Here is a 56684-nt window from a genome sequence, read left to right as displayed (position 1 = left end):
GCTCCGCACGGAATCCAAACCGGGTATGCGCTCCTGTACGGCGATGCCAAAGGCGTTGTCCACGTCTCCGCTGACCCAAGCCACGCGAAACGTCGAGGAGTCAGGGTTAACCGCGTAGGCCTGGGCTCCAACGTGCAGCCGGGCACAGGCTACCTCGACCCGGAACCCGTCGCCACCACCGTCGAAGGTCAACCTACCTCTCGGGGTAGGCGCACGCGGAATCTGCACCTCAAGGCCCCAACGGGCCGATACCCTGCCCACCGGCGGCTGCACATGCAGAGTAAGGGCAAGGGGCAACTGAGGTGTAGCTGGCTCTGGCCGCGCCTGCACGGCCGGCTCCGCCCCTGGCCCCTGCCATCCCTCGGACGCATGATAAAGGTAGCACTCCGGCCGCGCGGCACCCGAGACGTGGGCAAAGTACGCATCGCGGTAGGTGCCTTGCCGGGGGCTAACCCGCGCATCGCACACAGGACAGGAGTAGCGGCGGTACCGCTGCGCCAGTGGGGCCTCTACCTGCTGTCCGCTCGCAACGTCGATGGCGAAATACATCCCCTCAGCCCGTGCGACTGGCGGGTTGCGCAGACTGTTCCTTCAACTCGGCAAGGCTACCGGCAATGGTGCCGTTCACCAACAGCGGCACGCGGTCTTTGCGCCAATTGCGATAAGCCGGCTCGCGGATGCCGCGCGGGGCCATCCAGCGGCTTACGGCCAGCGCCGATACGTCGGCGACGCTCAAAAGGTTGCTGTAGTCAGGATCGGCCCCGCTTCCGCCGAGGATGTCGACCGCGTTAGCTGCCAGGCTGCACAGGAACACTTGCCGCTGAATGCCGTGTTTTAGCAATGAGTCTTTGAAGCCCAGCCGCGTCAGCGCCGCCTTGATGGTGCGCAGCCGCCAGTTCGGTCCCTTGCCATACTCATGGTGGTCGGCATAGTCGTGGCTGAGCTCCCGGAGATAGGCCCGAAGTTTCTCGAACAGGGCGTCTGTAATATGGAAGTGCCCCCATCCGATGGTATAGCCCACCGGCTGGAAGTACCGCGTGCCGCCAAGGGCCAATCGATTATAGACCGACGAACGGCCCATCGATGAGCTGGTTGTGACCATCAGCAGGCTGGCGTGCTTGGCGGCTCCCGAAATGATGCCGATGGACTCACCGTAGGTGTCCTTGAAGTCCCGCACTACTTCCTGGGTTCGCACCAGTGCAGCCACAGCCTTGCCGCCGAGCAGGAACGAGTACGGCGGCACCGCACCCAGCACATAAGCGTCCAGCAGGTGCACCAGCCGCAGCGAACGGTCAGCCGAGTTCCAGCCGACCAACTTGTCGCGTACCGACAGATTGAAAACAGGGTCGCCCAAAGCGACAATCCCCGCCAGTCGGTCGTGACCCTCGTCCCACACCAGGTAGCGCAGGCGGCGGCCAAACCCTGCCGATACAGGTACGGACCAGGTTAGCGTGGCCAGTCGGAATAGGTCGGCATCCTTGGTATCGCTGCGCACTCGCCGAAGCGCCAACCTGACGTTGGCAGGTTCAATCTCGTCGCCGTCCGCAAAATGCGGCAGGAGTTCCTCTGCACATCGGGCAAGGAAGACTGTGTTCGCCTCGAGTTTGTCCCTGCGTTGCTCGCCATGGAGCTGACGCACCGCCTGCTTGTCTTGCCCTGGCGGCAACAGCAAGCCGTTCTTACCCTTTTTGAACCCAAGGCGCTTGAGATGCTGGCGGACCGCGCGTTTCAGTTGCACTTCCGGCGTCGGAAACTTAACTAGTATGCCCCTGCCCATCGGCGCTTTTCCCCCAATCCCTCTGGTTTTTCCAGATTATTGTTTGCATTCTTACAATCAATCAACAGTCAAAGCGTAACGGATGCCTAGAAGGTAAACCACAACTTGGTACGCAAAAAGCTGAGATTCGCCAGCTCTGTCGATCCTTCTATCCTAATGGCCCACGACAATAGCCCGGATTCTTCGAGGACGGTCCTGCCCCCTTGATGCTGAGGACGTGTTGGGCGGCGGTGATGGACGAACCAGCCGCATTGGCGTGGAAATGCTACCCGCTATACCTCACCGCCACTCGTGGCGTCGGGGAGACTGCTTCAGTGCTAAAGTCCCTTCACAATATCGGACATTTCGAATGGACGGTGACGTCTGCTTTTCGGAACCTGCATAGCAGTCCGCAATGACCGATTTGGCGCGAAGGAGCCATTCGCAACCGGCGTACACATGCCAGTGCTGGAAGCGCATGAAACATTTCAGGAAAAGGCCCATTCCTCGTCGGCCGGCGTGACTAACCCCTGCCGCAGCCGTCTATGAAGTTCAAGCCACGACGGGTCCGTCACGAAGCCTTTCATGCTTCCACATGACTTGGCGAAGGAAATGTCGCCCAAACGGTCGATAAGATCACTCATCGCGCCGTTCCTGCCATTTAGGAATAGCTCGAGCGGATCATCATCACACTCAATTACCCGATGTCCCCACGCACCCGGTACGTCGTCGGTTGCGAGAGTCTGCCGAAGATCTTCATCCAAGCCTGCGGCCTCGAGCGCCCGGGAGACGACATAGCGCATCAGGGGGTAGTAGATCGGCTGATAGCTGCCTCCAAGCGCGCGCACGCCTGGCAGGATCGACAACACCAGAAACATCAGCAGGAGATTCGGGATAAGGCTGCGGTTTGCCAGCCGCTCGAGGATGTCGGGGGCTGTGAAGCACGCCACCTTCATACCGGTCGCAGGATCGATGAGTTCTCCGGCGATCAGACGCAGCGGAAGGCGTTTGCCATTTTCATAGAGCCAGAAGAAATCAGTCCCGCGCGCGAGCCAGCCACTCCAGGGGCCGTACGCGAGCCCGTCGAGGCCGGCAAGAATGTTGGAGGCGAACCTCGGGTCGTCCAGCAGTCTCATGCGTAGCCAGGAATTTTCGTCCGACAGATGGTCGGCCACCAGGTCGGCGATATCCTCGTCATCGATCTGCAGGAAGGCAAAGTGGTCTCCGAACATTTTTGGCCAAAGGATGAGATTGGCTGCCTTGATGGCATGCGCCGGCCGGTCGAATTGCGTTTTCGGCAGAAGGCTACGAAGCAGCGTGAGCGCGTCTCCCCCAGTGTTTGGCTCCGTAGGCAACAACTCGAACCTATAGGGTCCTGGCCCGGCTAGCAGGCTGTATCCGATCATCCGGCTTCGGCTCAGGCCGAAGACGTTGACCGGCTTCCCGTCAACGGTGAGCCAGCCTGGTCCCTTGCGTGGCTTTTCGACGAGATTCACAGTCGAAACGGCGTAGGAAACGTAGGTCGAACAGCCATGCGCCGAGAGACCAAGGAGGCTGAAGATATGCGTGTAATAGGCTTCCGGCTCCATGAGGAGAAACAAATGAGGGCCTGTCTGCAACACGCGGCGCCTTTCGAAATCCCTGCAGATTTCCGAGGCGGTATCGGCAGACAACCCGTTTCGTGTCGCTGCCTTCCTGATGATGTCGAGTAGTTTGGTGAAGGCGCGAAAGCGGATTTCTGGCACGGACCTGGTAGCTGGCGCCTCGAACAGGCGAAACGCATAATCGCGGATCGGCCAGGAATGGTATGGGCTCATCCAGGGGTAGAGTGCCGTCAGCGACCCCAGGACTGCCTGTTTCGCATCTACGCCTGCTGTTAGCTCTTCCACCTCACGATTCACCTTTTTCTTGTGTCTGAATTACACCGACGCTCAAACACGAAACACTGATGAGGAGCACCACTCCGAAGCCGAAGAAAATCGTCGAAGGAAATGCTCGATCTCCTACAGCGGCGGCAACGCCGAAGACGATTAATCCGAGCGCCACGGCCACACTGTGCATAAGGCCTTTTGCCCGGCCCAACAGATAATCCGACACACGCGACTGCAATGTGACTTCAACGCTGACGCGTCCAAGATTGTATAGAAATCCGAGCGCTGCAAAAAGGATTGCTGTCCAGGGCGTGCGCAGAGATGTCAGCGCCATGAGGACCAGCGCCGATAAGCCCAAAAGCATGAGATGCCGCGCGTGGCTACTCATCGCTCTTTCAATCCGGAATAGAGAGACCGCGCCGATCAGTGAGCCCGCCGACCATGCAGCCTCGAGGTAGCCGAAATCCACGGCAGTACCCTTCTGCTCCTGGAAGACGAAGCTCGATCCCATGACGCTGACAAGCACCGCGCTTGTGTAGAGAAGCGCGTAGACGGCAACGAGACGACACAGGCTCAGATCGATTTGGGCAGCCGAGATTTTGGCGATGCGGACATCACGCGAAACCGGTTCCAGCCGCATCATGGTCAGGCAGCCCGCTGAAAACAGGAAGAAGGCAGCAAGAACGGTGAATGGCAGGGCTGGGGAGCGCTCATGCAGCAAAGGCCCTGCAAGCAGAGCTGCGCCGAGGTTGCCGAACTGCATGACGAAGAAGACGGCGGAATTCGTGGCTACAAGATCGCGGCCGTAAGCTATCACGGGGATCATTGATTGAGAGCTCGTAAGCGCGACACGGTCGCAAAACGAAAAGATGGCCGCTGACAGGCAGATGATCAGAAACACGTCCATGTAGAGGAGCGCGCAAGCGGTAGCCAGCATAACGAGGAAGCGGCTGAGGTCTGCCGCAACGTTCAAGCATCGCCTGTCAAATCGATCCGCCGCCACGCCGGCCAAAGGGCTCGCGATGAATTCGACAAAACTTGCGATCGCAAGGAACGTCGCCACGCCGGCGGTTCCGTACCCTCGCTCGACGAGAATCCAGGCGGATGCGATGTAGTAGCCGTTTCGGGCAACAGCCGCCGATAGCGTGCTGGCAAGGAATCCGAGGCAGGGTTTGGCCCGGTTGGGCCGTCCTTTGCCATGATGAATTCGAACCAGGGTTGACATGAGCGGCGTATCCGGCTGATCGCCGATGGATACCTTCTTCCGCCAAGCCTGCTTTACTGTGATGTTGGTGTTTTCCGATACTTGCTGAGAACCGACAACCGGCGACCTAGAGCCTGCACTTACGACGAAATTCCGTGGGACCCGCGCCGAAAGCCCGCTTAAAGGCGGTCGTGAAATGGCTCGAGCTGCCGAAACCACATTCCATCGCGATTTCCGTCGCCGACAGATTGGTCGATCGCAGCATGTCCGCGGACTGCTCCAACCGTCGCTTCGCAATGAATGCGTGCGGCGTCATGCCTGTCGACTGCTTGAAGGCCCTCCAGAAATGGAATCGGCTAACCCCAATTTCTTTTGCCAGATCGGCGAGCGTAGGTCTGCCGTCCGACAACGCCTCGATCATTCCCACCGAGCGCTTGAGATCGAACGACGACAAACCGCCTTTTGCCGGGTCCTGATGGAAGCCGTTCAACCTGAACATTTGCCCGAGCAATTGCGTGGCCTGGCATTCCACCATCGTTGCGCTAATGGGGTCAGGCTGCTTGAGCTCTAAGGCAATTCTCTGCAACGCCAACTCTACAGTGCCGTCCCGAAATCCGATCGAAGGCGGCAGCACCGCCGGGCGATGGCGAGCCATTCCCGCAAACACATCGTCGGCGAACCCTTTTTCAATCGAGACCAGGAGGTAGGAAGCGGTCGCGTCTCCCTCGTCCCACCCATTCCAATCACTGCCGGCCGGCATGAAGATGATCGAACCGGCCCGGCGCGGCAAAAAGGCAATCCGGCGCCCATCCACAATGTCTTCTCCGCGGGACGCCGTGCCCTTCAGGTTCATCAAGAACACATGGTTTGGCTGGAGGAGTCTTGTCTCCTGGCGCTCAAGCCCGGTTCTTTTGACTACGTCCGCCCGCACGCTCCCCCAACTCTCATACTTGTGCGCAAGGGACTGGTGCCGTGAACGGCGATTCTCGGTCGGGTCGAGGGCAAGAGTATTCACGTATCGACAGCCTCCTTACTGGCGAATGGCCAGTCGTCGCATGATGTGGCGAACCATGGGTTGCTGAACAACACGCAAATAACTCTGGATTGGTAGAAGATGTGACTTTAGCGAAAAAATGGCAAACGAGTGAAAGCCGCCTGTATCCGGCAGGCCTACCAGTTGCCCCAGCCAATACTTGAGCCCGGCGAAATATCAGACCCCACTTATTTTAGTGGAATTTCCCCCATCGACGTATCGGCATCTCACCAATGGAACGGTGCTGGAGGCATACTGCGATGCGTGGACTCGACGACTTTCTGGCTGAGTGCGACCATGGCCCACGGATCAACGGACTAGCTGGCTTTTTCGCCGCGACCGCCGCTGGCAAGAGCGGGATGCCAATCCGCAAGCCCGTCGCGGACGCCCGCCTTCTGCCGAGCGATGAACTGCTGCGCGGCCTGGTTGCCCTGCACGCGGCCCGCCAAGGTTTTTTTGACCAGCACTATCACGGCAGCATTCCTTACAGATTGGAAGAGGAGTGCCGGATGGCCTACGCAGTGCTGAAATACGCACGGCAGCGTGGCGCTCCGCTTGCGCTATACAGCCTTGGAACAGCGGAAGGCACGATGGCAAGAACTTTGTCGGAACTGTCCGATGGACAGGTACGCTCACTGTCGTGCAGCCCGAACGCGGAGAATTACAAATGCTTCATGGCCTATGGCGAGCCGCCGCACGCCGACTTCTTCATCGGCCCCTTCCACAAATTGACCAAGGACGTCCTGGGCTCGGATCCGCGACTGGCAAATTTCGCTCCCGGGTTCGATATTATTCTCGAAGATACGACCTTCCAGATGTACTCGCCCAACAGAGCAAGCCAGATCGAGTTCGTGACCCAGCACCTCAAGCAGGACGGTATCTTCGTCTTCGTCGAGAAGTTCCGGCAACCGAGGAGCCGGACTACAGACGTCGCGAATACCAGAAGGATTTTGGCTTCAAGGCGCGCTATTTTCCCCCAGACGAAATCGAGAAAAAGCAGACCCTCGTTCTGGACACGATGTTCGGCAATGAGGTGACTTTGGCGGAGATGGCTCACGCAATACGCGCGCATTTCAGCTACTGCGCCCTGACGTGGAACAGCGGAAACTTCTGTAGCCTCGCGGCGAGCAATAGCGAGGAAAACCTGAACCGGTACCTTTCCCAGATGGCAACTCCGGCCATTCCGCTCGAGTACGTCTACGAAACCAGCTTGTATCCAACCCTGCCGCCTAGCGTCGCCGCCGCGCAGGAATAGGCCCTGAGCCTTGAGACAGGTCAACAACACGTTGCGCCGTTTGGACCATGTCTTCGCAGCTGTCGACCATGGTAGCCTCAGGCAGGCCGCAAGAGTTCTCAGAGTGAGGGAATCCTGTGTCAGCCGCAACATCGTTGCTCTCGAACAATTGCTGGACGTGCAGTTGTTTGATCGTGACGTCCATGGTGTTCGGCTGACCGAAGCAGGCCGGGCCTGGACTGACCTCGTCCGGGCTCATTATGAAGGCTTGCACGATGCCCTGGCCGGAGGTGGTCGCGTCGACCATGATGCCAAAACAGTCAAGGTAGGGTTGTGCGGCCAGATGGGTCGGGCGTTCGTGGCGCGGCTTGTCGATCGATTTCGCAGCTTACATCCGGACGTGAGCGTCGCCATCGAGGACGTTCCCCATGAACAGTGTCTGGCGGCAATACGTCGCCGGCGCCTTGACATCGTCTTCACGCACGGGCTCGAGAATGGCGCCTTGTGCCGCAGCGAGCTATTTGGGCACGAGCGCTTGTTCGTTCTCTTGCCGGGTGACCATCCGCTCGCTGAAAGGCCGGCAATCAGATGGAGGGATCTTGCAGATACTTGTCTGCTGGTTTCGGTCGGATCGCCGCAGGATCCTGTTTTGCTGGAAAAGATTGCCGCAGATGGTGGCCCCGCTATTCAAACATGTCGCGCGAGCGAAGCGACGGTCATCCTCAAGGTGCAACTCGGTCAAGGCGTTACCCTGGCGGGCGAAGGTTTTGCCAGGACCGTCGCCATCGACGCTACAATGTGGAAACCCATCGACGGTGAGAACAGCATCAGTTCGATCAAGGCGGTGTGGCTGGAATCGAACCCAAAGCGTGCGCTTCTGCGGCTGGTTGGGACCGCAAGAAACCTTGTGGCCGCAACGCGACCCGGGCATTCCCCCGTCAAGCGCGAAAATTGAAATCACTCCATGAACGGGGGGCGACTGACCCGGTTCGACTTAAGTCGTCCGGCCTTCAACCACCCTCCGAGCGCTTTGCCCTGGCGAAGCCTCGATCCGTCGCAATGAACCGCTCCAACATTGCAACGATGAGGCGCGGCGGATCGGCTTGCCGTTGCCCCGCTTCGCGACCGAGGATCTCGGCATAGGCGGTCAGATCGCGGTGCAGTGCCGCTGGGAGTTCCACCATGACCTTGACGGGTTTGTCGTCGGCAATTGGCCCCAGTTTCAGCTTGGCCATTTCAGCCTCCATAAGGTTCAAGCACGAGATCGCGCGTGACGATGACGCGCACCGGGTATCCCGGTCGGATGGTGAGTGTCGGCGCTATGTTGAGCTGCCGCTGGACGATCTGCTGGCCGGTCTGGCTGATGCTGTCCGAGGCGCCCTCGCGAAGAGCGCGCATGATGTCGCTCTCCTGGCCCGATGAGCCGGCTTGCGCCCCGATGCTCAGAACCGCGGAAAGTGCTGCAGCCTTGAAGAGCTCGCCCCAATGATAGTCGACGCCGTCCTCGAGGCCAGCATAGCCCTCGGCGTCCGCGCCAGGCTCACGTTCCAGAACGATGGAGCGGCCGTTAGGAAAAATCAGCCTGGTCCAGACCAGCAACACGCGACGCTGGCCGAAGCCGACACCATTGTCATACTGGCCGATGAGGCGCGTCCCCTGCGGAATGAGAAGGATGTGGCCGGTGGGGCTGTCATAGACATTCTCTGTCACCTGCGCGGTAATCTGACCCGGCAGGTCGGAGCGAATGCCCGTGATGAGGGCGGCTGCAATGACGGCGCCCGCCTGCAGGACGTTTTTCGACGCCGGCGCCGCTACGCGATCAGGCGAGACGGTGCGCTTGTCCGGCGGCTGATCGAGGAACGCGCGCTGCTGGTCCTGCGCCGACGGCGTCGCAGGCTGCGGCGCAAGGCCAAGGCTGGAAAGGTCGGGCTGTGGCGGGGTGCTTGTTGTAGACTGAACGGCCGTCGCCTCACCCGCAGGCCGCGTTTGCGTGGACGCGAACAGACGCGCGGTCCTCGCCGCTTCCAGTTCCTGCTCCCGGCGCTGCTCCTCCGGGTCCGGTCCAACGGGTCCGGTCGCTGGCGCTGGGCCGCCATTCCGCGCGTTGAGGATCGGGCGGCCGAGATCGCCAGGAAGCGGTGGGCCAAGCTTTGGGACGCCCGCATAGTCCTTTGGCAGGCCGGCAAGCCCATCGGGCGTCGAACGATTGTCGGTTGAATAGAGCTCCTGACCCTGGCCTTGCTGACGGTTCTGCAGCGCATAAATCAGCGCGCCGCCGACAGTCAGGCTTGTGGCGAGGCCCAGTGCGGCCAGCGCCCTGCGGGACAAACGTGTTACGCGCGGCGGCTCGGCGCGCAGTCGCATGGCCGCAGCCGGCTCGCCTGTCAACGGACGGGCGTGATCTTCGGCTGGCCACACCCTTTCTGCGTCATCTATTGGCCCCCGGCCTTCTTCCTTCCCGGGATCCATTTTGTCGCTCATGATGACGACCCTCCCCTGTCTGTTCGGAGGTACGTCGCTGGCGGGGTCTCACTAGGGCCACGCATCCAGGAAAATCGAGTGCTCCTTACCCCATCGGTGCGGGAGATGCGGATACGCTGCTGGTTCTTGCCGGCGCCGAAGCGCAACTCGGCGGCGGCAAACAGCCGGTCGACGATCATGTAGTTGCCGCGCACGCGATAGTTGACCAGCTCGGACGTGTCGCCTTCTGGCCCAACCACGAAGAGTGGCGGCATCTCGCCCTGGCCGATGCCCCGCGGGAACTCGATGAACACCTGCTTGCCATCGTCGAAGGCGCGCAGCGGCCGCCACGGTGCGCGATCGCCAGTCACCTCGTAACGGAAATTGACGCGAGAAAGATCGATGCCCGTCGAGACCGGCTGCGCAGCTTCAGCCTGTTGGTTCTGGCGGCGCAAGGCGATGAGCTGGTCCTGCGGGTATTGCCAGGAAACCGATGCCATATAGGTCGACGGTGTTGACCGCAGTTCCATGTGATAGGTGCGCCGATCGGTATTGATGACGAGATTGGTGAGAAGGTCGGCGCGCGTCGGCTTGACGAGGATATGGACTTGCTTGGCCCCGCCCGTACCGCTCTCGGTATCGCCGATGATCCAGCGCACGGTGTCACCGGCGGCGACGGGACCGGAGCCGACGAGCTGCTCGCCGGGCTGGAGCGCGATGTCGGTGATCTGCCCCGGCGAGGCATAGACCTGATAGAGCGCGCCATCGACAAACGGATAGACCTGCATCGAGTTGATGAAGCCGTTGCGGACAGGCTGGACGCGCGCTGCTGCGTTGGCCAGGTTCACGCGCGCGGTCGGATCGGTCGGTTCCGGCTCGGGCTTTGTGTCCTTGCCGACCGGCTTCAACTGGCCTGGAAGCGGCAGCGGCTTGGACAGCTCCACCACCTTGACGGGCGGGGGCGGATCGACGGCCTGCACGGCCGGGATCGGATCGTCATAGGAAATCTCCGGCGGTTTCTGCCTGGTGGCACAGCCCGCAAGCGCCGATGTCAAAAGCAGAAGTGCTGGAAAGGCTGTCTTACGGATCGCCGGCATTGCGTAAATGACGAAAGCCGGACACCGCCGGGGGGCGGTATTGCAGGATGCGGGCGTCATTGTCCAAGCTCCTTCGACCAATTGATGGCGTTGATGTAAATGCCGAGCGGGTTCTTCCTCAGCGCGTCGGCGTCGCGCGGGGGCTGCACGACAATGGTGAGAATGGCGGACCAGCGCTCGGTTGAAGCGAGGGAACCGTCCTGATAGCGGCGTTCGACCCAGGCGATTCGGAAGCTCACCGGCGATGCGCGGATGACCGACGACACGTCGACGGCGACCTGCTGCTTGCCGACCTTGGTGAACGGGTCATTGGCGCGCGCATAGTCGTTGAGAGCCAGCGCCCCGCCCTGCGTCGTGAAGTCGTAGGCGCGCAGCCAGTTCTGCCGCACGATGACCGGATCGGCGGGAATCGACCTCACCTGTTCGATGAAGTGCGCCAGGTAGAAGGCGATCTGCGGATCGTTCGGCTGATAGTCGCCGATCGCGGGTCCCACAGCCTGCGCCTGGCCGAGACGATCGACCTGCACCACCCAGGGCACGATCGAACCATTGGCGGACTGCCAGATGAGTGCTGTGGAGACCCCCGCGGCGAGCGCCAGGGAACCGAAGGCCATGGCGCGCCAATTGCGCGCCTGCACGCGAGCCGAACCGATGCGCTCGTCCCAGACCTGGGCAGCGCGTTGGTAGGGCGTCTCTGGTTGTGGGGATTTGCCGTAGTGCGTGGACGGTCGTTTGAACATGCTCAGTCTCTTTCAGAGAGGTTGATTGAGGAGCCGCCGCCATGGCTGTCGCCACTGCGAACGGCGTGGGCGGCGGCCTGGACGCCATGGGTCATCTGTTGCGAGCGCTTCATGCGCTTCGCCCAGGCGGGCTGACTTTCGGTGGCGGAGGACGGGACGGGCGCGGAGCCGGCTTCGCCAGCGTTCGCGCCGATCGTGCCGGCGGTGGAGGATCCGCCCGTCGTCTCGAAGGCAGCGCGAGCGCCGGACTGGTAGCTCTGCCTCATGCTGGCTGCCGCATGGTTGGCGGTGCGCTTCAGCGGTGAGATGGCACCCTGGGCACCGGCGCTGATGACACCACCAAGCCCGGATGCGACGCCGGGAAAGCCTGACTGTCCGGCGGCGCCAAGGCCGTAGGCTGTGGATGCCCTGCCCGCGGTTGCGGCGCCACCACGAGCTGCTGCTGCAGCACCGCCGCTGACAGCGGCGCCGCCGGAAGCGACTGCGCCGGCGGCCGCCGCACCCACTGCTGCCATGCCGCCAGCGGCGAGCCCGGTGCCGACCGCCGCGCCCGCGCCGAGCTGCGGGCCGCCGGAGACGAGACCGTTGGCAATGCCCGGCCCAAAGATCCCAAGGCCGAGCAGCGACAGCGCGGCCAGCACGATCGCCATGGCGTCGTCGATCGACGGCGTGTTGCCGCTGAAGCCTGCGGTGAACTCGGAGAAGAGTGTCGAGCCGATGCCGATGATGACCGCGAGCACGAGCACCTTGATGCCGGACGAGATGACGTTGCCGAGGACGCGCTCGGCCATGAAGGCCGATTTGCCGAACAGACCGAAGGGTATCAGCACGAAACCGGCGAGCGTCGTCAGCTTGAACTCGATCAGGGTGACGAAAAGCTGGATTGCCAGGATGAAGAAGGCCAGCAGCACCAGGGCCCAGGCAAAAAACATGCAGGCGATCTGGATGAAGTTCTCGAAGAAGGACCAATAGCCCATCAGGTTCGAGATCGAGTCCAGCAACGGCCGGCCGGCATCGAGCCCGGTCTGCGCCACCTTGCCCGGGCTCATGAGATCGTTGACGGTAAACCCCGTTCCCGAGGCCTTCAGGCCAAGCCCGGCGAAGCTTTCGAAGACGATGCGAGCGAGATTGTTCCAGTTGGAGATGAGATAGGCGAAGACGCCGACGAACAGCGTCTTCTTGACGAGGCGCGCCATGATGTCGTCGTCCGCCCCCCAGGACCAGAAGAGCGCCGCCAGCGTCACGTCTATGACGATCAGGGTCGTGGCGATGAAGCCGACTTCGCCGCCGAGCAAGCCGAAGCCGCTGTCGATGTAACGCGTGAAGACTTCGAGGAAATGGTCGATGACGCCCATGCCGCCCATGTCAGCGCGCCTCCGGCCGGGGTGGCTCAACCTGCATCTCAGGAGCGGTCACATCCGTCCGCTCCCCTTCTTTCCGGTTGGCTGGCGCCGCTACATTCGGAAAAAGCGTTGTCGGCGCTACCGGAGCAGGCGCGGTTGCCGAGTCACGTTGACCGAGAAACCGGCGCCGGCTGGCTGCCCATGCTTTCAGACAGCCGGGATCGCGAGGTCCGGCCTCGCCGATCCCGGAACAGCGGCGCAATTCGGCCGCGAGTGGGTCTTGTGGCGCGATGGAACGGTCCCGCGTCGCAACGGCGTCAGGCTCATCGTCCTTGCTGCTCATCTCGATTGCGGTCACTGTTAAAGCGACCGCGATCAAGACGACCGCGCCGAGGCGAGCGAGGATCTTCCCGTCCATCGCGCGGACCTTAGTTCTTGCCATGGAACATCTGCGCACTGCCGGGCTGGTAGCCCGAGCCCTGCGTCAGGAAACGGCGGCGCTGCTCCCTGCCCTGCTCGGCGGCGGTGGCCTGTTCGGCCGATTGCAACGCCTGCGCCCGACCGTTCGCGGCGACGACAGCGGTGAGATCGGCGAGTTGCTGCGCCTGAAGTGCGAGGAGCTGGTTGCCGGCCTGCGTTGCCTGGAGCGCGCCGGTCGCACCTTGGCTCTGGCCGACCAGCTCCGACATCTCACTGCGATTGGTGTCGATGTTGCCGACGACGCCCGCCTGCACACGCATGGCGTCCTGAAAGCCACCAACCGTGTTGCCCCAGCGCGAGCGCGCGTCGGCGATGAGTTGCTGATCCGAGGCCGACAGCGAGACGTTGCCGTATTTCTGCTGGAAGGCCTGATCGATCTGCTGGACGTCATAGGCAACGTTCTGCGCTTGACCGAGCAATTGCTGCGTACGCTGCACGGACTGATGGAGCTGTTGCAGCGAGGAGAATGGCAGGCTTGCGAGATTGCGCGCCTGGTTGATGAGCATCTGTGCTTGGTTCTGAAGCGAGGTGATCTGGTTGGTGATCTGCTCGAGTGAGCGCGCTGCCGTCAGGACGTTCTGCGAATAGTTCGAGGGATCGAAAACGATCAAGGCCTGTGCCGGTGTCGTCAGGAAGGGCGAGAATGCGGCGGGCGCGACAAGCAGTGCGGCGGCGAACCGCATGCCAAGGGAACGGCGCTGTTTCATGGGGACTTCTCCTTGTTGGTGAGGGCGGGGCTGGTTAGGGCGGGAACGAGTTCAGCGGCCCAGCCGACGCCACGGTGGCTAAGCCAGGCAGCGAGGAAACCGTCGCGGCCATGCTCGGCGACGATGCTGGAGATCGCGGTCTGGTCCGTCTTTGCGGATACAGCGCAAAGCGCGAGTGCCACATCCGACAGACCGAGCTCGAACAGCCGGTTGCCGCGACGGGACTGGCAGTAATAATCGCGCTTCGGCATCGCCCGCGCGATAATCTCGATCTGCCGATCGTTGAGGCCGAAGCGGCGATAGATCGCCGTGATCTGCGGCTCGATGGCGCGCTCGTTCGGCAGCAGAAGCCGGGTCTGGCAGCTCTCGATGATCGCTGGCGCGATTGCCGAACCATCGATGTCGCTGAGCGACTGCGTGGCGAAGATGACGCTGGCGTTCTTCTTGCGCAGCGTCTTCAGCCATTCGCGGAGCTGTCCGGCAAAGCCCTCATCGTCCAGCGCAAGCCAGCCTTCGTCGATGATGAGGAGGGTTGGCGAGCCATCGAGCCGGTCCTCGATGCGATGGAAGAGATAGGACAGGACCGCGGGCGCAGCACCCGTTCCGATCAGCCCTTCGGTTTCGAATGCCTGGACCGACGCCGATCCGAGATGTTCGCGCTCGGCATCGAGTAACCGGCCGTAGGGACCCCCGACGCAATAGGGGCGCAATGCCTGCTTGAGATCATTTGATTGCAGCAGCACGACCAGACCGGTGATGGTGCGCTCCTCGACAGGCGCGGACGCCAGTGAGGTCAACGCCGTCCAGATATGCTCCTTGATCTCAGGCGTGATCGTCAAACCCTCGCGCCTCAGGATCGCCACGATCCAGTCGGCAGCCCAGGCGCGCTCGGGGACATTGTGTATGCGGGCGAACGGCTGAAGGCTGACGCTGTCGATCGCCCCATCGCTGAGATCGCCGCCGAGATCATGCCAGTCGCCGCCCATGGCGAGTGCGGCCGCGCGGATCGAACCGCCGAAATCGAAGGCGAAAACCTGCGATCCTGGATAGCGGCGGAACTGCAGCGCCATCAGCGCCAAGAGCACGGACTTGCCCGCGCCGGTCGGGCCGACGATCAGCGTATGGCCGACGTCACCGACGTGAAGCGAAAGCCGGAACGGGGTCGAGCCTTCGGTCTTGCCGAAGAGCAGAGGGGGCGCTGCAAAATGCTCGTCCCGTTCCGGCCCCGCCCACACCGCGGAAAGCGGAATGATGTGGGCGAGATTAAGCGTGGAGATGGGAGGTTGACGGACGTTGGCGTAGACATGACCCGGCAGGCTGCCGAGCCACGCGTCGACGGCGTTGATGGTTTCGATGATCGCCGTGAAATCGCGGCCCTGAATGACCTTTTCGACCCGGCGCAGTTTTTCGTCGGCGATGCCGGGATCATCGTCCCACACCGTCACCGTCGCGGTGACATAGGCCATGCCGGCGTAGTCGGCGCCGAGTTCCTGCAGCGCCATGTCGGCATCGGCGGCCTTGTTTGCGGCGTCGGTGTCGACGAGGACGGACGCCTCGTTGGTCATCACCTCCTTGAGGATCGCCGCGACCGATTTGCGCTTGGCGAACCATTGACGCCGGATCCTTGTCAGCAGCCTGGTCGCATCGGTCTTGTCCAGCAGGATGGCGCGGGTCGACCAGCGATACGGGAAGGCCAGCCGGTTCAGTTCGTCCAGCAGACCCGGCGTGGTCGCAGTCGGGAACCCCGTGACCGTGAGAATGCGCAGATGCGACGCGCCAAGCCGCGGCTCTAGCCCGCCGGTCAGCGGCTGATCGGCCAACATGGCATCGAGATACATCGGCGTTTCGGGAACGCGGACACGGTGGCGATTGGTCGAGACGCAACTATGCAGATAGGTCAGCGTCTCGGCGTCATCGAGCCAGCGGCACTCCGGCATGAAGGCTTCGACAAGGCGCAGGACGCGGTCGCTGCGATCGGCGAACCCGGTCAGTACCTCATTGGGGTCCAGCCCCTTCTTCTCGCGCCCTTCGTAGAGCCAGCTTTCCGCGCGCGCAGTGTCTTCGGCGGGCGCAAGATAGGTGAGCGTCAGGAAGTAGCTGGACTCGAAATGCGCGCCGGCCTCCTCGAAGCCCGCCTTTCGCTCGGCATCGACCAGCGTGGAGGCTGCATCCGGAAAGCGGCTGTCGGGATAGCGGGTCGAGGCATGGCGCTGCGCTTCGACGAAGATCGCCCAACCGGAGCCGAGACGGCGGAAGGCATTGTTGAGCCGGCCGGCGACGGCGACCAGTTCGGCCGGAACGGCGCTGTCGAGATCAGGACCGCGAAAGCGCGCGGTGCGCTGGAAGCTGCCGTCCTTGTTGAGGACGACGCCGGCGCCGACCAATGCCACCCAAGGCAGGAAGTCGGCGAGCCGGCTGCTACGGTTGCGATATTCGGCAAGGTTCATCATCGGTGCGACCTCGCTCAAACAGTGAGATGCGCTGGGATGCGCAAATGCCGGCGAACGACGTCGACGAAAAGCGGATCGCGCTTGGCGGCCCAGACGGCGGCGACATGGCCGATCGCCCAGATGGCGATGCCGACGAGCCACAGACGCAGCCCCAGCCCCACGGCGCCCGCGAGCGTCCCGTTCATGATGGCGATGGCGCGCGGGGCGCCACCGAGCAGGATCGGCTCAGTCAGCGCCCGGTGCACGAGGACCGCATAACCCGGCACTGCGTAGTCCGGCATTGACCCGCTCTGTTCGACCGAGCCCGCCATCAGATCAGCGCTCCGCCGCCGAACGAGAAGAACGACAGGAAGAAGCTCGACGCAGCGAAAGCGATGGACAGGCCGAACACGATCTGGATGAGTCGGCGGAATCCGCCCGACGTGTCGCCGAAGGCGAGCGTCAGACCGGTGACGATGATGATGATCACCGCCATGATCTTGGCGACCGGGCCTTCGATCGACTGGAGGATCTGTTGCAGTGGCTGTTCCCACGGCATCGACGAACCGGAGGCATGAGCGGGCGCGGCCATCACCAGCGAAATCGTGGCAACGGAAACGGTCATGGCGAGACGATGGCGCGCGAGGCGCAGGCGTTGGATCATGGACTTTCTCCTTCAGGGCTTTGGAAAAGCAAGGTCGGGCTGTCGCCGCTCGCGAGGACGGCCGGCGCGACCCGGTAATCACCGTCCGGGCGCAGGCCATCGACACGGGCGAGTTCAGACAGCCGGCGCGCGGAGCCGCGGCCGGAAAGGACGGCAACCAGGTCGATTGTCTCGGCGATCAGCGCGCGTGGAACCGTGACGACGGCTTCCTGGATGAGCTGCTCCATCCGCCGGAGCGCGCCAATGGCGCTGCCGGCGTGGATCGTGCCGAGGCCGCCGGGGTGGCCGGTGCCCCAGGCCTTGAGCAACTCGAGCGCCTCGGTTCCGCGCACTTCGCCGACTGGAATGCGGTCGGGGCGCAGGCGCAGCGATGAACGAACGAGATCCGAGAGCGACGCGACGCCATCTTTGGTGCGCATCGCCACGAGATTGGGTGCGGCGCATTGCAGTTCGCGCGTATCCTCGATGATGACGATGCGATCAGCGGTCTTGGCCACTTCAGCGAGCAGCGCGTTGATCAGCGTGGTCTTGCCCGTGGATGTGCCGCCTGCAACGAGAATGTTCGCGCGGTTGGCAACGCCCTGGCGCAGCGTGTCCGCTTGGCACACCGACATAATCCCGGCCGCGACATAGTCCTCAAGGGTGAAGATGGCGACGGCGGGCTTACGGATCGCGAAGGCGGGCGCTGCGACAACAGGAGGAAGGAGCCCCTCGAAGCGCTCCCCCGTCTCGGGCAGCTCGGCCGAGACGCGTGGGGCGCCGGCATGGACTTCGGCGCCGACATGATGAGCGACGAGGCGGACGATGCGTTCGCCGTCCGCCGCCGACAAACGCTCTCCTGTGTCGGACAATCCCTCGGACAGGCGATCGATCCACAAACGCCCATCGGGATTGAGCATCACCTCGACGATGCCGGCGTCGTCGAGATAGCGCGCGATCGCGGGTCCGAGCGCTGTGCGCAACATGCGTGCGCCGCGAGCCAGACCTTCTGAATTGTGAGGCGAAGCTGCCATCCTGTCCCCGTTTCGATCCGGGGGAACATCGGCGGCCCCTGGACGGGGATGATTAAGAGAGCCGTATCTCGAGTGGTTTCAACACCTATGTCGAGGCGTAGTGGCGTAGCGTGCAAATACAGGAGATTGGCGGTGCCGACGTAAACGGCGCAAGGCGGCGATTATTAGTTCTGCTTTAGGTACGGCGATTATCTCTATGGTCCTCGACAGGCCGGGACCCGTAATCCACGTATTAGACTGCGCATATCACGCCGTACAAACGCGAATCCGCTGCGACAGCTAGGAGGGTTGCCCAGCGTCTCTTGATTTTGTACCGAACCCAAGATCGAAAACATGGAGCCTCATTATGGACGACTACCACAACGAAAAAGGCGCAAAGCCTGAAGACGTGCGCGCCTCGTTGAAGGGATGGGCTTGGTTTATTGCTCTGACGCTCGGGATCTTTGGCGCCACCTACGCTTGGATTGAGATCTAAACGCGCGCCTTGGGTCCGGGGCTTAGAGAGCCGACGGTGGCGCGCTGCAACACCGTCGATAGCTTCGAGTCGCTGCGAAGCCCAACTGCGAAATTGTCGCCGTAAGTCTGACGAAGGGTGTCCACCTTCGTGTTCCCGTGCTTTTCGCTAATCCTACCGTCCTGGTTGCGGTGGCGCCTTCCGCTCGCCGGCAAAGCCGTCTGATCAAGCGGCTTCAGCACGAGTTGACCGTCGAGTCTTGTGGCGAACCACCACGTCGACCTTGTAGTCGAGCCGGTCCAGACAGCGAACCAGCCTGTCTATTGAAAACTTACCCGTTCGCCCTGTGGCGATCGCGGAGACGTCGGGCTGCTTCATTCCGAGCAGTTCAGCCGACTTCGCCTGGGTCAGGCGCCGGCGCTTGATAATGGCGCGGATCTCGCGGGCCAGCTTGGCCTTGAGCAATTCCTCTTCGGGATTGTCGAAGCCGAGGTCCGCAAACACATTGCCGCTGCTCACTTCGGCGGTGATGTCTTCTGTCATGACTTTGTTCCTTTCCCATGGTTTTCGCGGTAGTGCGCCTCGGCCGCCTTCAATCGCACTGTCACGAGATCGATTTCGTGCTTGGGCGTCTCCCTGCCCTTCTTCGACTTCTTCTGGAAGCAATGAAGCACGTAGATCACACCAGCGAAACGGACGGTGTAGACGGCGCGGTAGGTATCTCCGTCGAAGTCGTCGACCACCTCAAGGATGCTGCGGCCCCCAAACCCTTTCAGGGCTTTGACAGCCGGGTGCTCCTCACCATTCTGGGCGTCGTTGATTGCGACACCCATCAACCGGCGAACATCGACCGGAAACTCGCGCAAGTCGTCCTTCGACGACCCCATCCATACCGTGGGCTTTTGGTTTCTCATTCGCCCTTTGCCTTATAGCATACAGACTATAATTTTCAACGAAAAATCCTGACACCGCCTAGCCACTGAAAATAACTGGTTCGGCTCAGACGGCTGTTTTTTCCAGGTGATCATAGAAGCTCATGAAGGGTGGTCCCTCATGTAATCACGGATCTTCAATTTTCGGATTTCGCGCCCAACATGGCTCCCGTATAAGCGACCCCACCCTGCGGCTGTCTGGTTCTCATCTGCCAAACTCGACGGGTTGGCAACGCGCGTTCTATGACAACATATCGTTCCAACGCTTTGATATATTTGATATATCGATGCTTGCAAAATTTCGGTCCGCCAGTCCATTTAGCGCGCGGGCGTGCCGGGCTGGTGTGTGTCCAGGCCGCCATCGATGTCCTCGGAGATTTCCTGTCGGAGCTTTGGACCTTTCGCCAGGCGCCGGCCGAGTGCGGTGACGAAGGCATCATAGCGCTCGCCAGCCTTGGCGTGGGCCGCCTGCGCCGCGGGCTCGGGCAAAGCCGGTGTTGTCGCCAGCCAGAAGCGGACGAAAACAGCGAGCGTCTCCACAGCAATCGCGACATCGCGCTCCTGGCGTGTCATACGGCGATCGAACTGGTCAAGCCGCTTGGTGATCGCCGCCTCCTGTCGCTCGGCGGCATCGGGTGAGAGGAACGAGTCGATGGCCGCCTCGGCAACGAGTGATCGTGAAAAATCTCTTCGCGCCGCGTGTTCGGCCAGCCTGCTCATGACCTTCGGATCGAGATAGACGGACAGGCGTTGTTTGCGGGGTGGCTTTACCATGGCAGCCTCACATATCCACGCCGTCGCCGGGGTCGAGCGACACCTGTCGCGCAATGCCCTGCATCAGGCGTGTCAATCGACGGTTGCGGGCAACATTGTCTTCGTCGGCTTCGTCGAGGTGATCGATCTCGAACTCGTTCTCGGTCGAAGACTTCACGACCTGCTCAACGCGACTGAGCTCGGGTTGCCGACGACGCTCGGAATCAGTTGTGTCGTCATCTGTGGCCGACGGCGCCGACGTTGCTTCAGCAATCTGCGGACGGGAAGGCAAAGGCAGTTTCGTCCAGTCGTCGGGCCTCCCCTCTTCCGCCGCCGTCAGCACCGGGGGCGGCAGGATACGCTCCCGGAAGCGAGCATCCTCATGATAGCGCGCCTTTTTGGCGCGGATCGGCGGCGCCCCCGAAACCATGACGATCTCGTCGGTGGACGGCAGTTGCATCACTTCACCAGGCGTGAGCAGCGGGCGAGCCGTCTCGGAGCGGGAGACCATGAGATGACCGAGCCAGGGCGACAGCCGGTGGCCAGCATAGTTCCTCATGGCCCTCATCTCGGTCGCTGTTCCCAGCGCGTCGGACACGCGCTTGGCGGTGCGCTCATCATTGGTGGCGAAGCTTACCCGGACGTGGCAGTTGTCGAGGATCGAGTTGTTGGCGCCGTACGCCCTCTCGATCTGATTGAGGGATTGAGCAATCAGGAAGCTTTTCAGGCCGTAGCCGGCCATGAAGGCGAGCGCCGACTCGAAGAAGTCGAGACGGCCAAGCGCCGGGAACTCGTCGAGCATCAGGAGCAGCCGGTGCCCTTGCGCCCTCACCTGCAGATCTTCAGTAAGGCGGCGACCGATCTGATTGAGGATCAGGCGAATAAGCGGCTTGGTCCGGTTGATGTCGGACGGCGGCACGACGAGGTAGAGTGTCGTTGGATGCTTGTCGTCGACAAGATCGGTGATGCGCCAGTCGCAGCGGCGGGTGACCTCGGCCACGACGGGATCGCGATAGAGGCCAAGGAAAGACATAGCGGTGGACAAAACCCCGGACCGCTCGTTGTCGGATTTGTTCAAGAGCTCCCGCGCGGCGCTGGCGATGACCGGATGCGGACCGGCTTCATCCAGATGCGCCGTTTTCATCATCGCGGACAGCGTCGATTCGATCGGACGCTTCGGATCGGAAAGAAAGCCGGCGACGCCGGCAAGCGTCTTGTCCTGCTCGGCGTAAAGGACATGCAAGATCGCGCCGACCAGCAGAGCATGGCTGGTTTTCTCCCAATGGTTTCGCCTCTCGAGCGAGCCTTCGGGATCGACCAGGATGTCGGCGATGTTTTGAACGTCACGGACTTCCCATTCGCCGCGGCGCACCTCGAGCAGCGGGTTGTAGGATGAGGATTTCGGATTGGTGGGATCGAACAACAGGACACGGCCATGCCTGGCGCGGAAGCCCGCGGTGAGCTGCCAGTTCTCGCCTTTGATGTCATGGACGACTGCGGAGTTTGGCCAGGTCAGCAGTGACGGGACGACAAGGCCGACGCCCTTGCCCGAACGTGTGGGCGCGAAGCACAGCACGTGCTCTGGTCCGTCGTGGCGCAGATAGGCGCCGTCATATCGCCCAAGCACCACTCCATCTGACCCAAGAAGCCCAGTTGCCTTGATTTCCTGCTTGTTGGCCCAGCGGGCCGAACCGTAGGTCTCGACCTTCTTGGCCTCGCGTGCCCGCCATACCGACATGCCTATGGCGACGGCGACGCAGGCGAAACCGCCGGAAGCCGCGATAAAGGCTCCCTCCACGAAGATCGACGGCGCGTAGGCATCGAAGCCATACCACCACCAGAAGAAGGACGGCGGAAGGTAAAAGGGAAAACCCAGGACATGGAACCATGGCCTGCCGAGCTCGGGCTGGAACGCCAGGCGCCAGGCCACCCATTGCGTCGCGCTCCAGGTGGTGATCAGCACAATCATCAAGACCGCGAGGATCTGGCCCCAGAGTATCTTGGTGGCGGACATAGAAGCGGTCCTTTCTTCAACATGAGGTTAGAGGCCGAGGCCTCGCTTGCGGCCAAAATTCCAGTCGATGCCGTCGTCGTTGCGAGCGACGCCAGAGACGTGGCGGCCAAGATGTTTTTCGAGAGACGGCGTCCAGGGCACCAGTTGGAAACCGAGGCCGTCATCGATCATGGCGAAGCGGCCCGACGCGAGCGTGAAGCGCTGCCGGTAGGAACCGGCGACGTATTCGCCGCCGCGGGCGCGGTTGAAAGGCTGGCCGGTTTCGGCCGAGAGCTTTTCGCCGAGCGCCTCCAGTTCGCGGCGACGCAGCGTGTCGATCAGGCTGCGGGTGAAGGTTGTGCGTTGGCCATGCCGCTCGCCGAGGCCCTGTTGGACGAGGTGGTCGGTACGGCGCTCCATTGCCTGCCGTACCTCGGCGCCGAAACCGGATTCCGACAGCGCAATCGGTTCGCGGGCAATATTCTGACGGTCAAGCCAGGTCGCGCCGGCGGCGGTAACCTGCTGCTCAATATCGAGATCGGAACGGACAGCGAGTGCTGCGCGCCCATGTCCCTGCGCGTCATGGAACTTGCGCAGCTCAACCATCGAACCCGGGGCGCTGTCGCCGGCTGCGTCGAGATCGGACAGCTTGATGTGATGGGTGCGACCGTCGGTGCCATCGACCACGGCGTAGGCGCTGCCCTTCAGCTCATCATCGAGGCCGCGGTCGACCAGCCGACCGACGATCGGCGTGTCGAGGAGCTCCGCCGCCAGCACATAATTCGCCGATCCGCGCTCGATGCCCTGTTCTGTCAAGGCGCGGTGCATCCGCTTGATGATGTCGCCGCGTTCGCCAAGCTCGCGCAGCGTCGCCTCGGCCTTTTCGTCGATCATCCATTGGCCTGGGCCGACCTGTTCGGCAAGGCCAAGGGTTTCGAGCTTGCGCACCCGCCCGACCTTCAGCACGTGATACTCGTCGGGCTGAGCGTTCGCCAGGGACGCAAGATCGACAACGCCGGTGTCGCGGCCATCGCGAACAAGTTGCCGGTCAAGCTGGGTCCAGCGTTCGGCTTCGACCTGGCGCTGCAGATTGCGATAGATGTCGAGATCGGCGCGCGGGCCGAGCTCCTGGGTAACGAGATCGGCGGCACGGGCGCGCATCCCTTCCTTGATGTAATCGCGGGAGATCACAAGATCCTGCCCGTCATAAGTGTGGCCGCGCAGGATGATATGAAGGTGAGGGTTGTCGGTGTTCCAGTGATCGATGCCCGCCCAATCGAGCTTCGTGCCGAGGTCCTTTTCCATCTGCCCCATCAGATCGCGGGCGAAGGATTTGAGATCCGCCATGTCGACGGCATCTTCGGGCGAGACGATGAAGCGGAAGTGGTGCCGATCATCGCCGCACCGCGCGGCGAAAGCACCGCCATCCACCTCCCCGCCTTCCGGCCCGAACAGCCTTGCCTTCTCCCCGTCACGGGTGACGCCCTCGCGGCGAAGATAGGTGAGATGGGCGGCAAGCGGCGCTGCGCGCGCGTAATGACGCACCAGCCGCGTCTTGATGATGACGGCTCGCGAGCGGCCGGTGAGGAGACGATTGGCGCGCACGCTCGCCGTGCGGCCACGCCCGAAGGTCGAGCGATTGCCCGGACTGATCAGGCCGGTGCGAGAGATGCGGGCGCCGGCCTTCTGGGCGGCGGCAAGTGCCTGCGCGATGAAAGGCCTGGCGCGCTGTGCGCTGGGCGAGCGGATGCGGCCGGGCCGGATTCGGAAACCATCCTCACCGTTCATGGCGAAGATCCGCACATCGTGTCAAGACACGGAAATCACAGCGAAAACAGGGTTCTGGCGCGGTGCGCCAGATGTTCGTACCTCGCGGAAATGCTGCATAACCTCTTGAAACAAAACAACCGACCGACGCCGCACCTCGCGGCCTTTTATCTCGCCATCTTCCGGTTGTTCTGCCCACCTTGCGCCTCCATTCACGCCACGGTGCGTTGGAGCTTGCGGTTGCGCGAAAACGCCCATGCGCGCTCATGGCTGGATCCTTTCGCCGGCTCGCGCCACGAAGAGGCCTTCGGACAGCGGCACGATGGCGGAGACATCGCGCACAGTGGGTGCAGAGTTCGCGTCAGTTGGTGGTCGCTCGGCCGGCACGAGAGCGACAGCCTGTATGCGATCCGGCTGACCGACGAAGAGCGAGCCGCGCTTCCAGGGAATGGCCTCGACAGACGTAACGGCGAAAGGGCGCATACCCTCGCTTTCACCGATCAGGGGGGCGAGTGCTGCGACATAGGCGCGGGTCTCGGCCGGTAACGGACGCCCAGTGAGGTAGGCTTGGTAGCGTGCAGGTCCTGCGTTGTAGGCGGCCAGAAACCCCGGTGAGCCGAAGCGATCATGCAGTGCGCGCAGGTACGCCGTTCCTGCCAGGATATTGTCCCGGGCATCGAACGGATCGTGGCCGAGCGACCAGCGGGCACGCAGATCATCCCATGTGCCGGGCATGATTTGCATCAAGCCGCGGGCGCCTGCGCTGGACACGGCGCGCACATCACCCGCACTCTCCTTGCGCATGATGGCGCGTATCAACGCGGTCGGAACGCCGAAGCGGTGCGAGGCTTCGCTGATGTGCGTGCCGAAAGGGTCGCGCTGCGACGATCGTGTGAGAGGTGTTTCCTGCGCCAAGGTCGCCGCCGGCATGACGGTCGCAACGGACAGGCCGCAAAGGAGGAGCAGAGCCATGCGCCGGGCAGCGCGAAGCTGCCCGGGCGCACCGCGATGGCTCGTCGACGGACGGCGAGCGCGCATCGTTCAATCCTTCTCGCTGCGGTCGCGCGGTCGCGCCCAGTGCAGCGACCAGGACGTCTTGTCGTCGCCATTGCGAAAGAGGTTCGCGCGTATAGGCTGCGCGAAGGTCGGGTCGTCGAGCTGGATCGAGACATAGTCTCCGGCCTTTTCGCTGGAGCGTTTCCAGCCGGCGCCGATCTCGGGGCCGTCCTCGCTTCCGGCGTGAACGCGGTAGTCAGGCGCATTCTCCGTTTCGCTCGCCTCTGCCGCCACAATGGCGATATCCAGGTTGAGGCTGAGCGTGTGGATGCGCCCGCTATAGCCAGTCTTCTGGCGCGTGAATTCCCCTATCTGTTGCATGTCTGGCTCCTGTTTTCGGTGGTGCGGTGATGATGCCTGGCGGCCCGACGCGCGCCGCCGGTCGCGCGCTCACCGCGTTGACGCGCGCCATTCGAAGCGGCCGTTTTTCCCCTCGTCGGTCCACAACGGGACCGCGCGACCGATGATCTGGGCTGTGGAGATGAGGCCGAAGTAACGTCCGTCGAGGCTGTCGGGGACCTGCCGGTTCATCAGGAAGACTTCGCCGCTCGCGATGCGGCGGCAACCTTGCCAAACCGGCAGATCACGGCCGGCCCGATCACGCTTCAACGCCATGCCCGCCTCGATAGCATCGACAGTGATGGTGAGGTTCGAGCGACAGACACGCTGCCCGGAAACGCCAAGGATGCGCTTCAAGATTGGCACGCCCCTCGGCAGATAGCCGCGGTCAGCGAGGAACGCCGCGAGCGGCGCGGGGGCGTCCACGGCCACAAGATCGGTGACCCCGAACGGTCCGTGGAAGTCGATCGTGTAGAAGCCGATCGGTGCGCTAGCTGACGCATTCCAGATGAGCTTCGTGGGCATCGAAGTGAGGCCGGGATAGCCGATGCCCATGGTTGCGAAAACGCTAGCGAGGATGATCCCGGCGCGCGTCACGGCTCGGTCCTCTTGCGCAGCAGGAAGGCACGATGTTGGTCGAGCGTGTAGCTGCGCGGCGCGTGGCCGGCGGTTATCCGGTTGTGGATGTGCCGCCAATGATCGGGCGACACCAACTCAGGCTCGATGTCGAGGCGCTGGATGGCGTCGATCGCCTGCAGCACGCGTTCGACCTTGGGCCAACTCTCGACCTTCAGAAGGATGTCGCCGCCGGGGCGCACGAAGGGCAGTGTCTGATAGGCTTCGCCACGTGCGACCGCACGCACGATGTCGATGCGTGAGATGATCGTTCCGAAGTCGTTCGCGGCCCAGCGAACGAACGCGAAGACCGTACCGGGGCGATAAGACAGGATGCGTCGGCGACGATCAACGATCTGTTCGTGGGCGTGGGTGCCGAACCGTATCCAGTTCTCTTGTCTCTTCTCGACCCAGGTCAGTTCGACATGGACGAGATTGTCGGAGGGGTGGTGCGTGGCCGGGAACGCGCCGCGCATGCGGGGAGCCGCGATGCCAGTCATTTCGGTTCTCCTGATGTGGTGGGAAATTCGCGCGCGAGGCTCGCGCGCAGCATGTCGGCGACGGTGACGTTGTGCTGGAAAGCGGCGATGCGGTCGCGCACCTGCGGCGTCATATCGGTGGTCGGGCGCACGACGAACGTCGCGAACTGATTTCCCTTGCAGATCAATTCACCGGCGAGAAGCAGGGTCAAAGTTGCCTTGCCGACACGGCTCTTTTGATTGCGGAGTGCGACGATCATCGGGTGCTTCCCGAGCGCGGATCAAGAGGCGGAGTCGGAGCTTCGGAAGCGTTGGTTGCCGTGTTGCGACCGCCAGAAACCGTTGACATGTTCGGGGTCTTGTTGGTGGTTACGCTGAGTGCGTCGCTGGCTCGCCGTACGAGCCTCTGAACACCACGCACGCGCGCTTCAAGGTTAGAATCTGGGTTAGATTCTAAGTTAGGGGCGCGATTTCGGCTTTGCGTTCTGGAGGTTAGAGCCTGTTTCGGTTCCCGATAGCACGAGCCTGCGGTTCCCGATGGCACGATAGGTCCGGTTCCTGATAGCACGACGCCGTCCACAGGCCTTCCAAAGGAGCCGATCCGCTCGAAGGCCAGCAGTACCCGGCCGCCAATCTCCACTTCTAGCGCAAGCTTGTAGCCGGGCAGCGGCTGGCGGCGGATGATGTCGCGCAACTCGAAGGCAAAGCGCTTGTAGGGCGACAGGCTGCCGGATTTCTGGTGAAGGTGGCGGAAGTCGAAGCGCCAGCCATCGCGCTGGCGTCCGCCATGCTTGCGTACAAGCCGATAGAGCCAGCGATCCAGCCCGCCAGTGAGGTCGAAATAGGCGCGATCAATCGTCAGCACGAGCGCATCATCGAGGACCGCCTGGTAGAACCAGTCGGGGACGATCAACTCGATCCCCGCGGGTTTGCCATGGCGGTCGATGCGCTCCTGCCACTCATTGATCCATGAGAAGCGGTGACGCCGGCCCTCGGCGGGCTGACGAATTGTCGTCGAGACGGTGGTCGACTGCAGCCGATCAAGCGCCGCCTTCAGGCGCTGATAGTCGCGCAGGCTCTTGCCTCGGCCGACGAAGGTGAGAATCTCATAGGGCGTGGCGGCCATCAGCCGCGAGGTGCGAAGCCCGGTGTCACGCGCCTCGACGATCTGGCTGGCGGCCCAGATCAGGATGTCGGCGTCCCAGATGGTCGCCATGCCGTGATCGGGTACGGCCTCGACCCGGATCGTGACGTTGCCGGCCGCAAAATCGATCGGGGCGATGCGATGCGTCTTGGAAAGGGAGAAGAACGGATAGGCCATGAGATCCTGCGCGTCTCGTGGGGCGAAGTCGCCAGGCAGCGCTCGGAACAGGTTGAGCTGCCCGCGCTCCGAAAGGGATTGGTTTCGCGCCACCATTGGAAATCCGCGCGCGGTCAGCGTGCGTATCGTCCGCCATGCGCCGGCGGCGTCGGTGTGTGACGCTTGGCGGGCAGGACCAACCCACGCGGATCGGATGTAGAGGTGACAGCGCCGCGTTCGGCCCAAGCCTGAAGATCGTCGACGGCATAGACGACACGGCCGCCGAGCTTGCGGTAGGAAGGACCAGTGCCATAGGTCCGGTGCTTTTCGAGCGTACGGGCGGACAGGCTGAGGAAATCCGCGGCTTCCTTGGTGCGCAGGAAGCGCGGCGGCAAAACGGCGATATCGGGTCGCATGGGTCGGACCTCCGTGGGGTTTTGGGCAGCCGCTGGCGTTCAGCGGTGGACGGCGACCACGGTGGCGGAGAATGGGTTTCGCAAGGGATGGGGAAGTTGAGGGGGGCTGAAATCCCACCCCCTCTCCCGTGTCGCAACCGCTACGATCGGCGGCGATGACGCAGGATCTGCAAATAGCCGCCGCCAATCATGGCGGTGGCGCCTTCGACGAGGCCGATCACCGCGTCGCGCAGCGCGGAGGTTTTCCAAGGATCGGCAGCGACGCGCTTAGACCCGTAAAGCGCGACGGCAATGTCGCGGTAGCTCGCGCCATTCGAGTGGCCGTCAGCGGCTTGTATCATCAGTCGAAAGCGGCGGCGCTGCTGCGGGGTCATCCGCGTGTCCGAAGGTGTGGGGCGCCCCTGCAAGGAACGCCAGAAGCGGGTGAGTGCTTCGATCCGTCCCAACGTCTCTGCATCCAATGGGATCAGCGCCGCCAGGTGGCCGTGCGGGTCACTGCCGGGCAGAAGGAGAAGTTGGGTCGCGACACCTGCACTGTGGACAATGTGACGTCCTTCGGGGCTGTCGTGGACCACGCCCAGGCCGGTCAAAGGCGCCGATCGCAAGGAAGACAAGAATTCCGGCGCCGGCACGAGAGAAACCACAGCTGGATCGACGTCAGGCGACCAGAAAACGTCTTGCGCCAAGGCGGACAAATCCGGCCTGGCCGGGAAATCGTAACCCCCACAGCCGCTGTGTCTCAGGGTGGAAGGGTGCTTTTTCGGCTCTTGTGGTCAGGAGCGCTTGGTAGTGCCGTTGATAGGGTTCGTGACGCCGCAGACATTCCCAGGCGAGCCCTTCGACGGGTAATGTATCGAAATAATCATAGCTGGCATTGTCTCGCCAGTGCGACGTATCCGGCCTCATCCAAGAGCTCCTCGCAAACAACGCGTAGACCCCGCCTCCAAACGATTCCGGGTTGTAGCGATTGGCGGAAGACCCTTGCCGGGCATCGGGTGATGCCACTTCGGCATCACCCGCGAACCACAGGCGCTGTGGTGCTAGTTGCCGGGTCGACGCAAGAGATGACGGTAGCCTGCACGCGCCATCCAGCGCGCTCGCGCCAGATGGCTGTCGTGGATGCGCCGGGCGCGTTGTGGCTCCTTCGTCAGATCAATGCCGAAGAGGATTTCGACCACCTCGCGCCAGTCCGCGCCGTCGTCGGCGGCGTCAAGCAGGCGCATATAGAGCTTGACGTGTTCCCGATCGTATTCGGTGAGTTCGTCACTGGTCGGCGCGGTTTCGTCAAACGGCTCGATCATCGCTTGCCTCGTCTTCACAGAGTGAGCCTGCATTTTATAGAAGCAATTTTGCCAGCGGAGGATGGTTGATCAGCATCGGGCGATGCGGTTTCGGCATCGCTCTCGGCTTGGGAGAACCGAACCGGACGGCCGCGGAAGAAGGCCCCGGCCTTCCGGCCGGGGCCTGCGCGGGTCCTCAGTCACCCCGCCGCGCGTTCGGGCGGGACCAGATGAGCGAGAAACCCTCACCTTCCTCGTCGTCGAAGAGGTTGGCGTAGATCGGGGCGTTGAAGCTCGGATCGTCGAGCTTGAGGCCCAGGTAGTCGCGGCCCTCGTTGGAGGTCTTCGACCATGCGGCGCCGATCTCGGCGCGGCCGACCAGCACCCGGTGGCTGGGAGCGTTCTCGCCAGTGGCGCGTGTGTCTGGGACGATGCGCACGTTCTTGGCCTGGACGCTGAGGGTGACGATTTCGCCGGTGAACTCGTTCGAGGCGGTCTTCTTGAAGGTGCCGATGGTAGCCATTGTAAGTCTCCGTTTTCTGTTCCCGAGCCCGCACCATGCGGCCTCGATGGCGATCGGTTGGCCGGATGGCGACCGACGACGCATCGCCTGCGACCGGAGCAACGCGGAGGACGGCGCAAGAACGACTTTCTTGTCTCGCGAGGAATGGCGGCGCTCGGGGTCCCCATGCGCTTGCCGCATGGGGTGGGAGCCGGCAGGGGAAGAAAGTCGAGATGCGTCGTTGCGGCTCAGGCGGTCGAGGCTTCAGCCGTCCTTCGGGCAGATCAGCCCATTGAAGAGGCCGTTTGGAGCGCTCTTGGGACGGATTGGCAACAGAGACGTTGGCGTCCAACGCGCCGCCAGCGGATCGCTACGAGCTTCATTGGCATCGCCCACGCATTCCAGGCACCAGATCCGGTGCACCTGCAACGCAGCCGCCACCGGCCGCGCTGCCGTCCTGCCACCGACTGGTCGGACCTGCCTTGCAGCATCGACCGAAGAGAGTCCAAGGCCACAAACGAGGCCGCACCGGGATTGCCCAATCCTTCGATCCTTGGCACGTAGCCCGATTGCTCCAACCACCGACAATAAGGAGGCTAGGCCTTCGTCGGTCTGGTCCATCCGCCGCGCCCGCGCGGGTCTAGGCTCGAACCACGTCCCTGCCGGATTGGTCGGCGGCTGTCATGCCCACGACCCGCAGATATGCCGTGACGCCGACGGCGGTCGCGCCAATGACGGAAAAGACGATCTGCCAGGTTTCCGAAGGCATCATGTGCTTCGCGATGCCATGGGTGGCATGGTAGCCGGCAACGATCGCGGGAGCGACGAAGACCAGCGCGATCGCCAGCTTCGCCCACATGACGCTGATAACGCCGAGGAGAATTTGGCCGACGCCGAGCGTCAGCCCGGCTGCGAGGATGCCGACAAGGATCGCGCCAAGCCAGCCGGCGCCGGTATTGAATGCCCAAGTGCTTGCGCTAACGCCGACGAACAACGGGAGGGCGACGATAGCAAGCGTTAAGAGCAACCAGCACATGATACCGATGGCCGCGATGCAAAGGAGAATGCCGAGGATGATCATGGGGATGTCTCCGAGAGAATAGCTCTGGCGATTGCGCCTTCCACCACCACCTGGCGCAGTGCACAGCGTAGCAAAGGAAAAGCGCGGGCGAAACCCGCCGGTGTTCTTGCATCGCCAGGCGCGATGTCCGCCCCATCATGGGGCGAACGGGTCGATTTCGCTGATGATGGCGGTTTCATCGCCGTCATACTCACTCGCCGGGACGACCGAGAGAGTGCCATCGCCGGCACGAAAGATGACGATGGCGACCATGAGGGTGGCGGCGAGGCTGAAGGCGAAGGCATGCGCGTCGGCGAAGGACATCGACCCGGCTCCTGTTTGAAGCGGAGGACCATCCCCCGCTGACAGGCGCCCGATGCGTCCGGCTGATGGCCGCAATCACCGCGAAGGCGAAGCCGGAGCGGCGGCACGCTTCGCGTAGTCCGACCCCTTGCGGGTTGATGGCTTCAGGCCGTCGGTCGGACCAAGGATCAGCGCAATGGATCGCGGGGTGTGGTCATCTTCAAGTCAGGAGCGGGCGGGAGTCGTTGGCGCGACGCTGATGTTCCATGAGAGTGTGAGCGAGTTGCCGCGCGATGTGGCGGGCGTCGAGCGAGAACCCGGACGGCCATGATCGCGATGGGTCCCGTTGGAAGCCGCCACGCTGAAAATGAGGATGGAGCTGGGCGATGACGCTGTGCAGTCGCGGTGGCAGGCCCAATCCAGTTCTCTCGGCGTAAAGAGCCGCCTTGCCGAGATCGTGCCCGATATGGCGGCGGTTCCAGGGATCGTCGGTCACGACTCTGAGAAGATGCGACTTCAGGAGCAATTCAATGGCGATGGCGATGGCGTGAAGGGCCGCATTGTGCCTGCCTAGATCCGCCGCCCGGTCGGCGCCATCGAGGTGGGCGGCGGCATTGCGCAAGAAGGTGTCGGCGAGCGCGATGTCCGGCGTGAAGCTTTCGGGAAAGGATTCGAACGACACGGCTTGAAGAATGCCGTGCCTCCCCTGCTATTTATAGGGGGTAGGTTCCGACGGCGCTTACGCGCCGCCGTTTCCGAGCCGATAGACCGGGATGCCGACCTTGCGAGCCTTGTCCGCGAGGTTCTCCTGAATGCCGGTGCCCGGAAAGATGATGACGCCGATCGGCATGACCGCCAACATCTGGTCGTTGCGCTTGAAGGGAGCGGCCTTGGCATGTTTGCTCCAGTCGGGCTTGAAGGCGACCTGCGGAACCTTGCGATGGTCGGCCCAGCGGGCGGCGATCTTTTCGGCGCCTTTCGGTGATCCGCCGTGCATCAGCACCATGTCGGGGTGCTTGGCGCGGATTTGGTCGAGCTTTGCCCAGATCAGCTCGTGATCGGCGGTATCGCCGCCGGAGAAGGCGATCTTGGGGCCAGCCGGCAACATGACTTCGGTTTCCGCGCGCCGCCGGGCCGCGAGGAAGTCGCGGCTATCGATCATTGCGGCGGTGAGATGGTGGTGGTTGACCATCGACCCCGTGCGCGGTCGCCAGGCCGAGCCGGTGTACTGATCGTAGTGGTCGGCAGCCTGGTCACGCATGAGTTCGAAGGCGTCGCGCCGTTCGATCATGGTCTGGCCCAGGGCGGTGAGTGTCTCGAGTTCGACCGCCTTGATCTCGCTGCCGTCCTGTTCGCGCTGCAGGCGGCGCTGGGCCTGCTCGTTGTCGTCCAGTTGCCACTCGATTCGCAGCACGGCGCGGTGGAAGACATTGGTGACGGACCAGAGGAGGTCATCGAGGTCGGGTTCGAGGCGCGTGTCGGCCAGGGTGGCGATGAGGGCATCAAAGATGTCGACCACGGCTCCGGCCACCTGGTCGCCACCGGGGAGCGGTCTCGGATCGGGCTCGTCCGCATAGGGGCGCCAACCGTAAAGCTGGAGTTCGGTGAGGATGTGATCGGTCGGAGAAGCGGCGTGGTGCGGTTCGGTGTCGTCGTGCTCGCTCATGGGGATGCTGCCGTCGGTTTGACCGCGACCCTCGCGGCCTTCATGGCGACGAGAGTCCACGGGCGGGACGGTCCGACACCCGCAGCGAAGCGGAGGGCCGGAGCGCAGCGGAGGATGGCGGCAGCCGACTATTTTGCCTCGCGATGGAAAGGCGTCGCGCCCAATCGCTGCCATTCCCGAGCAGTCGCGCGCCGCCGGAAAATAGTCGGCGGCCGCCATTGCCTGGCCGGCCAGTTTGTGGGCCCGATCGCCCTCTTGAAGGCCGGGTCGCGGTTCTCTGCCGGCGGGCGCCCAGCCATGCGATGCGGCTACACCGTGCGCCACACGCTCTCCCTCCCGGCTCATGCTGCCCGTGTCAGATAGCGCAGGCGATCCCGGCGCATGAGCTGGTCCGCAATCGAGGCGCGGAAGGCGGCCAGTCCGAAATGGCGGAGATCTTCGTTGAAGTCCTCCATCGCCGGCGACAGCACGATTGCCTCGATTCCGGCGTCGGTCGCGCGCTCCATCAGGCTGTCGCGTGCACCGTCACCGGCCGGGTCGTTGTCGCGGATGACATAGAGCCGCTGCAGGTTCGGCGGGAACAGGATGGCGGCGAGATGGGCTGCCGAGAGTGCTGCCGCCATCGCCATGTCGGGCAAGGCGCATCGGAGCGAGAGCGTCGTCTCGATGCCTTCGCCTGCCGCCATAACGCTGCCGGGCATGCCGAAGCGGACGGCATGACCGAGGAGGTCACCCATTGCCCTACGCGGTGTGTCGACGGGTGCCTTGCCGGCGCCGTCCGGTGCGAGCCAGGTGCGGTGCGCGCCGGTCAGATGCCCATCCAGATCGGTAACGGTGGCAATCATCGCCGGCCAGGTCTCGGTCGGTCCATGATCGTCGGGCCGGTAGTAGCAGCGCGGATGGAACTGCAAGGCTGCGGTTCCGTGCAAAGTCGTAATGGCACGTCCACGCAAATACGTTTCCACGAGGGTGCCGATAATGGGCTTCGACATGGCGACCAGTCGGCGAGCCGCTTCCGGAGATCCAATGGGGACCTGCGTGATCGGCGCGGCCGGCCGGGGTGGCATTGCATCTGGCATAGCGAGAAACACGCGCGCCTCGTCGGCGACGTCCCGAAAATTGATCAGTCCGAGGGATTCGCGGATGACATCGAGCAGGTCGCCATGCTCACCGGTAGCGGCGTCGGTCCATTTGCCTGGCGGTCCCTTCGCGGATGGCCGCAGACGCACGAACATCGACCGGCCCGGCGCATTGCGGACGTCGCCGACGGTCCAATAGTTGCCTTGGCGACGGCCATTGGAGAGGTAGTGGCGGCACACCGCCTCGGCATGTTCGCCGAGGCGATGTGCGAGGTCGGATGCAGCGTGACGCGGAATCATGCAGCCTCCCGCTCACTGACCCGCTCGATTGGGAAGCGGTCGAGCACGCGCTCCAGCACGGCGAGCCCGTTGGCGTCGATCGGCACGAACATCCTGAGCTTCCACGAAATGATCTCGTGGAACAGACCGTAGGCGGTGAGGCGCTCGCGCATCGTGTCGGTGAAGCCGGACAATTCGATGCGCCATGCGCCCATGACGCGGCTGCGGCGAAGCTGGAGATCCTCGGCGAGATCGAGGATCGTCCGCCCGTCCATCAGAGCCGCAAACGCCTGTTCCGGCGACAGCGCAACCACGTTCGTCGCAGAGGCGTTGGCGGCCCATGCCGGCGAGACGCGGCGGCCGATGAGGCACTCGCCCTCGTCGGTCTGAAGTCGATAAACGCGGGTCGACTCGTTGGGCAGGCGCTTCCAGATTGGGAGCAGCAGGCCGGTGACCATGTGCAAGACCGAGTCCGAAAACTCCGGCACCCCGGCGATTTCGGCGGTCCAGGCAGTTGTGAACGCCTCGCGGTGGGCCTCGACCCAGCGTGTTTCGCCCATAGCCTTGAGCGGCATGTTCTGGCTTTCCATCGGCCGGATCAGGCGGACACGGCGCTCGACCTCGCCATCGTCGAGCATGACGCTGGGGGTCGGGATCTGTACCGCGGCGCGGCCCGATTGCTTGTTGATGAGCAGTAAGGCACGCGGATCGCGGAGATGATCGAGCGCCGCATTGAGCGTGACGGGCCGATTGCGCTTGCGTTCGGTGATCGTGAGCAGGCGGCTTTCGGCGCCTGTGCGCGGATGGGTGTAGATCACCTGCCGATCGGTGATGACGAAGTTTTCGGCCTGCAGCGTCTCCAGCCCGGCGTCGTAGTTGCCGGAGGTGATGGCACCCTCGATCCGAGCGGCCAGAAGCTGCTCGAACGCGCCGAACAGCACGCCCTGCAGCTCGATGGTCAGCGCCAGCAGTCTGTTCAGGAAGGTGGTGATCGGCGGCAACTCGTCCTTGATGCCATTGGCATCCATCAGGTTGAGACCCGTCGCCGCCTCGAAACGCTCGAGCGAGCAGCCCTCGACCTTGCCGCGAACGATCAGCAGATAGAGTTGCCGTAGCGCATCGCGGGCATAGTGGCTTTCCAGATTGTCCTCTGGCCGGAACAGGCCCTGGCCACCGGTCTGGCGCTGGCCGCGCGTGATCGCGCCCAACGTGTCGAGACGGCGGGCGATCGTCGAGAGGAAGCGCTTTTCCGCCTTCACATTGGTCGAGATCGGCCGGAAGAGCGGCGGCTGCGCCTGATTGGTGCGATGCGTGCGGCCGAGGCCCTGGATTGCGGTATCCGCCTTCCAGCCGGCCTCGAGCAGGTAGTGGACGCGCAGCCGCGTGTTCCGGGCCGACAGTTCGGCGTGGTAGCTCCTCCCCGTTCCGCCCGCGTCCGAAAAAACCAGAACGCGCTTCTGGTCATCCATGAAGGCCTGCGTCTCGGCGAGGTTTGCCGACCCGGCACGGTTTTCAACGACAAGGCGCTCGCCCTTGCGGACAATGCGGCGCGAGCGACCGGTGACCTCGGCCACGATGTCCACCCCGAAATGCTGGACGATCTGGTCGAGCGCGCCGGGGACAGGCGTCAAGCTGGCGAGTTTGGCGATCATCTCGTCGCGCCGGGCGACCGCCTCGCGGCTCTCGACGGGCTGGCCATCGCGGTAGACCGGGCGCGACGACAGATTGCGCTCGCTGTCGGTGAACGGCTCGTAGAGCTGCACCGGGAAGGAATGGGCCAGGTAGTCAAGGACATATTCGCGGGGCGTGATGTCGACGCGAAGGTCGTTCCATTCCTCGGTCGGCAGTTCGGCCAGCCGCCGTTCCATGAGCGCCTCGCCCGTCGAGACGATCTGGACAACGGCCGCATGGCCCTCCTCCAGATCGCGGGTGATGGAGCGGATCAGGGTCGGTGTCTTCATGCTGGTCAACAAATGGCCGAAGAAGCGTTGCTTGGCGCTTTCAAAGGCGCTGCGCGCAGCCGACTTGGCCTGGGCATTGAGCGTGCCGGTGCTGCCGGTGATGTTGGCCGCCTGCATCGCCGCCTCGAGATTGTTATGGATAACGCCGAAGGCCCCAGCGTACGCGTCATAGATGCAGACCTGTTCGGGCGTCATCTCATGCTCGAGCAGTTCGTATTCGACGCCGGAGAATGACAAAGACCGCGCCGTATAGAGACCGAGCGCCCTGAGGTCGCGCGCCAGCACTTCCATCGCCGCGACGCCACCGGCCTCGATCGCCTCGACGAATTCGGCCCGCGTCGAGAACGGAAAAAGCTCGCCGCCCCAGAGGCCTAGCCGCTGGGCATAGGCGAGATTGTGGACGGTGGTGGCGCCGGTGGCCGAGGCATAAACGATGCGGGCATTCGGCAGCGCGTGCTGCAGCCGCAGGCCGGCACGGCCCTGCTGGGAGGGAGCGGCATCGCCCCGTTCGCTCTTGCCGCCGGCGGCATTCTGCATGGCGTGGGCTTCGTCGAAGATGATCGCTCCATCGAAATCCGGACCCAACCATTCGACGATTTGTTTGACCCGCGAAACCTTCTCGCCGCGATCGTCGGAGCGCAGCGTGGCATAGGTGGTGAATAGGATGCCTTCCGCCAGCGTGACCGGCCTGCCCTGCGGGAAGCGGGAGAGCGGGGTGACCAGCAAGCGCTCCATGCCGAGCGCGGACCAGTCGCGCCGCGCATCCTCGATGAGCTTGTCGGACTTGGAGATCCAGACGGCCTTACGACGGCCCTGCATCCAATTGTCTAGGATTACGGCGGCGGATTCCCGGCCTTTGCCCACCCCAGTGCCGTCGCCGATCATGAAGCCTTGCCGGAAGCGCACGGCGCCTTTGGCGTCCTCGCGAGCGGCGCTCACGACATCGAACGTGTCGTCGAGCGTCCAGGCGCCGGCGAGATACTCGGCATGAGCCTCGCCCGCATAGATGACGGTCTCGAGCTGCGCGTCCGAGAGCAGGTCAACGACGTTCTTCGGTAGGCGCGGCCGGTAGCCCGGCTTGGGTGGCGCTACCGAGGCCATGGCCGCCGATTGAACGAGCTTGGTGGGGTGAGCCCGCGAGCCGGGAATGCGGATCGCCTGAAGCCCGTAGGCCTCATAGATGGCGTCGCTGATCTGGCCGTTCTCGGCCGCCTGCCAGTCGACAGCCTCATAGGCGAGGTCGATGGCTTCCGGTTCGGCGATCGACATGCGTGGCGTGGTACTCGCCGAGCGTGTGAGATAGCCGTGCACTTTGCGGGCCGCGGCGACCGCCGATGTCGCGCTGGGAAGGGCGGCCATCACGACCGGCGGCCGCGCGGGAAGGCGCTCCTCAATCCACGCGAGGAGCGTTGCCGCATCCGGAGCGATGCCGGGAGCATCCGGGAAGAGCGAGGGATCGTCCGCCGGCACCCTGTCGATGACGGTGAGGCGCGTCGGGAAGGTCGTGCCGTGCTTGGCATAGACCGAGCCATCGATGGCGGCGGAGAAGACCACGCGACCACGCTCCTGCAGGCGAGTGAAGGCGGCGGTCCAGGTCGGATCGTCGGGCGCGAAGTTCGCACCGGTGATCGTCACCAGCCGCCCGCCGGGCGCAAGGCGCGACAGCGCCGAGGCGATGTGCCGCCATGCCGCGTCGGCCATGCGGCCCTCGACATTGGCCATGACCGAAAAGGGCGGGTTCATCAGCACCACGCTCGGCACGGCGCCGGGATCGAGATGGTCGTCGATTTGGGCGGCGTCGAAGCGGCTGGCGGAGACGCCCGGAAAGAGACACGAGAGAAGTGCCGCGCGCGTCTCGGCAAGCTCGTTGAGGATGAGCGAGGCGCCGGCTATCTCGGCCAGGATGGCGAGCAGCCCGGTGCCGGCGGAAGGCTCCAGCACACGGTCGCCGGGCGTGATGGCGGCGGCCGTTGCGGCGACCAGGCCGAGCGGAATCGGCGTCGAGAACTGCTGGAAGGTCTGTGCTTCTTCGGACCGGCGCGTATGCGTCGGCATCAGCACTGCGATCTTCGACAAAGCGGACAGCCGTGCAGCCGGAGATTCGGCTTTGCGGAACAGCGCCTTTCCGTATTTGCGGAGGAAGAGGACCGTCGCGACCTCGCAGGCATCGTAGGCCGTCTTCCAGTCCCACGCGCCGGCGGCGTCGGAGACACCGAATGCGGCTTCCATCGCTGCCCGCAGCTTTGACCCGTCGATGCGTTCACCGTTCTCGATATGGGGAAGCAGGAGGCCGGCGGCAGCGAAGATAGCGGCGGCACCATCGGTTTCGGCGAGCGGCAACGATACGACGCCGGGAGCCGCTGCGGCGGGCGAGATCATGTACATGGTGTGAACCTCCGGAGAGCGGGGACAGGATCGAGCCGGGCGGCGCTCTCTCTAGACCGCGCGGATTCAAACCCATCCCGGCTCGCCTCTCCCTCTCAGGTCCTCGCCGAAGCCAAAGTGAAACAAGCGCCCCGCCGTGAGGTGGAGCGCTTGCCGGTATCAACCGATCTCGACCATATTCCGCCGTCAGGCTCCGACTTCTGTAGGAAATCTTTGGCGTCGTCGGGATCGGGCGGCAGGTAGGCATCATAGGGATTGCCGTCGGCAAGATGGCCGAACGGCGTGAACACGTAGTCCGCGCCGTCCCGCCCGATCGCGCAGATTATATAACGCCGCTGCCCGGTCGCTGCATCGGCGCTTCCATGAGCGCGAGGTTGCCGTCGCCGGCACAAAGCAGCGTCTGGAAGTTGCTGCGCGAAAATGGCCCGGCGATACACCGGGCGGTGAGGTGAAGGAGAAAAGGCCGGGCGACCCGGGCCGCCCCGCCAACGGTGCTATTCGGCGGCTACCACGTGCGCCGCAGTCTCATCGGCGGCCGAACCGTCCTCGTCGTCACCGGCGAGGAATTCGGGAAGGTCGGCTTCCTCGCCCTCATCCGGCTGCGCGGCCGGCGCGTCATCGCCGCTTAGGCGGAGCGGTTCGGGCAGCCAGCCACTATCGGCCAGGAGGCGCTCGGCCTCCTTGGCCATGTCGACCTTCTTGAGATGGTCGATAAGCTGGGCGGGCTGGTCGCCGGCGCCTTCGCGCACGGCTTCGAGAATGCGGGACTTGGTGACGCGGCCGAGATAGTTATCCACGGTCGGCCGCCAGCCGGCATCTACCATGTCAAGCCCGGTCGCACGGGACAACCGATCGGCTTCACGCAGGCGCTGATCGAGCCCATGCTGGGAAACGCCGCTGCCGTAGGGATTGGGCCGTTCGAACAGGGCGTTGATCCCATAGCTGACGCAATGCGCCAGCAGCTTCTGCCGGCTGGCTTCATCGAGCCCGTCGAGCCAAGCCCATAGGGTGTCGTCGTCATCCAGTGGAATGACGCTCTTCCAGGCCTCATGGCGCTCATCGACAGCCTTGGCCGCAGGGCTGTCCTTGAGACCGACGTCCTGCCACGGCAGGTGGACGTGCCGGACGAAGGCCTCGACGCAGCCGATGGCGGAACGCTGACCGAAGGTGTCGAGGACAAGCCGATGCAATAGCGCCGTGATGGCCACATGCTGGTTCTCGGCCACGGCATTGCGCAGCGCCAACGTGCGATGGGCGGTGAGTTCGATGATCAGGCGCTCGGGCAGCGGCTTGATGGTGTCGCCGTCATCCTCCTCTGGCTCGGATGCCTGCGCGCCGATGGTGATAATGGCGCGGCTGACCGAAGGATCGTGTCTGCTATCCACGTTCTCGGTTGCGCAGCCTGGCTCGGCGGAGTCGCCGTCGGCCGCATGCATCGCTTCGTCCTCGGGGCGTACATGGCCCCGATCGACGATGAGATCGCCATCACGATCGATGCTGATGAACACACCGGCGCGGGCGATCTCGGCCCGATCGTAGTTCATCGGCCGGCTCTCGAAGGCCTCGAGCGCGGTCTCGATCTGACCGAGGCGCTGATCGACATCGTCGGGGAGTTCGTCGGATTCGCCATACTCGGCTTCCAGCCGATTGTACTCCGCCTGCAGGGCTTCGCGTTCCGCCCGCTCCGCGTCGGTCAGATCGACGGGGGTGCCGGCCAGTGCCCGCAGACCGTGATTGTGGCCGTAGGGCAGATCGGCATCGACCACGATCCACTTCCAGCCCTCTGCCGCGATCTCATCGGCGATCGACTTCATCCTGTCGCGGACCAAGCGGTCGAGCAGAGCGGGGTCTTGCAGCCAGCCGCCATTGTCGGCCTCGAACAGGTCGCGCAGCACCACGCCGCCGGCAGCGACATACGCGTCGACACCGACGAACAGCGCCCGGCGATCGCTTGCCCGCACAGTGGTCTCCGTCAGGAGGCGCCGGATCTGCTGCGGCTCCTTCGACCAGGAGTTTTCAAGCGCCTCCCAGACCTGCTCCTGACGGGCGTGATCGTCGGTCACGGTAAAGGCCATGAGATGCTCGAGTTGCATACCCTCCTGCTCGTAGACCTCGTGCAGCTTGGGCGAAACTTTTGCGAGCCGCAGGCGCTGCTGGACAAAGGTAGCGGACACGAAGAAGCGTGCCGCAATCTCCCCATGGCTGGCGCCCTGATCTTGCAGGGTCTGGAAGGCCCGGAACATATCCAGGGGATGCAAATCTTCGCGCTGAAAATTCTCGGCTAGCGAGTCCTCCTCGATCGGGACCGCGCTGTGGGCGTCGCTGACGACGCAGGGAACTGGCTCGGTCTTTTTCATTCGCTTCTGCTTGACCAGCAGTTCCAGCGCGCGATAGCGGCGCCCGCCAGCCGGCACCTCAAACATGCCGGTCTCGTTACCCTCGCCATCCAATACTGGCCGGGCGTTGAGGCTCTGGAGCAGGCCGCGCCGTGCGATCGACGCGGCGAGGTCCTCTATCGTTTCCCCACGCTTGATGCGCCGGACATTGGACTGGCTCAGCATCAGCTTGTTGAAGGGGATGTCACGTGAAGCGTTGAGGGTGATCTTCTGCTTGGGCGTAGCCATGGGATTATCTCCGCGACAGGGCGACCGAGACTCTCTCGACCTCCAAACCCGTCAAAAAAGACGGCGCAGCCCTCTCACTCTGAGGACTGCGCCGCACACCGAAGATCTAGCTAGAGGGGGACTGGGCCGCAGACACGACTTTGCCCTCGTGAGGAGGGTCATGCGGCCCTCTTGTCGATCTCGGGCTGGCCGGCCTCAACCATGGCGCCGGTTTCCGGAAGGAGGTTGAGCAGCCAGTCGGCGGCCTTGCTCGCCTGGCTGGCGGCCCGCACGATGGCGCGGTTGTCGTCGCGGAGCACCTCGAGCCAGGAGCCGAGATAGTCGGCATGGCGCACCGTCGGCACGATGCCGAGCGAGGCGCAGCAGAAGGCCGCGTTCATCTCTGCGACCAGTTCCTCGAACGCATATTTCTTGGTGCCGAACGAACCGCCGAGATCCCGGCCGACCCGCGAGGCATGGCCCGTGGCGTGCCCCATCTCGTGCAGCGCCGTGCGGTGCCAGTCGATGGTCTCGAAATAGGCCTGCGGGGGCGGCACCCGCACGTAGTCCTGCGCTGGCACATAATAGGCACTGCTGCCACCGATGCGGAAATCGATACCTGTCGCCTTGATCAGTGCGTCGACGGCCGGCTCGATCAGCCCGGGTTGCGGTGCAGGCGGAGCCGCGGCCAGATCGTCGGGCAGATTTTCGCATTGCGCCACGTTGAACACGATGAAGCGCTTCAGGAACGGTATGGCATGTGCCGCCTCGCCCGTTTCCCGCGCGCGATTCTTCTCGTCGTCAGGGATGAAGCGGTCGGCATAGACGACGGTGGTCCCGTGTTCGCCCTTGCGGACATGACCGCCCAGCGATAGCGCCTGGCGGAAAGTCAGCCAGCCCTGGACGGGAAAGCCATGCTCGACGACCGCACCCCACAAGATCAGCACGTTGATCCCCGAATAGGCGCGGCCTGTCGCGGCATTGGCCGGCATGGCTAGGGGCGCTTGCGCCGCCGTGCCCCAGGGCTGGACCCAGGGAAAGCGCCCAGCTTCCAGCTCGGCGATGATCTTATTGGTGATATCGTCATAGAGGCTTGCCCGGTCGGCGCCGGCGCGAGCGTAATATCTGGACATCGCGGTTCTCCGCGACGGGCGCCGGAGGCCTCTCCTCCAGCCCTCAACCCGTCACGGCAAACCGGTCCGTACTCTCACTCTAGACGGCGGAGCCTCCCGCACAAGGGGAGACGCCCTCGAATTTGTGGCAAAGGCGGTCCGTCGCCAAATCGGCAAATGTCGCTGACCATCTAGCATGGTTATCGCTACCGGACTGCGTGGCGGATGCGGTCGGTAAGCGTTTGTTCGACGTCGAAATAGCCCTCCCAGGAGTCGGGCAGCTGAGCCCGCGCGGCGGCGGCGAAAACGTCGAGACCGTTGGCGCTTTCGCAGGTGGGCAACTCCTCCCAGCTGACGGGCACCGCGCACGACGCCCCCGCGCGTGCCCGAGTCGACCAGGGACAGATTGCAGTGGAGCCCTGGCCGTTGCGCAGGTAATCGAGAAACATTCGGCCCTTGCGCTTCGCCTTGCTCATGTTGGCGACGAAGCGCGACGGATCTGTACGGGCCAGTAGTTCGGCGAAGTCTTGGCAGAAGCTCTTGACCTCGTCCCAGTCTGCCTCCGGGACGAGCGGCACGACCACATGAACGCCCTTGCCGCCGGACAACAACGGCCACGACTGCAGTCCAAGCGCTTCCAGAATGCCCCGAATGTCGGAGGCTGCCTGCTTGACGGCAGTGAAGCCCAGGCCCTCGTCGGGGTCGATGTCGAAGATCATGCGGTGCGGCAGGTTCGGCTGCTGGCGAAGGCTTCCCCAGATGTGGAATTCGAGCACGTTCATCTGGACGCCAGCGATCAGCCCAGCCAGGTCATCGACCCACAAGATGCGGCTTTCCTTACCGGACATCTTCTCCAACTGGCCGTCATGGATGGCCTTGGGCATGCCTGGCAGTCTGTGCTTCTGAAAAAAGGTCTGTTGCAGGTCACCGTCGGTATCGCGCACCAGCGACAGCGGCCGATCCTGGATGTGCCGCAGCATCTTCTCGGCGACCACGGCGTAGTAGGCGGCGAGCGTGGCCTTGGTCACCTTGGTTCCCGGATACATGACCTTATCTGGATGCGTCAGCTTGACGCCGACAGCAGCGGCGATCTCCTTGCCGATTCCCGGATCGAGATTGGCGGAGCCAAGAGTTGCCGGCGTCTTCGGCATTTCCATCACCACCTGGTCGGCCCGCTTGTCTTCGCGCATGCCCTTAAAGCTTGGATGCCGCAAGCTGCCGTCCGGTGTCACTTCGGAATAAGTGACTTCGGCGACAAGCACGGGCTTCACCCACCGCGCACGGCGGGCAATGTCTCTCGGAACGGAGGCGAAAGCCGCTTTCTCAACACGGCGTTTCTCGAGCTTCGCAAGGATCTCCTTGCGCATCGCCTCGGTGAACCCCGTGCCGACACGGCCGCGATAAATGAGCTGGCCATTGTCGTAAGTGCCGAGGATCAACGATGCCATGCCACGTCCTGCGTCACTTGGGCGGTAGCCGCCGACGACGAACTCCTGTCGCTTCGTGCACTTGATCTTGAGCCAACTCGAGGTGCGGTCGCCGACGTAGGAGCTGTCGGCGCGCTTGGCAATGACGCCTTCGTGGCCGCCCTCGCACATGGCGTCGAACACCCTTTTGCCATGGTCGACGATGTGGCTGGAGAATTGCAGGCTGTCGTCGGGGCGACGAGCGCCCAGCAGGGACTCAAGTCGCGCCTTGCGCTTGAGGAGCGGCTGGTCCGACAGATCTTCGCCATCGAATTCAAGCAGATCGAAGGCGTAGAACTTGAGGGGCATCCCCGCGGCAATGCCGGTTTTCAGCACGGAGAAGTTCGTGCGGCCCTGGCTGTCGATGGCGACGATCTCACCATCGATCAGCACCGCGCCTTTGGTCAGTCTCTGAAGCGGCGGCAGGATGACCTTGAACTGTCGGGTCCAGTCGTGGCCATTGCGGGTATAGACGACGACGTTCGAGCCGGAGATGGCGACTTGGGCACGATAGCCGTCGAACTTCATCTCGAAGAGCCAATCCTCACCCACCGGTATGTCGTCTGTTAGTGTGCAGAGCTGGAAGGACCGAAACCCCGGCAGCGGATAGGTAGGGATAGATTCTGAGTCTCTGCGCCGTGTGCGCCTTTTCCTAGGGGTGCCATCTACAGCCGCCATGCGGAACTCGGGTACATAGTTCGATTCAATACCCTGTCTGGGATTCGGTTCCATGCCCAAGCATCTTCGCGCCGGCGACCGTCGGCGCTCTAAGAAATACGGCGTATAAACCGCAGTCCTGCGCGCGTCCGCAACAGTGGACGGTTGTCGCGCGCAGGACGGAGGAAATTCGCCCCCGCCGCGGGCGGTGAACGGGACAGCCGTAGGAGCGTCAGCATAGCGCCGGCCGCAGGACGGGACGCGGGACCGACTGTCCCCGTCCGCGGTGGTCCGCGTGTTTGCGTCGAAGCCGACTGGCGGAGATCGCGCGCATTTCGGGCTCTCGACAATCCGGCTGCTGATTGTCGCAAAAGCGATTTTTGCCAGCACCAGCGCCGAATTGATCTCAAGAAATCGAAGAGGTTTTTGCATCCCTTCAACTCCCGTCAATTGCGTGGCAGCTTGTGAATTTCCAGCCTGACGGGCCCTCCCCTGTCACAACTCGTGCAGAAGAGCGCCCGCTCGACCGAACTGAACAGAGCACCTTTTCCATAGCGTTCGATGAGCCCGGCAGGCTTTACCGTTGCATGGTGCGAACAGGATCTGCACCAAGCCCGCAACACATGCCACTCGCGAAGATCGCCGAGCGCCACATCCAGGCCAGCGTGAATACTGCCATCGATAATGGCCTGCGGTGGGATCTTGACCTCGCCTGGTGTCAGGATTTTCTCCATCACATGCCGACTGTTGTAGTGGATCAGCAACATGCCCGGCCGGCGCCGGATGGCAGCTTGCCAAGCCGCTTGACTCACCGTTGAATCAGGGGAACGCGAAATGGTTTCGGATAGGACCTGCTCGTCGCGATCCCAAACCTCGATCCGAAAATTGTCTTCCGCGGTTTTTGCCATAGCTTCGCCGGCCAGCGCGATTGACGCCGAGTCATGGTCCTTTGCTGCTCAAGATCACGCTGAAATAAGGAACATATTCCTCTCCCGTCAAGGGCGATCTTGACTTTTTGTTCTTATTTTGTTCACATTGGAAGGATCAGGCAATAGGAGGCGAACCATGGAACTTCGCTTGAACATCGAGGACGCAACACCCCAAGAGCTCGCGCGTAGTATCGCGGCAGCCGAAGCAGTGTTTGCACCCGCCGGCATTACGGCTCTGCAAGGCGCTGAAGGCCTGTTCGCATTGGAAGGGTGGGATATCAAAGGCTTTCCAGAAGACGGCAAGCCTACCGAAGAGGAGGACCGGGCTGCCACAGTGTTCGTCGCAGGGCGGCACGGGTGCAAAATACAATCTGAGTAGACACTTCTGCATGTGAGCCATGTCCGATCTGCATGTGAGCCATGTCCGATTGTGCGTTGCAGCATATGCGGAACCAGATAGCTTGAACTGGTCGGCCGTCTACTCCTTCCAGATGAGACCCGACAACCCGAAAGCGGTGCACCTCCTCCCGCGCTGTGATCGAAATCGAGCCCGCTGCCACCTCCTCCCGGCAGCGGGCTTTTTCTTTCGAAACCAAGAACGCGAATGCAGCGAATTTTGCAATTTTGCTCTTGAAAAGCTGATTTTGGTGGTCTTACAAATCCGCCATTGCCCGTGTAGCGTGTGAGGCAATTGCGATGGACGGCTTAGTTCAGCTCAACCAGAATTAAACCCTTATGGAAGTGATCGAAGCCTGCGGCGAATGGTTTGTTCGCGTGGTCGAAGACGGCAACGAAGACAGCCGGTCATTTGAGTTGGAATCCTACGCGCTAGCGTTCGCAGAAGTCCAGCCTGCCGAAGGACTATCCGATGGTGGCGCCGAGCTATTCCTTGTCTCGATCGCAACTTGCAAAGGCGTTCGGCCTGGGCCGCAAGGCGGAACCTGCGTATGAGCCGGAAAACCCAGGAGCGCGTCCGAAGCGGAAGAAACTTGGGCTGAAGATCAGTTGAGACGGAGCTATCCGTACTGATTCGGATGGGGTGAAGGTCAGACCGTCGTCAAATTCAGATGTGAAATGGAGCGCTCAGAGACATTTGGAATGAGGTCCGGCGAACCGTGCGCGGGAACGTCCGCTAGGACGTGTCTTTTCGTCGGCGCCGAGCCTCAGTCGGTGACGACGATTCGCGTGTTGCCGAAGCCAACTTCCCGCACCATTGAATAGAAGGTCGCGGCATTGGCGGTGTGCAAGCGGACACAGCCATGCGACGCCGGGCGTCCAAGGTATCTCACCGCGCCCGTGCCATGAATGGCATAGCCGCCACGGAAGAACACCGAATAAGGCATCGGCGACATGTCGTATTTGCGCGAATACCACATCCGCGCTGTCCGTTGCGGCCGATAGCTGCCGCGCGGGGTGATGTAACCTTTGCGGGCGGTGGATACGCTCCATCGATAAAGCACTTGACCATAGCGGCTGACAGTCATGGTCTGCGAAGATACATTAATGGTGGCGATCAGGCCCGCGGCCTTGCCTTCGACAGACGTGCCGAACAGCATCGCGGCAAGTGCTACCGCCAAGAGAACAACTCTGTTCATGAGATCAAACCCCTTTGATGCCCTTTGCCTGACTGCCATCGCGCGGTTTTTCATCTTTTTACCGGCAGGTGAGTGATGTAACACACAGTCTTTGACAAAATCGCCAATCTAAAGCAGGGGATTTGAACGATTTTCCCGTCATAGCCTGCCGCGCCGACACGCTCAATCGATGTGGGCGGCAGGCTTGCAAAACCACCCCGTCCACTACTCAAATCGTCGGATGAACCAACGACACCTGAAGCTGGTTATCCTGGCGCGTGATATTCTCATCGAGGCTGATTTCATGCGGATCGTTCACGGTGTCGATGACACAGCGGATCGTTTCGGTCATCTTGATCTGCTTGCGTTTTTACGCGAAGCAACTGCTCGAGCCTGCGGCCTTCGCCGATGCTGACGAAATAGACGCTGGTTTCCGCACTTTCGCCGTCAAACTCCGGCTCCACTACAGGTTTTTCAGGATGCCCTTGGCGGCGATGCTTGGGGCGCGTGAGCGCGCGGCTGAGAGGGGAGGAAGCTGGCGAGCGGAACTGGACTGCGCGTCGAGCGGGGCGGATCGAGCCATTTCAGGGGGGAAATGCGCATGCGCCTTGCGAGCGGGCGGTCTCGATCTGCGCAGGCGGCAATCGCGGGACCATCTCTCCCTTATTGCCAGGTCTGAAATTCGAGCTTGGTCGGCCGCTGAACGAACCAACCTCGGTCTACCATGCCTAGCTCCGATGGCAGTATCTACGATCTAATCGCCGTATGTGCTCTCGTTGCCGCGAACGGGTTCTTCGTCCCGGCGGAATTTTTCTCTGGTCGCCGTTCGCGGTATCCGGGCGGTCGAACTAGTCACTGCCCCCAGCAGTTCACCTGGTCGTGCCCAGAGTTCGGCTCCCTCATCCCGCTGCGAAAACCATCAGATCCTCGAGCGGGAACTCGACGTAATATTGGCCTGGCGGAAGGGCATCGCGGGAATAAGTCCGGATCGTCAGGTCATTGCCTTCGAAAATGACTTCATGCCTATCGCCAAGGAAAAGGCTCTCGACGCAGGTCATGGCGATACGCCCCGGGCCGTCCTTCCCGGACCACGTCACCCGCTCAAGACGGATAAGTGCGGTGACTTTGGTGCCGACGTTCAGCTCCTGCTGAGCACTGCCCACAAGATGGATGCCGTTCGCGACAATTTCCGCACGGTTGCCGTCGATGACGGTGACCACGCCGTCAAGCCGATTGCTGGCGCCCATGAATTCTGCTGCAAACAGGCTCTTCGGCTTGTTGTAGATTTGTTTGGGCGTTCCGTCCTGGTCGATCTGGCCGCCGTTGAGCAGCAGGATGCGGTCGGCGAGCGCCATCGCTTCCACCTGGTCATGGGTGACGCATAGCGCCGATAGGCCGAGATTGGTGATGAGGCGACGCAACCAGATCCGCGCTTCCTCGCGCAGCTTGGCGTCCAGATTGGACAGAGGCTCGTCGAGCAGGATCACGTTCGGCTCGTAGACCAGCGCGCGGGCCAACGCGACGCGCTGTTGCTGGCCGCCGGAGAGCTGGTGCGGATAGCGCTCGCCCAGTTTGCCGAGGCCTATGCTGTCCAAAGCCTTCTGGACGCGGCTGGCAAGATCCGCCCGAGACACTTTGCGCAGCTTCAGCGGATAACCCACATTCTCCGACACCGTGCGGTGCGGCCACAGCGCATAGGACTGGAATACCAGCCCGAGACCGCGCGTTTCCGGCGCCAGATTGATGTTCTGCTCGGCATTGAAGAGCGGCCTGTCGCCGAGCAGTATCTTGCCACGGTTGGGTGTTTCCAGACCGGCGACCGCTCGCAACAGCGTCGTCTTGCCGGACCCGGAGGCGCCGAGCAAGGCGACGATCTGGCCCGGTTCGACCGAGAAGGACACACCTTTCAGGATCTCGAGGGTGCCGTAACTGAGGCGCAGGCCATCTATGATGATGTCAGTCATTGAGGCGGACTCCAAAGCGCATCGCGACGGCAAGACCGGTTACGATGATGGCGGTGTTGATGACGGCGAGAGCGGAGACCAGATCGATCGCGCCGGTGCCCCACAGGGAAACCATGAGCGAGCCGATCACTTCGGTTCCCGGTCCGAGCAGATAGACGCCGGTTGAATACTCACGCGCGAAGATCAGGAAGATCAGCAGCCAGGCCGAGAACATCCCGCCACGGATGAGCGGCAGCGTGATGTCCCTTGCGACCCGGCCTTCGCTGGCGCCAACTGATCGTCCGGCTTCCTCGAGTTCCTTGCCGATCTGCAGGAGCGTTCCGGAAATCAGTCGCATGCCATAGGCGAACCAGACAATGGTATAGGCGAGCCACACCGAGATCATCGTGGCACGCAGGGGCGCGATCGGCTTGAAGAACAGAAAGATCCATAGCATCGCCAGGCCAGCCACAATGCCTGGCATCGCCCGCGGTATCATGGCCACGTAGTCGACGACTTTGGTCAGGGGTGCGTTTGAGCGGTGACCGGCGAGTGCCACGGCAGTATAGGCCGCGATCGAAGCCGCACCGCCGATGACCGCAACACCGACCGTGTTGACAATGGCGCTGACGACATTCGGATAGTCAGCGAGATCGCGATAGTGATCCAACGTCAGCACCTCGAAGATGTTCACCCCGACGCCCCAGCTTGTCACCAACGAGCGAATTGCGACGCCGCCCACCGGTATGATCACCGTGGCCGCGAACCAGGCCACCACGAGCGCGAAGGCCGGCCAGCGAAGTGCGCCCAGCCGGATGGGGTTGTGCCGGCTGCCCTTGCCCTTGACAGACACATAGCGGCTGGCGTTGCGCAGCATGTAGCGCTGCAGCACCACCAGCGGAAGCGCGATCATGATGATCGCCACCACCACCACGGCCATCAACTGGTACGAAGGAACGCCGAGCTTGTTGGTGAGCTTGTAGAGATAGGTGGCGAGAACCAACACCCCTTCCGGATCGCCAAGCACCAGTGGCAGGCCGAAAAGTTCGAAACCAAGGAAGAACACCAGAACCGCCGCATAAAGCACCACCGGCATCACCATGGGCAGCGACACGCTGGCGGCGACGCGCCAGGGGCCGGCGCCGGCGATGCGTGCCGCCTCTTCGAGGTCAGCGCCGACATTGCGTAGCGCCGCCGATGCATAGAGATAGACATGCGGGACATGGGTGAGCCCGGCGATGATCGCGATCGATGTCACCGAATAGACATTCCAGGGCACGTAGCCAATCACCGACTTGACCGCCAGCGAGACGAAGCCGACTGGTCCCAACGTCATCACATAGCCGAAGGCCAGCACTACCGCCGACATGAACACCGGGATGAGGATGATTGGCTCCAGCCAGCGCTTGCCCGGCACGTCGGTGCGCACGATGATGAACGCCAGCAGGATTCCCACCGGAACGGCGATCACCGTCATCCCCACCGCGAGCTTGAGCGAAGTCGTCAGCGCCAGCCAGAAATCCGCATCCGCAAGGATGAAGCTATAAGCCTTCAGCGACAGATGCGCGGTCTTCTGGAAGAACGGGCCGGACAGAAAACTCTGGTAGATGATCAGCGTGACCGGCGCCAACACCACCAGGATAGCGAGGAGATTGGTGCTGACACGAAAGGCGCGGAAGGGCATGATCGCCTCGAACAAAGCCGGGGGCCGTCCGCTAGCAAGAGCGCAAGCGCGCCGTTCCGATGGTTCTTAACAGCAAGAAGGCGGAAGAGCCGATTGTGGCGGCACTCCCGATCAGGCGATTACTCGCCCTTCATGGCTTTCTGCCACTCGCTGAGGAACGCCAGCCGTGTCGTCTCGTCCAGGCCTTCGAGCAGCTTGTCGTCGAGCGCGATCGGATGAACGTTTTCGCCGGCAGCGGCCTTTATGGACGCCAGCGTGGTTGCCCCCTCAACGTCATCGCGGACGGCATAGAGCTTGATGTCGTCGGCGATCAGCTTCTGCGCGCGCGCCGACAGCAGATAGTCGACGAATAACTTCGCCGCATTGGGATCCTTGGCTTCCGCCGGAATGACCGTGGCGCGGGTGGTCACCAAAACATAATCCTTGGGGATTATCACACCAAGGTTCTCGTCCTTGGCCTGTTTGGCGAGGCCATAGGAGCCGAAGATGCCGTAGGCGATGGAATGTTCGCCAGACGTGACCTTCTCGATCATCGAGCCGGCGGAGCTGTAGAGCTTGATATGGGCCTTGCCGAAAGCCTTGTTGAGCGCCCAGGAATCGGTCCAGATCTTGGCGTCCTGGTTGTAGAAATAGAAGCCGACACCGGACTTTTCCGGATCGTAGGACGCGATCTTGCCGTCGTAATCGGCGGTCTTGCCGGTCATCAGCTTGAGCAGGTCGGCGTGGCTTGTGGGAACATCGCCTTCAGGCACGAGACGCTTGTTGTAGACGAAAGTCACCGGATCGGCGGTGATACCATAGATCATGTCCTTGTAGGACGCCCAGGCCGGAACGTGAGCAGCCTCCACGGATTTATACTCCTGCGCATAGCCGTCCGCGGCAAGTTTGATCTGCAGATCCGGCGCCGAAGACCATGCGACATCCGCCGTGCCTTGGCCCGAAGCGGTTTCGGCGATGACGCGATTGTAGAGTTCGGTGGAATTGAGGTCGGAATATTCTACTGCAATCCCGGGAAATGCTGCTTCGAAATCCTTGAGCAAGGGCTGGACCAGCGCCGCATCGGTCGTTGAATAGATGCTGAGGTGTCCTTCCGCGGTGGCGGCGGCCACCAGATCCTTGTAGTTGTCCGGATACCCGGCGGGAATTTCGGCAGCGGCGGCAAACGTCGCGAAAGCGGCTGACAGCGAAAGCACGGCCGTCATCGTCGCAAGACGATTTTTCATTGAGGGTCTCCTCCAAGTTCGCCTAAATCGTACCTCCTCCAGGCACAAAAGGCGAGTATCATCCTGACCTGTCACCAACCTGTCACGGCGATGTCGAGGTTTGCTCAGCCGACTTGGGCCCGATGGGTCGTGCTCAGTTCCTAGACGACAGCGGGATCTGCCACATCGACGTATCGCTGAGATTGTTGAAATTTTGGGGCGGCATCCTGCGCGTCACGGTCGCTGGCCCTGCGCATCGATCATGGACTTGCTCCAATCCTCGATGAAGCGGCGGCGCAGCGCCTCGTCCTGTACGGCAAGTAACGCAGGGCCGATGCGTATGGCGCGCGCGATACCAGACTCGCCAAGTGTTTCCGGACCGTCCGCTCCCTCAGGCAATTGCCCGTTCTCGGCAAAGAAGAAGGCGCTCTCCCTGGCGACTTTCTGTCCCCGGGCCGACAGAAGGTAGTCGAGAAATCGTTTGGCAACGTCCATATTCGGTGCCGTCTTCGGAATGAGCGCGCCACGACTGAGTATCAGCGCATAGTCCCGCGGGACAACGACCCTCAAGTCGGAATTGCCCCTGGCCGCCGCATAGGCGTATGATCCGATCATATTGTAGCCTATATATAGGCTCCCGTTTGCAACGTCCTGAAGGGTCTCCGCAGTGCAACAACGCACCACAGTTTCCGCTCGGCTCATGCTTTCCAGAAGCCGACCGTAGACCGCCGTCGTCTGCCTCGCATCACTGAACGCCAATAGGTAGCCGATGCCCGAAAGCCGGATGTCGAACGTTCCGACCCGTCCACGATAAAAATCGATCCGCCGCCTGAGAAGATCGGCGAGTTCGATGTGGGTGCGCGGTACGTCGCCGGACGGCACGAGGCGGGCGTTGTAGACGAAGACGGCCGGTTCGTAGGTAAAGCCGAATACTTCGTCGCGCCAGTTTGCCCAGTCGGCGACCTGCGCGGTTTCCGCCGACATGTGCGGCGCCGCGCAGCCGTCATTGGCGAGCTTCACGAGTTGGTCGACCGACGGCGACAACAAGATGTCGCCCAGCACCGCGCCCGTCCGACAGGCTTCGCTGGCACTCTTTTGCAAGTCGTTGGTGACATATTCAACATAGTCGACTGCAACGTTGGGGAAAACGGACTGAAAGTCCCGGATCAGGGGTTCCATCGCCACCAGATCGGTCGCGGCGTGGATCGACAGTCGATCCTTCTCCGGCTGTGGCGAAGGGAAAAATGCGCTGCTTCCTTCAGCAGCTCTTGCCGCCTGATCGACGCACAAAAGGATTGCAGCCAGTAAAGTGAATGCCCGCAATGCTCTCGCTATCATCCTGCCTTCTCTCTGGCGATGGGCAACGTCAAGGTGACGGTGAACCCTTGCGTGCGCTTCCCGCCATCCTGGCTTTTCTCGCGGAAGGTCAGCGCGCCCCCGTGAGCCGCCGCCACCTCCGATGCGATGGCGAAACCCAGACCTGCGCTGCCGTCGTGAGATTTGGACGTTTCGAAGCGCTGCGTGACTCGCTCCCACTCGCTCGGCGGAATGCCCGGTCCGTCATCTTCGACCTCGACATGGGCAAGCGTACCGTCGCTGCGTACCCTGACCTCAAGGCGCGACACCACTCCATGGCGCAGGGCATTGTCGATGATATTGACGATCGCTTCACGCAGGCTGACGGCGTCCGCAAGCACGACAGGTTCGTCGTCAGGCGCCTCGAAGGAGACGATGATATCCGGATCGACAGTTATCGGAACCGCCGCGCGGAAAGCGCGCCGTGCGACGTCTGCCAGGTGGTGCGGCTGAAGCTGGACGGAATCGGCACGATGGATGACCATGGCGTGGCTGAGCAACTGGTTTGTCAGGCGCGCAAGTTCGCCGGCGCGCTGCTGTACGCGATCGAGATGCTGGCGGCTCGACTTGTCCAGCTTGGCCTGGCTCAACAAATCGAGCTGCGCGGTAAGTGCCGTCAGCGGCGTTCGGATCTGGTGCGCCGCGTCGGCGATGAAGCGTTGCAGGAGTTTCACGCGCTCGTCGAGCCGACTCATGAAATAATTGATGGAAGTAACGAAAGGCCGCAATTCTCGCGGGACGACGACTGTCACGGGCGTCAGGTCTTGTGGATCACGACGGCGAAGCGTCGCTCCCAGATGCTTGACCGGTTGCAGAGAATAGCGAATGGCCACCATCGCCCCAGCCAATGCCAATATGCTCATGATCCCCAAGAGGACGGTCGCTCTGAGCGTCAACTCCCCCGCGAGCGCACTGCGCGCTTCCGTGGTCTGCCCAACGATGACATGCGCCCAACCGGATACGGCGGGATCGGATAGAGCGCGAGCCACCACCGCTATGCGGACCGGTTCGCCGCGATAATGCGCCGATTCCAATACCGGGACATCGTGTATTGCTGCCAGATCAACTTCTGTTTGCAGATCGGCATAACCTGTCAGCGTCGCGCCGGAAGGATCGATCACGCGATAGAAGATGCGGTCGCGGCTGGCGAGGCCCAGGAGCTCAAAAGCCGATACCGGCAAGTTGACGATGAGTGAACCGGATTCAACCGTAAGGCTGTCCGCCATTTGGATGGCCGCACCTAGCAGAAGCCGGTCATAGGCGTCATCGGCGGCGGTTCGCGCGTAGTACCACGCCGCACTCACCAGAAGAGCCGCGCCCAGGCCCAGCACCAGCGAGATGCGGACCGCCAGGCGCGTGAAAAGGGAAGGCTCAGCCGGTATCATCGGAAGCCAGCTGATATCCCACGCCCCGCACGGTGACGATCTGCGCCTTGGCGCCTTCCAGTTTCTTGCGCAGCCGGCCGACATAAAGTTCGATCGCGTTCTGATTGACCGGCTCGTCAAACCCAAAAAGCTGATCGATAAGTTCATCCTTGCTGAAGACGCGACCTGGCCGCGACGCCAGTATCTCAAGCAACGTCATTTCGCGTCGTTTCAATTGCACCTCGCGCCTGCCTACCCGGACCGAGCGGCTGGCGCGGTCGAGCACGACATCGCCGCACTGAACGATGTTGGTCGCCTCCCCGCTTTTCCGCCGCAGCAGAACACGGGCGCGCGCTTCCAATTCGCGGAAATCGAACGGTTTGACCAGATAGTCGTCGGCGCCGATATCGAGCGCGCCAACGCGGTCCTCTATCTCGGAACGGGCCGTCAACATCAGAACCGGGGTCGTCTTTCTTGCCTGCCGGAGCCTTCGAACGATTTCGAACCCGTCGAGGCCGGGCAACATGACATCGAGTATGACGAGATCGTAGCTGGTGAAACCGAGGATATCTGCAGCAGCACGACCGTCCGTCTCCCAATCGACCGCATGGCCGATCGTTTCGAAGCGGCGGCTGATTGCCTCGCCAACGTCGTGCGTGTCTTCGACGAGGAGAATTCGCATGACGGAGCATTTGCACGGAAGCAGTAGCCTATCAAGCGTCGCGCTCGACAGCATCTGCGGATATCAGCTGTTCAGCTTCCAATCATCCGAACGACTGGCTGCGCCATGCCGTCTGCCTTCATTTTGATCTGCGCATACACTGTCGGCCGACGAGGCGCATCAGGCGAGACAGGATGCCCGGATTGTCGTGACGACAAAATGCAAGCTACGATGTCGACTGTCGTTCTCGCAAAGACATGTTGAACTTTTCGCCTGCATCTTGTTGTCGTTGGCGTCGTCATTTTCATTTTTTGCCTAGTTGCTTGGCAGCGCCCTCCGTTTATCCTCGCAAACGCGGCAGTCTTGGTGGCGATTGTGCCGTTGGTCATGTGTGACGCGGCGGGTTGTTGCCTGCGTTGCGCCCTTCCGGATAGCCTTTGGAACAGCTTGGCCTAGCTGGCTGGGTCTCGCCTGAATTGAAGAAAAACTCGCCAATTTGTCCAAGGTGTTAGTGCAGCATTGCCCTACCTTATCGCCGCTTGGAGTGTGATCGGCAATCGTGGTACCGCAATGCCGGGAGGCGACGATGCGTGTCATTTTCCGATGTGATCCGATGTTGATCGAGCATTTGCCACGCCCGATCCTCGCGCGCGGTGCTCTACCGGATTGGCTGCGCGCAATGCCCGCCACTGCCTATTCGGCGACACCTCACAGATCGCGACCACTCCCGAAAGGTGGTCACACAACAGCGCTTACAGAGCTTCCGCCTCGACAGCCGCTCGGCGCTGCCATGCAAGGCGCCCGAGGCGCGCCGCTGCCTCCCCGGATTTCGGATCCCGTTGCAAGACAAGTGTCCAGGACGCGCTCGCCGCAGGGGCATCGCCTGCTTGATCGAAGGTGCGTGCCCGTTCGACGAGCATTTCCGCCTAAGATGACAGTCTTGGCGCGCGATCCAGGAGCTGAAACGCCGCTTCAAACCTGCCTTCGGCCCGGGCAATCCGGCATGCCGGTATCAAGGCGGGCACATTGTCGGGTCGAGTGGCAAGGCTTGCTTCGATGCGCGCACGAGCCTCCGGCAGATCTGCCTTGGCGAACAATACAGCCGCCAGAAGATGGCAAAGCGCCGGGTCGCCTGGGTGCTGCTTCAGGCCCAATTCGCACACATCGATCGCTTGGCCATGATTGCCGGAATTGAAAGCGGCCACAGAGCGGCGGATCAGATCGTCACTATCGTTTTGATTGGTGCGCATTGTGCTTGGACGCTCACTGGCAGTCATGTCCGCAAGGGGCCGATGTCGATTCCAGTCATGGTTGGCGGGACCACTTGCCACAGAGCAGAGAGTAACCGACTTGGAGCCTCGCTTGCCACCAATCCCCCAACTGCTACTCCCCTGCCCTTAGGTCGTGAACTCATAAATGCTGGATGATTGAGACGCTGGAAAGCAATCACCCGTCGGCCTACAATCTGACTATGCCGTTCGCC

General features: G+C 62.6%; 54 protein-coding genes and 3 pseudogenes (1 of these 57 running past the window's edge). 5 read left to right on the top strand and 52 right to left on the bottom strand.

Going from position 1 to position 56684, the window contains the following annotated elements:
* The 5 genes from NKJ04_RS20370 to NKJ04_RS20350 form a co-directional block, all read right to left on the bottom strand.
* Positions 1-192, bottom strand: partial view of a hypothetical protein gene (locus tag NKJ04_RS20370; RefSeq protein ID WP_352677216.1) — the 5' end (the start) only. Its footprint begins 1071 nt before the window's first position; only the first 192 of its 1263 coding nucleotides appear in the window; it begins with the start codon at positions 190-192; its stop codon lies off the left edge, out of view.
* A 361-nt stretch (positions 193-553) separates the two neighbouring features.
* Positions 554-1777, bottom strand: a complete 1224-nt coding sequence (locus NKJ04_RS20365) for a Druantia anti-phage system protein DruA (protein ID WP_352677215.1) — start codon at positions 1775-1777, stop codon at positions 554-556.
* 467 nt (positions 1778-2244) lie between these two features.
* On the bottom strand, positions 2245-3657 hold the full coding sequence (locus NKJ04_RS20360) for a hypothetical protein (protein WP_352677214.1): 1413 nt from the start codon (positions 3655-3657) through the stop codon (positions 2245-2247).
* The gene (locus NKJ04_RS20355) at positions 3647-4852 is read right to left on the bottom strand and encodes an MFS transporter (RefSeq protein ID WP_352677213.1); all 1206 of its coding nucleotides are present in this window, start codon (positions 4850-4852) and stop codon (positions 3647-3649) included. Before NKJ04_RS20355 ends, NKJ04_RS20360 begins: the two co-directional genes overlap by 11 nt.
* 106 nt (positions 4853-4958) lie before the next feature.
* Positions 4959-5846, bottom strand: coding sequence for an AraC family transcriptional regulator (locus NKJ04_RS20350; protein ID WP_352677212.1), 888 nt, complete (start codon positions 5844-5846; stop codon positions 4959-4961).
* Positions 5847-6124: 278 nt separating this feature from the next.
* On the opposite strand from NKJ04_RS20350, the pseudogene NKJ04_RS20345 reads away from it, so the two are divergent.
* Together NKJ04_RS20345 and NKJ04_RS20335 are read left to right on the top strand one after the other, a co-directional pair.
* A pseudogene (locus tag NKJ04_RS20345) lies at positions 6125-7119 on the top strand (class I SAM-dependent methyltransferase).
* A 10-nt stretch (positions 7120-7129) separates the two neighbouring features.
* The gene (locus tag NKJ04_RS20335) at positions 7130-8053 is read left to right on the top strand and encodes a LysR family transcriptional regulator (protein WP_352677209.1); all 924 of its coding nucleotides are present in this window, start codon (positions 7130-7132) and stop codon (positions 8051-8053) included.
* A gap of 55 nt (positions 8054-8108) precedes the next feature.
* Here the strand turns inward: NKJ04_RS20335 and NKJ04_RS20330 are convergent, their stop codons facing one another.
* From NKJ04_RS20330 to trbB, 11 genes are read right to left on the bottom strand one after another with little or no spacing between them, the layout of a single operon-like run.
* Positions 8109-8333 (bottom strand): DUF2274 domain-containing protein, encoded by a 225-nt coding sequence (locus NKJ04_RS20330; RefSeq protein WP_352677208.1) that lies wholly within the window; start codon positions 8331-8333, stop codon positions 8109-8111.
* 1 nt (position 8334) lies between these two features.
* Positions 8335-9579, bottom strand: coding sequence for a TraB/TrbI/VirB10 family type IV secretion system protein (locus NKJ04_RS20325; protein WP_352677207.1), 1245 nt, complete (start codon positions 9577-9579; stop codon positions 8335-8337).
* Positions 9576-10715, bottom strand: coding sequence for a P-type conjugative transfer protein TrbG (gene trbG, locus NKJ04_RS20320; RefSeq protein ID WP_352677206.1), 1140 nt, complete (start codon positions 10713-10715; stop codon positions 9576-9578). Before trbG ends, NKJ04_RS20325 begins: the two co-directional genes overlap by 4 nt.
* Complete coding sequence (gene trbF / locus NKJ04_RS20315) at positions 10712-11395, bottom strand: conjugal transfer protein TrbF (RefSeq protein WP_352677205.1); 684 nt, start codon at positions 11393-11395, stop codon at positions 10712-10714. Before trbF ends, trbG begins: the two co-directional genes overlap by 4 nt.
* 2 nt (positions 11396-11397) lie before the next feature.
* Positions 11398-12759, bottom strand: a complete 1362-nt coding sequence (trbL, locus tag NKJ04_RS20310) for a P-type conjugative transfer protein TrbL (RefSeq protein ID WP_352677204.1) — start codon at positions 12757-12759, stop codon at positions 11398-11400.
* Position 12760: 1 nt separating this feature from the next.
* Positions 12761-13156, bottom strand: a complete 396-nt coding sequence (gene trbK-alt, locus NKJ04_RS20305; protein WP_352677203.1) for a putative entry exclusion protein TrbK-alt — start codon at positions 13154-13156, stop codon at positions 12761-12763.
* A gap of 10 nt (positions 13157-13166) precedes the next feature.
* Positions 13167-13925, bottom strand: coding sequence for a P-type conjugative transfer protein TrbJ (gene trbJ / locus NKJ04_RS20300; RefSeq protein WP_352677202.1), 759 nt, complete (start codon positions 13923-13925; stop codon positions 13167-13169).
* Positions 13922-16375 (bottom strand): conjugal transfer protein TrbE, encoded by a 2454-nt coding sequence (gene trbE, locus NKJ04_RS20295; RefSeq protein ID WP_352677265.1) that lies wholly within the window; start codon positions 16373-16375, stop codon positions 13922-13924. Before trbE ends, trbJ begins: the two co-directional genes overlap by 4 nt.
* Positions 16376-16389: 14 nt before the next feature.
* Positions 16390-16656, bottom strand: a complete 267-nt coding sequence (locus NKJ04_RS20290; RefSeq protein WP_352639700.1) for a VirB3 family type IV secretion system protein — start codon at positions 16654-16656, stop codon at positions 16390-16392.
* Between the two features lie 29 nt (positions 16657-16685).
* Positions 16686-17018 (bottom strand): TrbC/VirB2 family type IV secretion system protein, encoded by a 333-nt coding sequence (locus NKJ04_RS20285; protein ID WP_352677201.1) that lies wholly within the window; start codon positions 17016-17018, stop codon positions 16686-16688.
* Positions 17015-18031 (bottom strand): P-type conjugative transfer ATPase TrbB, encoded by a 1017-nt coding sequence (gene trbB, locus NKJ04_RS20280; protein ID WP_352677200.1) that lies wholly within the window; start codon positions 18029-18031, stop codon positions 17015-17017. Before trbB ends, NKJ04_RS20285 begins: the two co-directional genes overlap by 4 nt.
* A 346-nt stretch (positions 18032-18377) precedes the next feature.
* On the opposite strand from trbB, the gene NKJ04_RS20275 reads away from it, so the two are divergent.
* Entirely contained in the window at positions 18378-18506 is a 129-nt protein-coding gene (locus NKJ04_RS20275; protein ID WP_352677199.1) for a hypothetical protein, read from the top strand.
* 204 nt (positions 18507-18710) lie between these two features.
* Here NKJ04_RS20275 and NKJ04_RS20270 read toward each other — a convergent pair whose 3' ends face one another.
* The 27 genes and pseudogenes from NKJ04_RS20270 to NKJ04_RS20140 form a co-directional block, all read right to left on the bottom strand.
* Positions 18711-19028, bottom strand: a complete 318-nt coding sequence (locus NKJ04_RS20270; RefSeq protein WP_023685975.1) for a helix-turn-helix domain-containing protein — start codon at positions 19026-19028, stop codon at positions 18711-18713.
* Positions 19025-19372: a type II toxin-antitoxin system RelE/ParE family toxin gene (locus tag NKJ04_RS20265; protein WP_352677264.1), complete on the bottom strand. Its 348-nt coding sequence runs from the start codon at positions 19370-19372 to the stop codon at positions 19025-19027. Before NKJ04_RS20265 ends, NKJ04_RS20270 begins: the two co-directional genes overlap by 4 nt.
* Positions 19373-19735: 363 nt before the next feature.
* A complete protein-coding gene (locus tag NKJ04_RS20260) occupies positions 19736-20191 on the bottom strand; it encodes a CopG family transcriptional regulator (protein ID WP_352677198.1) in 456 nt (151 codons plus the stop codon).
* Between the two features lie 7 nt (positions 20192-20198).
* Positions 20199-22184: a conjugal transfer protein TraG gene (locus NKJ04_RS20255; protein WP_352677197.1), complete on the bottom strand. Its 1986-nt coding sequence runs from the start codon at positions 22182-22184 to the stop codon at positions 20199-20201.
* A gap of 27 nt (positions 22185-22211) precedes the next feature.
* Positions 22212-23951 (bottom strand): relaxase/mobilization nuclease domain-containing protein, encoded by a 1740-nt coding sequence (locus NKJ04_RS20250; protein ID WP_352677196.1) that lies wholly within the window; start codon positions 23949-23951, stop codon positions 22212-22214.
* Positions 23952-24194: 243 nt separating this feature from the next.
* Positions 24195-24968, bottom strand: coding sequence for a lytic transglycosylase domain-containing protein (locus NKJ04_RS20245; RefSeq protein ID WP_352677195.1), 774 nt, complete (start codon positions 24966-24968; stop codon positions 24195-24197).
* 3 nt (positions 24969-24971) lie between these two features.
* The gene (locus tag NKJ04_RS20240; RefSeq protein ID WP_352677194.1) at positions 24972-25307 is read right to left on the bottom strand and encodes a DUF736 domain-containing protein; all 336 of its coding nucleotides are present in this window, start codon (positions 25305-25307) and stop codon (positions 24972-24974) included.
* Positions 25308-25376: 69 nt separating this feature from the next.
* Positions 25377-25922 (bottom strand): S26 family signal peptidase, encoded by a 546-nt coding sequence (locus NKJ04_RS20235; RefSeq protein WP_352677193.1) that lies wholly within the window; start codon positions 25920-25922, stop codon positions 25377-25379.
* Positions 25919-26440 (bottom strand): DUF2840 domain-containing protein, encoded by a 522-nt coding sequence (locus NKJ04_RS20230; RefSeq protein WP_352677192.1) that lies wholly within the window; start codon positions 26438-26440, stop codon positions 25919-25921. Before NKJ04_RS20230 ends, NKJ04_RS20235 begins: the two co-directional genes overlap by 4 nt.
* Entirely contained in the window at positions 26437-26679 is a 243-nt protein-coding gene (locus NKJ04_RS20225) for a ParA family partition ATPase (protein WP_352677191.1), read from the bottom strand. The genes NKJ04_RS20230 and NKJ04_RS20225 overlap by 4 nt, the downstream gene beginning before the upstream one ends.
* Positions 26676-27836: a replication initiator protein A gene (locus NKJ04_RS20220; protein ID WP_352677190.1), complete on the bottom strand. Its 1161-nt coding sequence runs from the start codon at positions 27834-27836 to the stop codon at positions 26676-26678. Before NKJ04_RS20220 ends, NKJ04_RS20225 begins: the two co-directional genes overlap by 4 nt.
* Before the next feature lie 17 nt (positions 27837-27853).
* Positions 27854-28135: a helix-turn-helix transcriptional regulator gene (locus tag NKJ04_RS20215; RefSeq protein ID WP_352677189.1), complete on the bottom strand. Its 282-nt coding sequence runs from the start codon at positions 28133-28135 to the stop codon at positions 27854-27856.
* Positions 28136-28275: 140 nt separating this feature from the next.
* On the bottom strand, positions 28276-28821 hold the full coding sequence (locus NKJ04_RS20210; RefSeq protein WP_352677188.1) for a DUF2285 domain-containing protein: 546 nt from the start codon (positions 28819-28821) through the stop codon (positions 28276-28278).
* Positions 28793-29041 (bottom strand): transcriptional regulator domain-containing protein, encoded by a 249-nt coding sequence (locus tag NKJ04_RS20205; protein WP_352677187.1) that lies wholly within the window; start codon positions 29039-29041, stop codon positions 28793-28795. Before NKJ04_RS20205 ends, NKJ04_RS20210 begins: the two co-directional genes overlap by 29 nt.
* 134 nt (positions 29042-29175) lie before the next feature.
* Entirely contained in the window at positions 29176-29436 is a 261-nt protein-coding gene (locus tag NKJ04_RS20200; RefSeq protein ID WP_023715497.1) for a DNA -binding domain-containing protein, read from the bottom strand.
* Between the two features lie 175 nt (positions 29437-29611).
* Positions 29612-29938: a DUF736 domain-containing protein gene (locus NKJ04_RS20195; RefSeq protein ID WP_352677186.1), complete on the bottom strand. Its 327-nt coding sequence runs from the start codon at positions 29936-29938 to the stop codon at positions 29612-29614.
* A 619-nt stretch (positions 29939-30557) separates the two neighbouring features.
* A complete protein-coding gene (locus NKJ04_RS20190) occupies positions 30558-30998 on the bottom strand; it encodes a hypothetical protein (protein ID WP_352677185.1) in 441 nt (146 codons plus the stop codon).
* Between the two features lie 135 nt (positions 30999-31133).
* Entirely contained in the window at positions 31134-31301 is a 168-nt protein-coding gene (locus NKJ04_RS20185) for a hypothetical protein (protein WP_352677184.1), read from the bottom strand.
* 199 nt (positions 31302-31500) lie between these two features.
* Complete coding sequence (locus NKJ04_RS20180) at positions 31501-31962, bottom strand: hypothetical protein (protein WP_352677183.1); 462 nt, start codon at positions 31960-31962, stop codon at positions 31501-31503.
* Positions 31963-32019: 57 nt separating this feature from the next.
* Positions 32020-32946: a DUF2493 domain-containing protein gene (locus NKJ04_RS20175; protein WP_352677263.1), complete on the bottom strand. Its 927-nt coding sequence runs from the start codon at positions 32944-32946 to the stop codon at positions 32020-32022.
* A gap of 341 nt (positions 32947-33287) precedes the next feature.
* Positions 33288-34322 (bottom strand): DUF7146 domain-containing protein, encoded by a 1035-nt coding sequence (locus NKJ04_RS20170; RefSeq protein ID WP_502897953.1) that lies wholly within the window; start codon positions 34320-34322, stop codon positions 33288-33290.
* A complete protein-coding gene (locus NKJ04_RS20165) occupies positions 34322-38650 on the bottom strand; it encodes a strawberry notch-like NTP hydrolase domain-containing protein (RefSeq protein WP_352677181.1) in 4329 nt (1442 codons plus the stop codon). Before NKJ04_RS20165 ends, NKJ04_RS20170 begins: the two co-directional genes overlap by 1 nt.
* Before the next feature lie 197 nt (positions 38651-38847).
* Positions 38848-39083 (bottom strand): annotated as a pseudogene (locus NKJ04_RS20160) (DUF6117 family protein); the annotation flags it as partial.
* Between the two features lie 61 nt (positions 39084-39144).
* Entirely contained in the window at positions 39145-41274 is a 2130-nt protein-coding gene (locus NKJ04_RS20155; RefSeq protein ID WP_352677180.1) for a ParB/RepB/Spo0J family partition protein, read from the bottom strand.
* 158 nt (positions 41275-41432) lie between these two features.
* Positions 41433-42386 carry an ArdC family protein gene (locus NKJ04_RS20150; protein ID WP_352677179.1) on the bottom strand — a complete coding sequence of 318 codons (954 nt, stop codon included), beginning with the start codon at positions 42384-42386 and terminating at the stop codon, positions 41433-41435.
* A gap of 185 nt (positions 42387-42571) precedes the next feature.
* Complete coding sequence (gene ligD / locus NKJ04_RS20145) at positions 42572-44563, bottom strand: DNA ligase D (RefSeq protein ID WP_352677262.1); 1992 nt, start codon at positions 44561-44563, stop codon at positions 42572-42574.
* Between the two features lie 371 nt (positions 44564-44934).
* Positions 44935-45396 (bottom strand): hypothetical protein, encoded by a 462-nt coding sequence (locus NKJ04_RS20140; protein ID WP_352677178.1) that lies wholly within the window; start codon positions 45394-45396, stop codon positions 44935-44937.
* A 157-nt stretch (positions 45397-45553) separates the two neighbouring features.
* Here NKJ04_RS20140 and NKJ04_RS20135 point away from each other — a divergent pair, with 157 nt between their 5' ends.
* Together NKJ04_RS20135 and NKJ04_RS20130 are read left to right on the top strand one after the other, a co-directional pair.
* Positions 45554-45796: a hypothetical protein gene (locus NKJ04_RS20135; RefSeq protein WP_352677177.1), complete on the top strand. Its 243-nt coding sequence runs from the start codon at positions 45554-45556 to the stop codon at positions 45794-45796.
* 489 nt (positions 45797-46285) lie between these two features.
* Positions 46286-46426: a Ros/MucR family transcriptional regulator gene (locus tag NKJ04_RS20130; protein ID WP_352677176.1), complete on the top strand. Its 141-nt coding sequence runs from the start codon at positions 46286-46288 to the stop codon at positions 46424-46426.
* Positions 46427-46580: 154 nt separating this feature from the next.
* On the opposite strand, the gene NKJ04_RS20125 is transcribed toward NKJ04_RS20130, so the two are convergent.
* The 9 genes and pseudogenes from NKJ04_RS20125 to NKJ04_RS20085 form a co-directional block, all read right to left on the bottom strand.
* Positions 46581-47012 (bottom strand): L,D-transpeptidase, encoded by a 432-nt coding sequence (locus NKJ04_RS20125; protein WP_352677261.1) that lies wholly within the window; start codon positions 47010-47012, stop codon positions 46581-46583.
* Between the two features lie 247 nt (positions 47013-47259).
* Positions 47260-47496: pseudogene (locus NKJ04_RS20120) on the bottom strand (ParB N-terminal domain-containing protein); the annotation flags it as partial.
* A 394-nt stretch (positions 47497-47890) separates the two neighbouring features.
* Entirely contained in the window at positions 47891-48955 is a 1065-nt protein-coding gene (locus tag NKJ04_RS20115) for an ABC transporter ATP-binding protein (protein WP_352677175.1), read from the bottom strand.
* On the bottom strand, positions 48948-50618 hold the full coding sequence (locus NKJ04_RS20110) for an ABC transporter permease (RefSeq protein ID WP_352677174.1): 1671 nt from the start codon (positions 50616-50618) through the stop codon (positions 48948-48950). The genes NKJ04_RS20115 and NKJ04_RS20110 overlap by 8 nt, the downstream gene beginning before the upstream one ends.
* 119 nt (positions 50619-50737) lie before the next feature.
* Positions 50738-51841, bottom strand: a complete 1104-nt coding sequence (locus NKJ04_RS20105; RefSeq protein WP_352677173.1) for an ABC transporter substrate-binding protein — start codon at positions 51839-51841, stop codon at positions 50738-50740.
* A 213-nt stretch (positions 51842-52054) separates the two neighbouring features.
* Positions 52055-53158 carry an ABC transporter substrate-binding protein gene (locus tag NKJ04_RS20100; protein ID WP_352677172.1) on the bottom strand — a complete coding sequence of 368 codons (1104 nt, stop codon included), beginning with the start codon at positions 53156-53158 and terminating at the stop codon, positions 52055-52057.
* A complete protein-coding gene (locus NKJ04_RS20095; RefSeq protein ID WP_352677171.1) occupies positions 53155-54561 on the bottom strand; it encodes a sensor histidine kinase in 1407 nt (468 codons plus the stop codon). The genes NKJ04_RS20100 and NKJ04_RS20095 overlap by 4 nt, the downstream gene beginning before the upstream one ends.
* Complete coding sequence (locus NKJ04_RS20090) at positions 54548-55222, bottom strand: response regulator transcription factor (protein ID WP_352562083.1); 675 nt, start codon at positions 55220-55222, stop codon at positions 54548-54550. Before NKJ04_RS20090 ends, NKJ04_RS20095 begins: the two co-directional genes overlap by 14 nt.
* Positions 55223-56127: 905 nt before the next feature.
* Positions 56128-56451: a tetratricopeptide repeat protein gene (locus NKJ04_RS20085; RefSeq protein WP_352677170.1), complete on the bottom strand. Its 324-nt coding sequence runs from the start codon at positions 56449-56451 to the stop codon at positions 56128-56130.
* Positions 56452-56684 lie beyond the last annotated feature (233 nt).

The organism is Mesorhizobium sp. M0618 (assembly GCF_040320765.1).
Lineage (GTDB): Bacteria > Pseudomonadota > Alphaproteobacteria > Rhizobiales > Rhizobiaceae > Mesorhizobium.
The sequence above is the reverse complement of the archived record's forward strand: the minus strand, read 5'-3'. Positions and strand labels throughout refer to the sequence as shown.

Bases quoted from the DNA above. Each gene is read 5' to 3' on its own strand.
- NKJ04_RS20135 (WP_352677177.1), top strand. From the start codon at position 45,554: ATGGAACTTCGCTTGAACATCGAGGACGCAACACCCCAAGAGCTCGCG.
- NKJ04_RS20250 (WP_352677196.1), bottom strand. From the start codon at position 23,951: ATGAACGGTGAGGATGGTTTCCGAATCCGGCCCGGCCGCATCCGCTCG.
- NKJ04_RS20125 (WP_352677261.1), bottom strand. From the start codon at position 47,012: ATGAACAGAGTTGTTCTCTTGGCGGTAGCACTTGCCGCGATGCTGTTC.
- NKJ04_RS20115 (WP_352677175.1), bottom strand. From the start codon at position 48,955: ATGACTGACATCATCATAGATGGCCTGCGCCTCAGTTACGGCACCCTC.
- NKJ04_RS20205 (WP_352677187.1), bottom strand. From the start codon at position 29,041: ATGAGGCCGGATACGTCGCACTGGCGAGACAATGCCAGCTATGATTAT.
- NKJ04_RS20255 (WP_352677197.1), bottom strand. From the start codon at position 22,184: ATGTCCGCCACCAAGATACTCTGGGGCCAGATCCTCGCGGTCTTGATG.
- NKJ04_RS20215 (WP_352677189.1), bottom strand. From the start codon at position 28,135: ATGCGACCCGATATCGCCGTTTTGCCGCCGCGCTTCCTGCGCACCAAG.
- NKJ04_RS20185 (WP_352677184.1), bottom strand. From the start codon at position 31,301: ATGTCCTTCGCCGACGCGCATGCCTTCGCCTTCAGCCTCGCCGCCACC.
- NKJ04_RS20240 (WP_352677194.1), bottom strand. From the start codon at position 25,307: ATGCAACAGATAGGGGAATTCACGCGCCAGAAGACTGGCTATAGCGGG.
- NKJ04_RS20165 (WP_352677181.1), bottom strand. From the start codon at position 38,650: ATGTACATGATCTCGCCCGCCGCAGCGGCTCCCGGCGTCGTATCGTTG.
- NKJ04_RS20355 (WP_352677213.1), bottom strand. From the start codon at position 4,852: ATGTCAACCCTGGTTCGAATTCATCATGGCAAAGGACGGCCCAACCGG.
- trbB (WP_352677200.1), bottom strand. From the start codon at position 18,031: ATGGCAGCTTCGCCTCACAATTCAGAAGGTCTGGCTCGCGGCGCACGC.
- trbK-alt (WP_352677203.1), bottom strand. From the start codon at position 13,156: ATGGACGGGAAGATCCTCGCTCGCCTCGGCGCGGTCGTCTTGATCGCG.
- NKJ04_RS20095 (WP_352677171.1), bottom strand. From the start codon at position 54,561: ATGATACCGGCTGAGCCTTCCCTTTTCACGCGCCTGGCGGTCCGCATC.
- NKJ04_RS20155 (WP_352677180.1), bottom strand. From the start codon at position 41,274: ATGGCTACGCCCAAGCAGAAGATCACCCTCAACGCTTCACGTGACATC.
- NKJ04_RS20325 (WP_352677207.1), bottom strand. From the start codon at position 9,579: ATGAGCGACAAAATGGATCCCGGGAAGGAAGAAGGCCGGGGGCCAATA.
- NKJ04_RS20100 (WP_352677172.1), bottom strand. From the start codon at position 53,158: ATGATAGCGAGAGCATTGCGGGCATTCACTTTACTGGCTGCAATCCTT.
- ligD (WP_352677262.1), bottom strand. From the start codon at position 44,563: ATGGAACCGAATCCCAGACAGGGTATTGAATCGAACTATGTACCCGAG.
- NKJ04_RS20265 (WP_352677264.1), bottom strand. From the start codon at position 19,372: ATGGGGTCGTCGAAGGACGACTTGCGCGAGTTTCCGGTCGATGTTCGC.
- NKJ04_RS20140 (WP_352677178.1), bottom strand. From the start codon at position 45,396: ATGGCAAAAACCGCGGAAGACAATTTTCGGATCGAGGTTTGGGATCGC.
- NKJ04_RS20290 (WP_352639700.1), bottom strand. From the start codon at position 16,656: ATGCCGGACTACGCAGTGCCGGGTTATGCGGTCCTCGTGCACCGGGCG.
- NKJ04_RS20260 (WP_352677198.1), bottom strand. From the start codon at position 20,191: ATGGTAAAGCCACCCCGCAAACAACGCCTGTCCGTCTATCTCGATCCG.
- NKJ04_RS20270 (WP_023685975.1), bottom strand. From the start codon at position 19,028: ATGACAGAAGACATCACCGCCGAAGTGAGCAGCGGCAATGTGTTTGCG.
- trbG (WP_352677206.1), bottom strand. From the start codon at position 10,715: ATGACGCCCGCATCCTGCAATACCGCCCCCCGGCGGTGTCCGGCTTTC.
- NKJ04_RS20105 (WP_352677173.1), bottom strand. From the start codon at position 51,841: ATGAAAAATCGTCTTGCGACGATGACGGCCGTGCTTTCGCTGTCAGCC.
- NKJ04_RS20130 (WP_352677176.1), top strand. From the start codon at position 46,286: ATGGTGGCGCCGAGCTATTCCTTGTCTCGATCGCAACTTGCAAAGGCG.
- NKJ04_RS20285 (WP_352677201.1), bottom strand. From the start codon at position 17,018: ATGATCCAACGCCTGCGCCTCGCGCGCCATCGTCTCGCCATGACCGTT.
- NKJ04_RS20245 (WP_352677195.1), bottom strand. From the start codon at position 24,968: ATGCGCGCTCGCCGTCCGTCGACGAGCCATCGCGGTGCGCCCGGGCAG.
- NKJ04_RS20225 (WP_352677191.1), bottom strand. From the start codon at position 26,679: ATGATCGTCGCACTCCGCAATCAAAAGAGCCGTGTCGGCAAGGCAACT.
- NKJ04_RS20150 (WP_352677179.1), bottom strand. From the start codon at position 42,386: ATGTCCAGATATTACGCTCGCGCCGGCGCCGACCGGGCAAGCCTCTAT.
- NKJ04_RS20220 (WP_352677190.1), bottom strand. From the start codon at position 27,836: ATGGTGGCGCGAAACCAATCCCTTTCGGAGCGCGGGCAGCTCAACCTG.
- NKJ04_RS20230 (WP_352677192.1), bottom strand. From the start codon at position 26,440: ATGACTGGCATCGCGGCTCCCCGCATGCGCGGCGCGTTCCCGGCCACG.
- NKJ04_RS20190 (WP_352677185.1), bottom strand. From the start codon at position 30,998: ATGATCATCCTCGGCATTCTCCTTTGCATCGCGGCCATCGGTATCATG.
- NKJ04_RS20275 (WP_352677199.1), top strand. From the start codon at position 18,378: ATGGACGACTACCACAACGAAAAAGGCGCAAAGCCTGAAGACGTGCGC.
- trbF (WP_352677205.1), bottom strand. From the start codon at position 11,395: ATGTTCAAACGACCGTCCACGCACTACGGCAAATCCCCACAACCAGAG.
- NKJ04_RS20195 (WP_352677186.1), bottom strand. From the start codon at position 29,938: ATGGCTACCATCGGCACCTTCAAGAAGACCGCCTCGAACGAGTTCACC.
- NKJ04_RS20090 (WP_352562083.1), bottom strand. From the start codon at position 55,222: ATGCGAATTCTCCTCGTCGAAGACACGCACGACGTTGGCGAGGCAATC.
- trbJ (WP_352677202.1), bottom strand. From the start codon at position 13,925: ATGAAACAGCGCCGTTCCCTTGGCATGCGGTTCGCCGCCGCACTGCTT.
- NKJ04_RS20175 (WP_352677263.1), bottom strand. From the start codon at position 32,946: ATGAGCGAGCACGACGACACCGAACCGCACCACGCCGCTTCTCCGACC.
- NKJ04_RS20085 (WP_352677170.1), bottom strand. From the start codon at position 56,451: ATGCGCACCAATCAAAACGATAGTGACGATCTGATCCGCCGCTCTGTG.
- trbE (WP_352677265.1), bottom strand. From the start codon at position 16,375: ATGATGAACCTTGCCGAATATCGCAACCGTAGCAGCCGGCTCGCCGAC.
- NKJ04_RS20110 (WP_352677174.1), bottom strand. From the start codon at position 50,618: ATGCCCTTCCGCGCCTTTCGTGTCAGCACCAATCTCCTCGCTATCCTG.
- NKJ04_RS20365 (WP_352677215.1), bottom strand. From the start codon at position 1,777: ATGGGCAGGGGCATACTAGTTAAGTTTCCGACGCCGGAAGTGCAACTG.
- NKJ04_RS20330 (WP_352677208.1), bottom strand. From the start codon at position 8,333: ATGGCCAAGCTGAAACTGGGGCCAATTGCCGACGACAAACCCGTCAAG.
- trbL (WP_352677204.1), bottom strand. From the start codon at position 12,759: ATGGGCGGCATGGGCGTCATCGACCATTTCCTCGAAGTCTTCACGCGT.
- NKJ04_RS20200 (WP_023715497.1), bottom strand. From the start codon at position 29,436: ATGATCGAGCCGTTTGACGAAACCGCGCCGACCAGTGACGAACTCACC.